The organism is Streptomyces sp. NPDC001348, assembly GCF_053597535.1.
This window is the reverse complement of record NZ_JBSFIK010000042.1, coordinates 1-55,472: the sequence shown is the minus strand read 5'-3', so window position 1 is coordinate 55,472 and position 55,472 is coordinate 1. Positions and strand designations below refer to the sequence as shown.

General features: G+C 70.9%; 55 protein-coding genes. 18 read left to right on the top strand and 37 right to left on the bottom strand.

Going from position 1 to position 55,472, the window contains the following annotated elements; genetic code table 11:
• Window positions 1-490 precede the first annotated feature (490 nt).
• From ACWC21_RS33140 to ACWC21_RS33120, 5 genes are all read left to right on the top strand, one after another.
• On the top strand, window positions 491-1,939 hold the full coding sequence (locus tag ACWC21_RS33140) for a four-carbon acid sugar kinase family protein (RefSeq protein WP_450887265.1): 1,449 nt from the start codon (window positions 491-493) through the stop codon (window positions 1,937-1,939).
• Entirely contained in the window at window positions 1,939-2,802 is an 864-nt protein-coding gene (locus ACWC21_RS33135) for a class II fructose-bisphosphate aldolase (RefSeq protein ID WP_450887263.1), read from the top strand. Before ACWC21_RS33140 ends, ACWC21_RS33135 begins: the two co-directional genes overlap by 1 nt.
• Window positions 2,803-2,961: 159 nt before the next feature.
• Complete coding sequence (locus ACWC21_RS33130) at window positions 2,962-3,711, top strand: aspartate/glutamate racemase family protein (protein WP_450887261.1); 750 nt, start codon at window positions 2,962-2,964, stop codon at window positions 3,709-3,711.
• A gap of 208 nt (window positions 3,712-3,919) precedes the next feature.
• Window positions 3,920-4,732 (top strand): 2-oxo-tetronate isomerase, encoded by an 813-nt coding sequence (otnI, locus tag ACWC21_RS33125; protein WP_450887260.1) that lies wholly within the window; start codon window positions 3,920-3,922, stop codon window positions 4,730-4,732.
• 334 nt (window positions 4,733-5,066) lie between these two features.
• Window positions 5,067-5,420, top strand: coding sequence for a cupin domain-containing protein (locus tag ACWC21_RS33120; RefSeq protein WP_450887258.1), 354 nt, complete (start codon window positions 5,067-5,069; stop codon window positions 5,418-5,420).
• 166 nt (window positions 5,421-5,586) lie between these two features.
• Here the strand turns inward: ACWC21_RS33120 and ACWC21_RS33115 are convergent, their stop codons facing one another.
• The 8 genes from ACWC21_RS33115 to solA form a co-directional block, all read right to left on the bottom strand.
• Entirely contained in the window at window positions 5,587-6,570 is a 984-nt protein-coding gene (locus ACWC21_RS33115; protein WP_450887256.1) for a D-2-hydroxyacid dehydrogenase, read from the bottom strand.
• A gap of 1 nt (window position 6,571) precedes the next feature.
• Window positions 6,572-8,023: an NAD-dependent succinate-semialdehyde dehydrogenase gene (locus ACWC21_RS33110; RefSeq protein ID WP_450887254.1), complete on the bottom strand. Its 1,452-nt coding sequence runs from the start codon at window positions 8,021-8,023 to the stop codon at window positions 6,572-6,574.
• A gap of 41 nt (window positions 8,024-8,064) precedes the next feature.
• Window positions 8,065-9,345, bottom strand: a complete 1,281-nt coding sequence (locus ACWC21_RS33105; protein ID WP_450887252.1) for an NAD(P)/FAD-dependent oxidoreductase — start codon at window positions 9,343-9,345, stop codon at window positions 8,065-8,067.
• A 184-nt stretch (window positions 9,346-9,529) separates the two neighbouring features.
• Window positions 9,530-10,297: an amino acid ABC transporter ATP-binding protein gene (locus tag ACWC21_RS33100; RefSeq protein ID WP_450887250.1), complete on the bottom strand. Its 768-nt coding sequence runs from the start codon at window positions 10,295-10,297 to the stop codon at window positions 9,530-9,532.
• On the bottom strand, window positions 10,294-11,253 hold the full coding sequence (locus ACWC21_RS33095) for an amino acid ABC transporter permease (protein WP_450887249.1): 960 nt from the start codon (window positions 11,251-11,253) through the stop codon (window positions 10,294-10,296). Before ACWC21_RS33095 ends, ACWC21_RS33100 begins: the two co-directional genes overlap by 4 nt.
• Before the next feature lies 1 nt (window position 11,254).
• Window positions 11,255-12,274 carry an ABC transporter substrate-binding protein gene (locus ACWC21_RS33090; RefSeq protein WP_450887247.1) on the bottom strand — a complete coding sequence of 340 codons (1,020 nt, stop codon included), beginning with the start codon at window positions 12,272-12,274 and terminating at the stop codon, window positions 11,255-11,257.
• 184 nt (window positions 12,275-12,458) lie between these two features.
• The gene (locus ACWC21_RS33085; RefSeq protein WP_450887245.1) at window positions 12,459-13,139 is read right to left on the bottom strand and encodes a haloacid dehalogenase type II; all 681 of its coding nucleotides are present in this window, start codon (window positions 13,137-13,139) and stop codon (window positions 12,459-12,461) included.
• A gap of 120 nt (window positions 13,140-13,259) precedes the next feature.
• Window positions 13,260-14,396 (bottom strand): N-methyl-L-tryptophan oxidase, encoded by a 1,137-nt coding sequence (gene solA / locus ACWC21_RS33080; RefSeq protein ID WP_450887243.1) that lies wholly within the window; start codon window positions 14,394-14,396, stop codon window positions 13,260-13,262.
• 262 nt (window positions 14,397-14,658) lie between these two features.
• On the opposite strand from solA, the gene ACWC21_RS33075 reads away from it, so the two are divergent.
• Window positions 14,659-16,296, top strand: a complete 1,638-nt coding sequence (locus ACWC21_RS33075) for a PucR family transcriptional regulator (protein ID WP_450887241.1) — start codon at window positions 14,659-14,661, stop codon at window positions 16,294-16,296.
• 88 nt (window positions 16,297-16,384) lie between these two features.
• Here the strand turns inward: ACWC21_RS33075 and ACWC21_RS33070 are convergent, their stop codons facing one another.
• From ACWC21_RS33070 to ACWC21_RS33040, 7 genes are all read right to left on the bottom strand, one after another.
• Window positions 16,385-17,446 (bottom strand): tartrate dehydrogenase, encoded by a 1,062-nt coding sequence (locus ACWC21_RS33070; protein ID WP_450887239.1) that lies wholly within the window; start codon window positions 17,444-17,446, stop codon window positions 16,385-16,387.
• A gap of 73 nt (window positions 17,447-17,519) precedes the next feature.
• A complete protein-coding gene (locus tag ACWC21_RS33065; RefSeq protein ID WP_450887237.1) occupies window positions 17,520-18,404 on the bottom strand; it encodes a LysR family transcriptional regulator in 885 nt (294 codons plus the stop codon).
• 472 nt (window positions 18,405-18,876) lie between these two features.
• Entirely contained in the window at window positions 18,877-19,575 is a 699-nt protein-coding gene (locus ACWC21_RS33060; protein ID WP_450887236.1) for an alpha/beta fold hydrolase, read from the bottom strand.
• A 22-nt stretch (window positions 19,576-19,597) separates the two neighbouring features.
• Window positions 19,598-20,020 (bottom strand): nuclear transport factor 2 family protein, encoded by a 423-nt coding sequence (locus ACWC21_RS33055; protein WP_450887234.1) that lies wholly within the window; start codon window positions 20,018-20,020, stop codon window positions 19,598-19,600.
• On the bottom strand, window positions 20,011-20,817 hold the full coding sequence (locus ACWC21_RS33050; RefSeq protein WP_450887233.1) for an MBL fold metallo-hydrolase: 807 nt from the start codon (window positions 20,815-20,817) through the stop codon (window positions 20,011-20,013). The genes ACWC21_RS33055 and ACWC21_RS33050 overlap by 10 nt, the downstream gene beginning before the upstream one ends.
• Before the next feature lie 253 nt (window positions 20,818-21,070).
• Entirely contained in the window at window positions 21,071-21,871 is an 801-nt protein-coding gene (locus ACWC21_RS33045; protein ID WP_450887232.1) for an AraC family transcriptional regulator, read from the bottom strand.
• Window positions 21,872-21,907: 36 nt separating this feature from the next.
• Window positions 21,908-22,819, bottom strand: a complete 912-nt coding sequence (locus ACWC21_RS33040) for an AraC family transcriptional regulator (protein ID WP_450887230.1) — start codon at window positions 22,817-22,819, stop codon at window positions 21,908-21,910.
• Between the two features lie 120 nt (window positions 22,820-22,939).
• On the opposite strand from ACWC21_RS33040, the gene ACWC21_RS33035 reads away from it, so the two are divergent.
• The 4 genes from ACWC21_RS33035 (at window position 22,940) to ACWC21_RS33020 (ending at window position 26,529) form a co-directional block, all read left to right on the top strand.
• On the top strand, window positions 22,940-23,719 hold the full coding sequence (locus tag ACWC21_RS33035) for an MBL fold metallo-hydrolase (RefSeq protein ID WP_450887229.1): 780 nt from the start codon (window positions 22,940-22,942) through the stop codon (window positions 23,717-23,719).
• A 56-nt stretch (window positions 23,720-23,775) separates the two neighbouring features.
• Window positions 23,776-23,913 carry a hypothetical protein gene (locus tag ACWC21_RS33030; protein WP_450887227.1) on the top strand — a complete coding sequence of 46 codons (138 nt, stop codon included), beginning with the start codon at window positions 23,776-23,778 and terminating at the stop codon, window positions 23,911-23,913.
• A gap of 316 nt (window positions 23,914-24,229) precedes the next feature.
• Window positions 24,230-25,171 (top strand): SMP-30/gluconolactonase/LRE family protein, encoded by a 942-nt coding sequence (locus ACWC21_RS33025; protein WP_450887225.1) that lies wholly within the window; start codon window positions 24,230-24,232, stop codon window positions 25,169-25,171.
• 92 nt (window positions 25,172-25,263) lie between these two features.
• A complete protein-coding gene (locus ACWC21_RS33020; RefSeq protein WP_450887224.1) occupies window positions 25,264-26,529 on the top strand; it encodes a multidrug effflux MFS transporter in 1,266 nt (421 codons plus the stop codon).
• A 247-nt stretch (window positions 26,530-26,776) separates the two neighbouring features.
• On the opposite strand, the gene ACWC21_RS33015 is transcribed toward ACWC21_RS33020, so the two are convergent.
• The 3 genes from ACWC21_RS33015 to ACWC21_RS33005 all read right to left on the bottom strand — a co-directional run bounded on the left by ACWC21_RS33015 (window position 26,777) and on the right by ACWC21_RS33005 (window position 30,670).
• Entirely contained in the window at window positions 26,777-28,105 is a 1,329-nt protein-coding gene (locus ACWC21_RS33015; protein WP_450887222.1) for a class I SAM-dependent RNA methyltransferase, read from the bottom strand.
• Window positions 28,106-28,207: 102 nt separating this feature from the next.
• Window positions 28,208-30,265 (bottom strand): APC family permease, encoded by a 2,058-nt coding sequence (locus ACWC21_RS33010; RefSeq protein WP_450887220.1) that lies wholly within the window; start codon window positions 30,263-30,265, stop codon window positions 28,208-28,210.
• A gap of 231 nt (window positions 30,266-30,496) precedes the next feature.
• Window positions 30,497-30,670 (bottom strand): hypothetical protein, encoded by a 174-nt coding sequence (locus tag ACWC21_RS33005; RefSeq protein ID WP_450887218.1) that lies wholly within the window; start codon window positions 30,668-30,670, stop codon window positions 30,497-30,499.
• 227 nt (window positions 30,671-30,897) lie between these two features.
• Between ACWC21_RS33005 and ACWC21_RS33000 the strand changes: the two genes are divergently transcribed.
• Both ACWC21_RS33000 and ACWC21_RS32995 read left to right on the top strand, forming a co-directional pair.
• On the top strand, window positions 30,898-31,569 hold the full coding sequence (locus ACWC21_RS33000; protein ID WP_450887217.1) for an NAD-binding protein: 672 nt from the start codon (window positions 30,898-30,900) through the stop codon (window positions 31,567-31,569).
• On the top strand, window positions 31,569-32,240 hold the full coding sequence (locus ACWC21_RS32995; protein ID WP_450887215.1) for a potassium channel family protein: 672 nt from the start codon (window positions 31,569-31,571) through the stop codon (window positions 32,238-32,240). Before ACWC21_RS33000 ends, ACWC21_RS32995 begins: the two co-directional genes overlap by 1 nt.
• Before the next feature lie 84 nt (window positions 32,241-32,324).
• Here the strand turns inward: ACWC21_RS32995 and ACWC21_RS32990 are convergent, their stop codons facing one another.
• The 7 genes from ACWC21_RS32990 to ACWC21_RS32960 form a co-directional block, all read right to left on the bottom strand.
• Entirely contained in the window at window positions 32,325-33,104 is a 780-nt protein-coding gene (locus tag ACWC21_RS32990) for a DUF3159 domain-containing protein (protein WP_450887213.1), read from the bottom strand.
• Window positions 33,105-33,107: 3 nt separating this feature from the next.
• Window positions 33,108-33,506 carry an OB-fold nucleic acid binding domain-containing protein gene (locus ACWC21_RS32985; protein ID WP_450887211.1) on the bottom strand — a complete coding sequence of 133 codons (399 nt, stop codon included), beginning with the start codon at window positions 33,504-33,506 and terminating at the stop codon, window positions 33,108-33,110.
• 355 nt (window positions 33,507-33,861) lie between these two features.
• Complete coding sequence (locus ACWC21_RS32980; protein WP_450887210.1) at window positions 33,862-34,548, bottom strand: response regulator; 687 nt, start codon at window positions 34,546-34,548, stop codon at window positions 33,862-33,864.
• A complete protein-coding gene (locus ACWC21_RS32975; RefSeq protein ID WP_450887208.1) occupies window positions 34,545-37,100 on the bottom strand; it encodes an ATP-binding protein in 2,556 nt (851 codons plus the stop codon). Before ACWC21_RS32975 ends, ACWC21_RS32980 begins: the two co-directional genes overlap by 4 nt.
• 363 nt (window positions 37,101-37,463) lie before the next feature.
• Complete coding sequence (locus ACWC21_RS32970; RefSeq protein ID WP_450887206.1) at window positions 37,464-38,231, bottom strand: DUF3710 domain-containing protein; 768 nt, start codon at window positions 38,229-38,231, stop codon at window positions 37,464-37,466.
• Between the two features lies 1 nt (window position 38,232).
• Window positions 38,233-38,823 carry a dUTP diphosphatase gene (gene dut, locus ACWC21_RS32965; protein ID WP_450887205.1) on the bottom strand — a complete coding sequence of 197 codons (591 nt, stop codon included), beginning with the start codon at window positions 38,821-38,823 and terminating at the stop codon, window positions 38,233-38,235.
• On the bottom strand, window positions 38,820-39,404 hold the full coding sequence (locus ACWC21_RS32960) for a PaaI family thioesterase (protein WP_450887203.1): 585 nt from the start codon (window positions 39,402-39,404) through the stop codon (window positions 38,820-38,822). The genes dut and ACWC21_RS32960 overlap by 4 nt, the downstream gene beginning before the upstream one ends.
• A gap of 57 nt (window positions 39,405-39,461) precedes the next feature.
• Between ACWC21_RS32960 and ACWC21_RS32955 the strand changes: the two genes are divergently transcribed.
• Window positions 39,462-39,926, top strand: coding sequence for a DUF3093 domain-containing protein (locus ACWC21_RS32955; RefSeq protein ID WP_450887201.1), 465 nt, complete (start codon window positions 39,462-39,464; stop codon window positions 39,924-39,926).
• Here the strand turns inward: ACWC21_RS32955 and ACWC21_RS32950 are convergent.
• The 4 genes from ACWC21_RS32950 to ACWC21_RS32935 form a co-directional block, all read right to left on the bottom strand.
• Entirely contained in the window at window positions 39,923-40,873 is a 951-nt protein-coding gene (locus ACWC21_RS32950; protein ID WP_450887200.1) for a hypothetical protein, read from the bottom strand. The genes ACWC21_RS32955 and ACWC21_RS32950 overlap by 4 nt on opposite strands.
• Window positions 40,874-40,886: 13 nt before the next feature.
• Window positions 40,887-41,183, bottom strand: coding sequence for a DUF4193 domain-containing protein (locus ACWC21_RS32945; RefSeq protein WP_003993510.1), 297 nt, complete (start codon window positions 41,181-41,183; stop codon window positions 40,887-40,889).
• Window positions 41,184-41,575: 392 nt separating this feature from the next.
• On the bottom strand, window positions 41,576-42,808 hold the full coding sequence (locus ACWC21_RS32940; RefSeq protein WP_450887198.1) for a sensor histidine kinase: 1,233 nt from the start codon (window positions 42,806-42,808) through the stop codon (window positions 41,576-41,578).
• A gap of 5 nt (window positions 42,809-42,813) precedes the next feature.
• Window positions 42,814-43,467 (bottom strand): response regulator transcription factor, encoded by a 654-nt coding sequence (locus tag ACWC21_RS32935; protein ID WP_003993508.1) that lies wholly within the window; start codon window positions 43,465-43,467, stop codon window positions 42,814-42,816.
• Window positions 43,468-43,883: 416 nt separating this feature from the next.
• On the opposite strand from ACWC21_RS32935, the gene ACWC21_RS32930 reads away from it, so the two are divergent.
• The gene (locus ACWC21_RS32930; RefSeq protein ID WP_450887196.1) at window positions 43,884-44,057 is read left to right on the top strand and encodes a hypothetical protein; all 174 of its coding nucleotides are present in this window, start codon (window positions 43,884-43,886) and stop codon (window positions 44,055-44,057) included.
• Window positions 44,058-44,165: 108 nt separating this feature from the next.
• On the opposite strand, the gene ACWC21_RS32925 is transcribed toward ACWC21_RS32930, so the two are convergent.
• Together ACWC21_RS32925 and ACWC21_RS32920 are read right to left on the bottom strand one after the other, a co-directional pair.
• Window positions 44,166-44,981, bottom strand: a complete 816-nt coding sequence (locus ACWC21_RS32925; protein WP_450887195.1) for an inositol monophosphatase family protein — start codon at window positions 44,979-44,981, stop codon at window positions 44,166-44,168.
• Window positions 44,982-44,989: 8 nt separating this feature from the next.
• Window positions 44,990-46,117: a ferrochelatase gene (locus ACWC21_RS32920; RefSeq protein WP_450887193.1), complete on the bottom strand. Its 1,128-nt coding sequence runs from the start codon at window positions 46,115-46,117 to the stop codon at window positions 44,990-44,992.
• Between the two features lie 186 nt (window positions 46,118-46,303).
• Between ACWC21_RS32920 and ACWC21_RS32915 the strand changes: the two genes are divergently transcribed.
• The 3 genes from ACWC21_RS32915 (at window position 46,304) to sepH (ending at window position 50,290) form a co-directional block, all read left to right on the top strand.
• Window positions 46,304-47,542, top strand: a complete 1,239-nt coding sequence (locus ACWC21_RS32915) for an MFS transporter (RefSeq protein ID WP_450887191.1) — start codon at window positions 46,304-46,306, stop codon at window positions 47,540-47,542.
• Window positions 47,502-48,821, top strand: coding sequence for a D-arabinono-1,4-lactone oxidase (locus ACWC21_RS32910; RefSeq protein ID WP_450887189.1), 1,320 nt, complete (start codon window positions 47,502-47,504; stop codon window positions 48,819-48,821). Before ACWC21_RS32915 ends, ACWC21_RS32910 begins: the two co-directional genes overlap by 41 nt.
• A 437-nt stretch (window positions 48,822-49,258) precedes the next feature.
• Window positions 49,259-50,290, top strand: coding sequence for a septation protein SepH (gene sepH / locus ACWC21_RS32905; RefSeq protein ID WP_450887188.1), 1,032 nt, complete (start codon window positions 49,259-49,261; stop codon window positions 50,288-50,290).
• Between the two features lie 93 nt (window positions 50,291-50,383).
• Here sepH and ACWC21_RS32900 read toward each other — a convergent pair whose 3' ends face one another.
• Window positions 50,384-51,235, bottom strand: coding sequence for a sulfurtransferase (locus ACWC21_RS32900; RefSeq protein ID WP_450887186.1), 852 nt, complete (start codon window positions 51,233-51,235; stop codon window positions 50,384-50,386).
• A gap of 147 nt (window positions 51,236-51,382) precedes the next feature.
• Between ACWC21_RS32900 and ACWC21_RS32895 the strand changes: the two genes are divergently transcribed.
• Complete coding sequence (locus tag ACWC21_RS32895) at window positions 51,383-52,186, top strand: VOC family protein (protein ID WP_450887184.1); 804 nt, start codon at window positions 51,383-51,385, stop codon at window positions 52,184-52,186.
• 16 nt (window positions 52,187-52,202) lie between these two features.
• Here ACWC21_RS32895 and ACWC21_RS32890 read toward each other — a convergent pair whose 3' ends face one another.
• The 5 genes from ACWC21_RS32890 to ACWC21_RS32870 form a co-directional block, all read right to left on the bottom strand.
• Window positions 52,203-52,853 carry a thymidine kinase gene (locus ACWC21_RS32890; protein ID WP_450887183.1) on the bottom strand — a complete coding sequence of 217 codons (651 nt, stop codon included), beginning with the start codon at window positions 52,851-52,853 and terminating at the stop codon, window positions 52,203-52,205.
• Window positions 52,854-52,897: 44 nt separating this feature from the next.
• A complete protein-coding gene (locus ACWC21_RS32885; RefSeq protein WP_450887181.1) occupies window positions 52,898-54,100 on the bottom strand; it encodes an alkaline phosphatase family protein in 1,203 nt (400 codons plus the stop codon).
• The gene (locus ACWC21_RS32880; RefSeq protein WP_450887180.1) at window positions 54,100-54,696 is read right to left on the bottom strand and encodes a DUF5998 family protein; all 597 of its coding nucleotides are present in this window, start codon (window positions 54,694-54,696) and stop codon (window positions 54,100-54,102) included. The genes ACWC21_RS32885 and ACWC21_RS32880 overlap by 1 nt, the downstream gene beginning before the upstream one ends.
• A gap of 1 nt (window position 54,697) precedes the next feature.
• On the bottom strand, window positions 54,698-55,102 hold the full coding sequence (locus ACWC21_RS32875) for a hypothetical protein (protein ID WP_450887178.1): 405 nt from the start codon (window positions 55,100-55,102) through the stop codon (window positions 54,698-54,700).
• Between the two features lie 21 nt (window positions 55,103-55,123).
• A partial coding sequence (locus tag ACWC21_RS32870; RefSeq protein ID WP_450887176.1) for an acetate--CoA ligase family protein occupies window positions 55,124-55,472 on the bottom strand: 349 nt, incomplete at its 5' end.

Genomic DNA, 55,472 nt, shown 5'->3' with positions numbered 1-55,472 from the left:
CGGCGAGCCGCGTGTCGCGCTGGTCAGCCGCCGCGGCCCACTGTCCCCTGCGGAGATGTCCTTCCTGGACCGAGCTGACGGAACCGCAGTGAAGCCACCTTATAGGGCGGTCCTATAAGGCACATCGGCATTGTGTCTTGGACGCGCTGCCCGGCCCGCTGCTGCAATCGGCCCTATGACGAACCCAGAACCACCGCATCGCCCTCATCCCCAGTGACGGCATCGGGACCGCGGGATCGAGGTCCTGCCGTCCGCCCGGATCCTGCCGTTCGGCCGCGCCTACCGCAGGGCGAAGGAGAAGTCGTTCTGAGCCGATAACCAGGACGGTGACACTGCGCAGACTTCCGCTACCGGTACCTGCGCCCGAACGAGGACGTCAACCTCGGCCGGTCCACCAACGACGTCTGTCCGACCGCCGTCAAGACTGCGCTCAAGCGCGACCTCGACTGACGTTCGCCCCTCAACTCCCGTAACAGGTCAGGAATTCTCCATGTCTCTACCCCTCCATGCCCAGACGCGGCCCGTCCCCGAGGCAGCGGTGCTGGCAGGGCTGCCTCCCGTGCGCGAGGCGAGCGCCGGGGAAGTGGCCGCCCGCATATCCGGCGGCCCCCGTCTCGTCGTCCTCGACGACGATCCGACCGGCACCCAGACCGTCGCCGACGTGCCCGTCCTGACGTCCTGGACGGTGGACGACCTGCGCTGGGCGCTGCGCCAGGACAGCGCCGTCTTCTTCGTCCTCACCAACACCCGCAGCCTGTCCCCTGAGGACGCGGCCGCCCGCGACCGCGAGGTCGTCCGCGCCCTGCACGCGGCGGCGGCGGCCGAGGGCACCGGCTACGTCCTGGCCAGCCGCGGGGACTCCACGCTGCGCGGTCACTTCCCGCTGGAGACCGATGTCCTCGCAGAGGAGCTGACGGAGCTGGGCGCAGGTCCTCCGGACGGCGTGGTAGTGGTCCCCGCCTACATCGAGGCGGGCCGGCTGACCGTTGGCTCCCGCCACTGGATGCGGACCGACGACGGACTGCTCCCGGTCGGAACGAGCGAGTTCGCCCGCGACGCCACGTTCGGCTACCGCAGCTCCTCGCTGCCCGAGTGGGTCGAGGAGAAGACGGGCGGACGCATCCCCGCGGACGAGGTTCTGCGCGTCACCCTCGACGACCTGCGCGGCGGCGGCCCGGCGCACACGGCGCGGCTGCTGTCCTCGCTGCGCGGCGGACGTACGGCCGTGGTCGACGCGGTGTGCGACGACGATCTGCGGGTGCTGGCCCTGGCACTCGCGGAGGCGGAGGAGAACGGCACGCGGCTGGTGTACCGGGTCGGGCCGTCCTTCGTCAGGGCCCGCGCCGGACAGGCGGCGCGGGCACCGCTCACCGCGGCCGAACTGCGCCCGCTGCGCGGCGACGCGCCGCACGGTCTCATTGTCGTGGGGTCTCATGTGGCGCTGACGACACTGCAGTTGGACCGGCTGCGGGAGCGAGGCGGGATCGCCGAGTACGAGCTGGACGTGGCCCTGCTGCTCGACGAGGAGCGGCGTGACGCCCACATCGCCGAGGTCGCGGCCGCGGCCGCCGGCGCGCTGGACTCGGCGGACGCGGTGATCCGTACCTCACGGGTGCTGGTGACGGGTGCCGACGCGGACGACAGTCTGGCGATCTCCCGCCGGGTCTCCGCCGCGCTCGTTGAGGCCGTGCGCCGGGTCAACGCCGCCCGGCGGCCCGCTTTCGTCGTCGCCAAGGGCGGTATCACCTCCAGCGACACCGCCACCCACGGCCTTGGGATCCGCCGTGCCTGGGCCCGGGGCACGCTGCTGCCGGGCATCGTCTCGCTCTGGGAGCCCGTGGACGGCCCCGCTGCCGGCATCCCTTACATCGTCTTCGCCGGGAACGTCGGGGGCACCGACGCCCTCGCCGACGCCCTCGACCTGCTGAGGAGTGCCTGATGCTGCTGCACGGAACCGATGCCCTGAAGGAGGCCGCGTCCGCCGGTCACGCTCTGCCCGGGTTCGTCGCCTACAACCTGGAGACGGTCCAGGGCATCACGGCCGCCGCCGAGGCCGCCGGACGGCCGGTCATCATCCAGGCGGGCTCCAGTCCCTTCAAGCACGCCGGGCGCGACGCCCTGATGCGGCTGGCGCTGGACGCCGCCGCACGCTCCACGGCCCCTCTCGGTGTGCACCTCGACCACAGCCGGGACCTGGACGAGATCACCGCCTGCCTGGAGGCGGGCTACACCTCTGTCATGGTCGACGGCTCCCATCTGCCGTTCGCCGAGAACATCGCCTTGACGAAGGAGGCGGTCCGCCGGGCCCGTGACCACGGTGCCTGGGTGGAGGCCGAGCTCGGTGCCCTGCCGGGCGACGAGGACGTCTCCACCGACGCCGTCGCGCAGGCCGCGGCGATGACCGATCCGCAGCAGGCGGCCGAATTCGTGTCCGCGACGGGCGTGGACGCGCTCGCCGTCGCCGTCGGCAACGTCCACGGCTTCACCCAGCACCCGGTCCGCCTGGACCTGGAGCGGCTGGCCGCGATCCACGAGGCCGTAACCGTCCCACTCGTCCTGCACGGCGCAAGCGGTCTGCCCGTCGAGGAACTGCACGGCGCCCTCGCCCGAGGCGTCGCCAAGGTCAACGTCAACGCCGAACTGCGCCGCGCCTGTCTGGAGGCCACCCGCATGACCCTCCCGTCCGCGTTGCCCGGCTCCGACGTCGTCTCCCTGTGGGCGGCCGGCCGCGACGCGGTCCGGGACGCCGCCCTGGATGTCGTCAGCCGCCTGAGCCCCCGCGCCGAAGGGGGAACCGCATGACCTGAACTCAGCCCCGCTGACCTGGACCGCACCACAGCGACGGGCACCAGACCGTCGTACGCCCCGGCCGTGCGCGTTGCGCGCGGTTCGCACCGCTTCGTCTCGTGCTCTCGTGCCCGCACCGGCACGCGGCCCGATCCTCACCCTGTTGGAGACACCATGTCCACCACTGCCTCGATCGCCGTGCTGCACACCAGCCTGCTGTTCATCAACCCCGATTCGGTCATCAACGAGTACCTCGCGGAACTCGCGCCGGACGCCAAGGTCCTGCACTTCGTCGACAGTGACGTGCTCGCTGCCGTGGTGCGCGACGGTGGGATCTCACCTGCCAGCACGCAGCGCATGGTGCACCTGGCACAGGCCGCGGAGGCCGCGGGGGCCGATGTCGTCTTCTCCGCCTGCTCCTCGGTCGGTCCGGCCATCGACGTGGCCCGACGCCTGGTCTCCGTACCGATCGTCAAGATCGACGACGCGATGACCGCAGCAGCGGCAGAGACCGCTGACGCCATCGGCGTCCTGGCCACGGTCCCCACGACGCTGCCCCCGACCCGTGCCCTCGTCGAGGAGAAGGCCCGGGCGGCCGGTCGCGACATCACCGTCCAAGAACGGCTCTGCGAGGGCGCCTTCTCGGTGCTGACGTCCGGTGACCGCGACCGCCACGACGCGATGGTGCTGGACGGGGCACGGGCGCTGGCCACCGAGGTCGACGTGATCGTGCTGGCCCAGGCGTCCATGGCACGGCTGGCTCCCGCGATCGCCGAAGCCGTCGGCAAGCCCGTGCTCTCCAGCCCACGCAGCGGAGCGGAGGACGCGGTGCGTGTGCTGAACGAGCAGGCGGCTGAACCTGTCCATGCCACAGCCAGGGCCTTCGAGACCATGGAATGGCAGGGAGGTTGCGGAGCCGGATAACGGCACCGCATCAGTACGGTCCGGCTTTGCGGGCGCGGTCAACGGTGCTGCGATCTTTTCAGTGCGTGGCGTCATGGCGGACCGGGCGACCTGCGCCACACCCGTTTCCTTGCCAGGAGTACGCCTTGCCCCCCCCTGCAACAGCCCTCAGGAAGCGGGTCCTCAACCACTGCCCTTGGCCGTCCCCGGCCGGAACACGGGAGCCAGCATGCCGAGGTTCGCAGCGAACCTGTCCATGATGTACACCGAGCACGATTTCCTCGACCGCTTCGCCGCGGCCTCGGCTGACGGCTTCGAGGCCGTGGAGTATCTCTTCCCCTATGCGTACGACGCCGCCGAACTGCGCCGCCGGCTCGACGACCACGGCCTGGAGCAGGTGCTCTTCAACGCGCCTCCCGGAGCGTGGGAGTCCGGAGAGCGCGGGATGGCGGCACTGCCCGGGCGCGAGGCGGAGGTGCGTTCCGGGGTCGACCGGGCGCTGGAGTACGCGGCGACGCTGGGCTGCCCGCGGGTGCACCTGATGGCCGGGCTGGTCCGGCCGGACGCGACACCGGTCGAGCGGGCCAAGCACCGTGACACCTACCTGACCAACCTGGCCTGGGCCGCGGAGCGGGCCGCCGTCGCGGGCGCGGACATCCTGATCGAGCCGATCAACGGCCGCGACATGCCCGGGTACTTCCTGAGCACCCAGACCGAGGCCCACGCCGTGGTGCAGGAGGTGGGAGCCTCGCATCTCAAAGTGCAGCTCGACCTCTACCACTGCCAGATCGTCGAGGGTGACCTCACCGCGACCCTGCGCCGCGACCTGCCGACCGGCCGGGTCGGTCATCTGCAGATCGCGGGCGTGCCCGACCGGGGCGAGCCCGACCGGGGCGAGACCAACGTCCACCACCTGCTCGACGCGGTCGACGAGCTGGACTTCGACGGGTGGATCGGCTGCGAGTACCGGCCCCGCGCCGGCACGAGCGAAGGTCTCCGCTGGCTCCACGACTACCGGAGCCGGCGAGGGGAAAACGCATGAGCACCTCATCACGGGTGGCCTGGGCTTCCTGGGCGGACGGGTCGCCGCCGCACTGCTGAAGAAGCGCTTCGTTCGCGTGGTGCGCCGAGGGACCGATCGGGGCCATGAATGCCCCTCCGGCCGCCAGGCTGACACAACGTCCGAACATCGTGCCCGGAACGGACGGATCACGCGTGGGCTCCGTGCGGGGCGTCAGAAATACTCGATGAGCCGGAGCAGTCGCACGCTCCACGCCGCCGGCGCAGGCCGGTTCCAGCATCATGCCCGGCCGGTCTGTCCGGTGCTTGCCGAGGCGGCCCGTTTTCGTCGTTGTCACATCCAGTAGAGGAAAAGCATGTCGCTCCTGAAGACCATCGCTCCCGACCCGTCCTTCGCACCCCAGGAGTCCGGCCCGCTGCCGGAACGCCTGATTGCCGGCACCCCGACTTACAAGACCTGGGCCCAGGACGCCGCCCGCGGGGAAACGATCAAAACGGGCGTCTGGGAAGCCACGCCCGGCGAGACGCGCTCGATCAAGGGCGAGCTCTTCGAGTTCTGCCACATCCTTTCCGGCGTCATCGAGATCACGCCGGAAGGCGGCGAGCCGGTGGTCTACAAGGCAGGTGACAGCTTTGTCATGAAGCCGGGCTTCGTCGGAGTCTGGAAGACCATCGAAACCGTGCGCAAGATCTACCTGACCGTTTCATAAACCCGGCTCAGCGATGCGGTACGGGGCAATGGGACCGGGCGGCTACCGCCCGGTCCCATCACAGAGATGTCCGGGTCCAGCCAAGGTCCCGCAGGTCGGAGAGAAAGGCGAGTAGCACGCGCCCCGGCCGGTAGGAGTCACCGGCCGGGGCGCGTGCTGCTCGCCTTCAGGCTGGGGGCGTGTCGTCGACCACGTATCCGCGGCGCTTGTCCACCACGTTGCGCAGCGGCCGGCCCTCGATGTGCCGGGCGAAGTTGTCGAGGAACAACTCGATGAGCGCGTCCCGCTCGCCGGTGGTCTCGCCCGCCGTGTGCGGGGAGATCATCACGCCGGGCATGTTCCACAGGGGAGACTCGGCAGGCAGCGGTTCCTGGGCGAACACGTCCAGGGCTGCGCCGGCGAGCCGTCCGGCGGCGAGGTGGTCGACCAGCGCCTCCTCGTCGACGAGTCCGCCACGGCCTACGTTGATCAGCCGCGCCCCCGGCTTCATGGCGGCGAGCACGGAGGCGTCGACCATGCCCCGGGTGTCCTCGGTGAGGGGTGCGGCCAGGACGACGTAGTCCGCTTCCGTCAGGGCGGAGCGCAGGGTCCTGGCACCGTGGACCGTGCCGAAGTCGGGGTCGTCCGTGCGGGCCTCGCGGCCCGCGCCGCACACACGCATCCCCACGGCGCACAGCAGCCGGGCGATGGCCCGGCCGGTCGGCCCCGTCCCCCAGACCAGCGCGGTGCGTCCGGTGATGCCGTCGCTGGGGCGCGGACGCCACTCGCGGCGCCGCTGGTGCTCCCAGGTGCCGGGGAAGTCCTTGGCGAGGGCGAGGATCATGCCGAGGACGTACTCGGCGGTCGGCTGTTCGTAGACCCCGCGGGCGTTGGTCAGGACAACGCGCGGATCGTCCACCAGGGCGGGGAACAGCAAGGAGTCCACGCCCGCTGAGGCCGCGTGGACCCATCGGGGCGGCTTCTCCGGATCGTCGGGCCAGGCCTCGCGGATGGCCGGGGTGCTGGTCACCCAGGCCAGGAGGACGTCGGCGCCGGGGAGGAGGCAGGGCAGTTCCTCTTCGGTCGCGTAGACGGTGTCCGCGAGGCTTTCGATGCGTGCGGTGGCGGGGGGCCGGTTGCCGCGGTGGAGGACGACGAGTCGCTCGCGCATGTCAGGCTCCGACGGGGACGGCCAGGTACTTGTACTCCAGGAACTCGTCGATGCCGACGCGTCCGCCTTCGCGGCCCAGGCCGGACTGCTTGACGCCGCCGAAGGGCGCGGCGGGGTTGGAGACCAGTCCGGTGTTGATGCCGATCATGCCGCTTTCGAGACGTTCGGCGACCCGCAGGGCACGGTCGAGGTGCTGGGTGAACAGGTAGGCAGCCAGGCCGAATTCGGTGTCGTTGGCGGCGGTGACGGCCTCGTCCTCGGTCTGGAAGGTGCGGATCGCGGCGACGGGGCCGAAGATCTCGGTGTCGATGATCGCGGCGTCGGGGGTGATGCCGGTGAGGACGGTGGGCGGGTAGAAGCAGCCCGGCCCTTCGGGGAGTTCACCGCCGGTCAGGACGGTGGCACCGCGCTTGACGGCGTCCTGCACCAGGTCGTGGGCCTTGCTGCGGCCGACGGCGTCGATGAGGGGGCCGACGTCGGTGCCGGGTTCGGTGCCGGGCCCGACGGTGAGAGCGGCCATGCGGGCTGCGAGGCGTGAGGCGAACTCCTCGGCGACGGAAGTGTGGACGAAGATGCGGTTGGCCGCACAGCAGGACTCGCCCATGTTGCGCATCTTGGCGACCATGGTGCCCTCGACGGCGGTGTCGAGGTCGGCGTCGTCGAAGACGATGAGAGGAGCGTTGCCGCCCAGTTCCATGGAGGTGCGGATGACAGTGTCGGCGCACTGGGCCAGCAGGATCCGCCCGACCTGGGTGGAGCCGGTGAAGGAGAGCTTGCGGATCTTCCCGCCGCGAAGGAGGGGTTCGACGACGCCGGCGGCGTCGGAGGTGGTGACGATGTTCAGCACCCCGGCCGGCAGGCCCGCTTCGGTGAGGATCTCCGCCAGTACGAGGCTGGTCAGGGGGGTCTGGGGGGCGGGTTTGAGGACGATGGTGCAGCCGGCGGCGATGGCCGGGCCGATCTTGCGGGTGCCCATCGCCAGGGGGAAGTTCCAGGGGGTGATGAGCAGGCAGGGGCCGACGGGCTGACGGGTGACCAGCAGGCGGTTCCTTCCGTCGGGGGCGGTCATCATGCCGCCGTCGACACGGACGGCTTCCTCGGAGAACCAACGGAAGAACTCCGCGCCGTAGGCGACTTCGGCACGCGCCTCGGCCAGGGGCTTGCCCATCTCCAGGGTCATCAGCAGCGCGAGGTCCTCGGTGCGCGCGACGATGATGTCGTAGGCGCGGCGCAGGATCTCGCTGCGCACCCGCGGCGGGGTGGCGGCCCAGGCGGCCTGCGCGGCGACCGCCGCCTCGACGGCACGCCGGCCGTCGGCGGGTGAGGCGTCGGCGACCCGGCACAGTTCCTCGCCGGTGGCCGGGTTGTCGACGGACAGGGTCCGGCCGGACTCCGCGTCCTGCCAATCGCCGCCGATGAACAGTTGCTTGGGAACATCACGGACGACAGTCATCGTGGGTATCTCCTTGTAGGTGTAGAGAGGCTGCCGACCGGTCAGCGGATGCGGTCGAGCGTCTTGTAGTAGGCGCCCGCGAAGGGCAGGAACCAGGCAGTGCCGTTGTAGAGAGGGATGCGGGGTGGGGCGATGTCGCGGACGGGGCTGACCTCGGGGTGGCCGTCCATCACCTCGGCCATGACCTGCCCCATGTGGGTGGCCATCTGCACGCCGTGGCCGGCGTATCCCATGGAGTAGTAGACGCCGTCCTCGGTCTGCCCGGCGTGCACGATGCGGTCCATGGCGAAACCGACGGAGCCGCCCCACACGTACTCGATCCTGGTGCGGGAGAGCTGGGGGAAGATCTCGCACATCTCACGGAACAGGACGGCCCCGCTCTTCTTGTCCGAGGTGGGGTCGGACGGTGCGAAGCGGGCGCGGCCGCCGAACAGCAGCCGGTTGTCCGGGGTGAGCCGGAAGTAGTGGCAGACCTTGTTGGAGTCGACGATGAGGCGGGCCTTGGGGATGATGTCCCGGGCGAGCTCCTCGCCGAGCGGCTCGGTGACGATGATGAAGCTGCCCACGCAGACCTGCTGTCGGCGCAGCCACGGGAAGTTCTTGTCGGTGTAGGCGTCGGTGGCCATCATGACCTGCCCGGTACGGATGACACCGCGCTCGGTGCTGACCTCGAACCGGCCGGCGGCGGTACGCCGTATGCCGGTGGCCGCGTTGCGCTCGTGGATCTCGACACCGGTGCGCTCGCACGCCTCGGCCATACCGCGCACGAATCGGCCGACGTGCAGGGCCGCGCTGAACGGGTCGAGCAGGCCGCCGTGGTAGGCGTCGGAGCCGATCTCGGAACGCAGCTCGGCCTTGCCGATCAGAGTGGTCTCGTGTCCGAAGTACTTGGCCAGGTAGCGCTGTTGGGTCTTCTTGCTCTCGAAGTGGGCGGGGCGGGACGCGACGCCCAGGCGTCCGACGCGGCGGAACTGGCAGTCGATGGACTCCTCGTTCACGAGCCGCTCGACGGTGTCCACGGCCTCGCCGTAGGAGTTGTAGATCTCGCGGGCCCGTTCGAGGCCGTACCGGCGGACGGCCTGGCCCACGCCGATGGTGAAGCCCAAGTTGGCCATACCGCCGTTGCGGGCGGAGGCACCGGAGCCGATCTGGCTCTTCTCGACGAGGGTGACACGGGCGCCCTTGCGGGCGGAGTGCAGGGCGGTGGACAGACCCGTCAGGCCGGCGCCGACGACCACCAGGTCGGTGTCCTCGGTCAGCGGCTTGCCGGACCGGTCGGGAAACGCCCCAGCGGTTTCCATCCAGTAGGGAATCGTCTTCATGTCGGGTCCTTAGCGGGGAGTTTCGAAGTGGGTGGCCGGGCGCCACCAGGGGCCCGGCCGGCGGCGCTGTCAGCGCCGGCGCGGCCCATGCCGGCCCAAGGCTCGGGTGACGCCGAGGATCGCCAGGCCGATGAGGACCGCGCTGACGACGGTGACGGTCGGGTCGACGTCGAACCGAAAGGCGTTACAGCACTCTTTCGAGGAATGCCTGGGTTCGCTTTTCGCGAGGGTTGCCCAGTACCTCGCGTGCGTCGCCGCGTTCCACTGCGATGCCTCCGTCCATGAACAGGATTTCGTCGGCGACTTCGCGGGCGAAGCCCATCTCGTGGGTGACGAGAAGCATGGTCATTCCGTTGCCGGCGAGGTCGCGCATGACGGCGAGTACTTCGCCCACGCGTTCCGGGTCCAGTGCGCTGGTGGGTTCGTCGAACAGCATGATGGTGGGTTCCATCGCGAGGGCGCGGGCGATGGCGACGCGTTGCTGCTGGCCGCCGGAGAGTTGGGCGGGGTATTTGTGGCCGCACCCCTCGAGGCCGACCTTGGCCAGCAGTTCTCGCGCCTGTTCCCGGCTGGCCTCGCGGTTCTTCTTCCTCACCAGCACCGGTCCGGACATGACGTTGCTTTCGGCGGTCATGTTGGGGAAGAGGTTGAACTGCTGGAAGACCATGCCGATGCGGGCGCGTTGCTCGGCCAGCCGTTGCGGGCGGACGGCGTGGTAGGCGTCGTCCTTCTCGACGTAGCCGAAGTCCTCGCCGTTGACCCGCAGCACACCGCGGTCGACGGTCTCCAGGCCGTTGATGCACCGCAGCAGTGTCGATTTGCCCGATCCGCTCGGCCCGATGATGCAGGAGATCTCCCCTGCCGCGACGGTCAGGTCGATGTCGCGCAGGACCTGGTGCTGTCCGTAGCTCTTGCACAGCTTGCGTGCGACGATCGTTCCGTCGGCGTTCACAGCAGGGACTCCCTCGTGGCGGGAACGGGCAGGCCGGCCCCGGGCTCGACCGCGGTGGCGGCCGGGGTCAGCCGTGCCCGGGTCGAGCGGGAGAAACGGCGCTCGATCATGGACTGCGGCACGCTCAGCACCAGCGTCATGATCAGGTACCAGAGACTGGCCACGATCAGCAGTGGGATCGTCTGGTAGTTGCGGGCGTAGATCGCCTGTGCGCTCTGCAGCAGGTCGGCGACGCCGAGCACGCTCACCAGCGAGGTCTCCTTCAGCATGCCGATCACCTGGTTGCCGGTGGCCGGGATGATCGCCGGCATGGTCTGCGGGATGATCACGTGCCGGAGCTTGGTGAACCCCGACATGCCCAAGGACTCGGCGGCCTCGTGCTGTCCGCGACTGACGGACGCGAACCCGCCGCGGATGATCTCGGACATGTACGCCGCCTGGTTCAGCGTCAGCCCCACGACGGCCGCGGTCAACGGGGTCATGATCGCGTTCACGTTCACCGGCGTGGAGAGGTGGGTGAACGGGATGCCGATGGAGATGTTCGGGTAGAGCGCCGCGATGTTGAACCAGAAGATCAACTGCACGAGCACCGGGGTGCCGCGGAAGAAGGTGATGTAGAGCTGGGCGAGCCCGGAAACGGGCCGGAGGCGCGACATGCGCATCACCGCCAGCACCAGCCCCAGCAGCGTGCCCAGGGCCATGCTCGCCACCGTCAGCAGCAGCGTGATCAACAGGCCGTTGAGGATGGTTTCCGTGGTGAAGTAGCTGAACACCACCGGCCAGTGGTAGTTCTCGTTCGTCACCGCGGTCCACACCAGAGCGGCGACGATCGCGATCGCGACGGCCCAGGCGACGTAGTCGCGCGGACGTTTCGGTGTGATCCGCTTCTTGTCTTCGGCCAGCAGTTGTGACACCGGTCGGCTCCTGATCTTCGTGTCGATCATTTCCGTCGACATGTCAGTCCTGCGGAACGCCCATGGCCGCGGTCTTGATCCCGAGGCCCTTGAAGCCCCAGCGGCTCAGCGCCTCGGCGTACTTGGGGCTGTCGATGATGGACTGGATGGCGGCCTTCACCGCGGGGGTCAGCGGCGAGTCCTTCTTCAGCCCGACGGTCGCGGGCTTGGTGGCCACCAGGGGCTTGAGGAGGTCGAACGTCTTGGGCTGCTGCTCAGCCGCCCATCCGAGCGAGATGAAGTCGTACATCACGGCGTCGATCCGCTTGGAGACCAGCTGGGTCAGAGCGTCGTTCACGCTGGGCAGGGTCACCGCCTTGATGGCCGGCTTGCCCTTGCTCGTACAGTCCTGCTTGGACAGCTGGGGCAGCCACTGCAGCTCCGCGGTGCTGCCGGAGGTGACGGCGACGCGGTGCCCGCACAGCGTGTGGGTGCCCAGCTTCTGCGGGTTGCCGTAGGGGACGGACACCCCGGTCCCGGAGTTGACGTAGTCGACCATGTCGAGCACCTTCAGCCGGTCCTTCGTGGCGCCCATGGTGGAGGCGGTGAAGTCGTACCGGCCGGCCTGCAGTCCGGTGATGATGGTGTCGAACTTGACGTTGTTGATCTGCAGCTTCAGGCCGAGCCTGGCGGCGATCAGCCGGGCCATGTCCGGGTTGAACCCGATCGGGGTCTTGTTGTCCGACGCCATGAACGAGGTGGGCGGGTAGGCCAGGTCCATGGCCACGGAGATCGTGCCCCTGGCCTTCACCGCCGCGGGCAGCAGCTTCACCGCCTTCGCGTTCGGCTTCACCCCGACCGAGATGTCGTCGGTGTGCTCGGCCGACGAGCCGGATCCTCCGCCCTGCGTCGTGCTCTTGGCCCCCACGGTCTGCGGGGTGCCGGTCGCCCCGCACGCGGCGAGCGCGAGGGCCAGGGCGGTGGTGACGATCGGGATGCTCAGGTGTCTGTTGACCTGCATCGCGGCGGCCACGGCGCCTGCGGATCGGAGTACGTTTCTGCGGCCTGTCCGGTTGGTTTCCATGGCGGTGCCTCCTGGAGAATGCGGGGGATACGGGGAATCTGTGATGCGGGGACGACGTGCGGATCGGACGGGGGGACGGGCCGTCGTCAGCCGGCGGCCGGACACGCGCAGGGCTCATGGGCGGCCACGCGAGACCGGGGCCTGTCGGGAAGAAGGTGCTGGGTGAGCGGGTGCGCCTCGCGCGTCAGATGCCCAGCATCTGGTTGAGCTCGTCCAGGGACTTGACGGTCACGTAGTCGTAGCCGTGGGTGACCGGGTCGCAGCCGCGGTCCAGCAGGACGAGGTCGCGGAAGCCCATGTCGTGCATCGGCATGAGGTCGTAGCGGGTGTGCGAGGAGACGTGCACGAAGTCCTCGGGGGACGCGTCGAGCTGGTCGAGCATGTACTCGAACGCGGCGTAGCGGGGCTTGTAGTAGCCGGCCTGCTCGGCGGTGAAGACGGCGTGGAAGTCGGCGCCCAGCCGCGGCACGCTTTCCGCGAGGAAGGAGTCGTCGGCGTTGGACAGGATCACCAGCTTGTAGTGCTCGCCCATCTTCTTCAGCGGCTCCGGCACGTCCGCGTGCGGCCCCCAGCTGCGCACACCGTCGGCCAGCCGCTTGCCCGCGTCCGGGGCCGCCTTGATGCCCCACTTGCGGCAGGCCCCCTCGAAGGCGGCCTGCAGCGTCTGCTCGTAGGGGTAGTACTCGCCACAGACCGAGTCGTAGCGGTAGCCGCGGAACTCCTTGACGAACTGGTCCCAGTGCTCGGCCGGGATCTGGTCGCCGACGAGCTCACGCGTGATGGGGGTCATCGGCCACTCGATCAACGTGCCGTAGCAGTCGAACGAGACGTACTTCGGGCGGAACTGGAACGAGGGAATGGGCATGGAAGTGCTCCACTTTCTTGCGTCGGGGAACTGGTCAGGGCCGGCGCGGACCCTTTTTAGGCATGCTCACGACAGAGACGTCAGGAGAGTGGGAGTGACGACGTCGACAACCGCCGAGGATCAGGCGGCGCCGACTCCTGCCGGAGCAAGGAAGTCGACAGGGTGCTGCGTGGTGCCGTCGAGCGCCAGGTCGGCGGCGATCTCTCCCATCGCGGGCGAGAACTTGAAACCGCTGCCGGAGAAGCCGGCCATGACGATGATGTCGTCCTCGCCGGGGAGATGACCGACGAGCGGGTTTCCGGACTCCGTGTAGCCCTCCATGTAGGCCGACATCCTGATGGGATCGGGGTTCAGGTCGGGCATGAGTTCACCGATGAGCTCGCGGAAGACACCGAGTTCTTCGGGGCGGACGGTACGGTCGAGCCGATCAGGCTCGGGCACCGGCGCGTGGTATTTGAAGGAGAGACCGAGCTTGACGGAGATGCCGTCGGGCGACGGGATTCCGAAGCAGTCGTGGGGTGCGGCGCGCACGAAGGAAGGGGCACCGCCCGCGAACCAGTCGTGGCGGGTGGGCAGGTGCCAGGAGCAGACCACCCGGCGGACGTCGACGGTCCGGGGGAGATCCGGGAGCAGGGTGTTGATCCAGGGGCCCACGGTCACCACGGCGGCGTCCACGTGGTCCGTGCCCTGTTCGGTGACGATCTGCACCCCGCCGCCCGCCGCGGGGACGACCTCGCGCACCGTGGTGTAGCGGTGCAGCCGGGCGCCCAGGTGCTCGGCACGGGCGGCGGCGGCCTGGATCGACGCCTCCGGCCTGATGACGGCGCCCAACCGGTCGAGGACAGCGGTGTGTCCGTCCGGGAGCCGGTGCTGCGGGTAGCGGCGGCCGAGTTCCTCCCGGTCCAGGACCTCGTGATCCAGCCCATGCGCGGCGCTGGTGGACAGGAGGAGGCGCATGGACGGTGAGGCGGTCTCTCCCATCACGAGGCTGCCGCTGCGGCGTCGCAGCGACCGGCCCGTCTCCGCCTGGAGCTGCTCCCACATCCGGTCCGCCAGCCGCAGCAGCGGAATGTACCCCGGCTCGCCGAGGTGGGCGGCTCGGTAGATACGGCTCTCGCCCCCGGCCGCGCCGCGGTCGTGACCCGGTGCGTAGCGGTCGTAGCCGATGACCTCGGCTCCGCGGGCGGCCAGTCGCCACATGGCCTGGCTGCCCATGCTGCCGGCACCGATCACGGCGACGCGCTTCGGGACGCGCATGAGGTCGCTCCTCTCGATGGTGTGGTGGGTGGCAGTCGGGCCCCAGCACTGTGCGGACACCGTGCGGACCTTTCCGGTTCGCGTCCTGCTGAGGATGGCGTTCACTCTCCGCCCGGGAGAACCTGCAGGGCAACCCACACTGTGTTCCGCCCAGCAGCCTTCTTGAGACGGTCTGTCACTGCGGACGGCTGGGCTGCAGCAATGCCGGCCCCACCCTTGTCACGATGAGTGGCCGATGCGAAGGTGAGCCCGATTCCCTCGGATGAAAGCACCACCTATGCCACCCAGACGCCATGCAACCGGGCACTTCCCCACGCTCAGGGAGGTACTGCGCCTGCCCGTGCTCGCCGAAGGGATGCCTCGCGTGCTGGCAGGCGAGGCACGGCTGGACAGCCCGGTGCGCTGGGTGCATGTCACCGAGCTGCTCAATCCGGCGGACTTCCTGGAGGGCGGCGAGCTGGTACTGACGACCGGCATGCCGCATCCCGAGAACGCCTCCGAGCTGCGCGGCTACGTCGACCAGCTCTCGGACGTCGGCGCGGCCGGCCTGATCGTGGAGCTCGGTTACCGATACCAGAAGGTGCCCCACGAGCTGGTGGCCGCGTGCCGTGCCCGTGAGGTGCCGCTGGTCGAGCTGGCCCGTGGCGTCCGGTTCATCGACGTCACGCAGACGGTGCACGCGCTCATCCTCGACGCCCAGGGGGCCCTGCTGCGCCGCGGACGGGACATCCAGGACATCTTCACCGCCCTGACGCTGCGGGGCGCGGACCCCGAGGAACTGGTGCACACCACCGCGGAGCTCACCGGAGCCCCCGTGGTGCTGGAGGATCTCACCCACCGGGTCCTGATGTGCGAGCTGCTCGGCCGGCCGTACGAGCCGGTGGTGTCGGCCTGGTCGCGGCGTTCGCGGGCCGCCCCGACGCCGGAGACGATCACGCCGAGCGGCCCGGAGGGGTGGCTGATCGCGCCGGTGCAGGACCACCACGGCCCGTGGGGGCGGCTGGTCCTGCTGGAGGACCGGCTGAGCGCCGAGCCCGACCCGGAACACGCCCTGGTACTGGAGCGTGCGGCGGTCGCACTGACCATGGCGCGTCTGGCGGGGCAGGCCTGGTGGGAACGCCGGGCCCACCGCTCCGTACTGCGAGACCTGTACGAACGGCGTTTCCGCTCCCCCGCGGACGCCCGCGCCCGCGCCGAGGCACTGGGACTGCCCACCCTCGGACACCGCCTCTTCGCCGTGGTCATCCGCCACCCGTACACCGGCACCGAGGGGGAGCACCTCGACGAACGGATCGCGAAGGCGCTGACGCACACCGGTGTCCGCGCCCTGGTCGGCGAGACGGCCCCGGGCCGCATCGGTGTACTCATGGCTCTGGCGCAGGCGAGCGCCTGGCAGCCGGTCGCCGAGCGGATCGGCCGCCTGACCCGGGAAGAGCTCGGACCGCGGGCAGTCGTCGCCGTCGGCCCCGGGGTGACCGACCTCGGCGGGATCGCCCGGTCGTGGCAGGAGGCGGAGCAGACGGCCGAGGCCATCACACCGGCCTCCCCGGAGCGGTGGTTCCACGTCCCCGCCGACGTCCGGCTGCCGGAGTTGCTGGGCGTCCTTCGGGAGGACACCCGTCTTCAGCGGTACGCGGAGCGGCAACTGACCCGCGTCATCGAGCACGACGACCGCAACGGCGGCGATCTGCTCCCGGCACTGCGCGCCTATCTGGCGGCGGCCGGGAACAAGTCGGTCGCGGCGAAACGCGCCGGCATGTCCCGGCAGGCGTACTACCAGCGCCTGCACACCATCGAGCGGCTCCTCGGCTGCGACCTGGAATCAGGTCTGCAGCGCACGTCCCTGCACGTCGCAGTGCTGGTCCTGGACGCGGGAGAAGCAGCTGTTCCCGGCGCGTGACGGGGCACGTCGGCCGTCACGCGCGTCGCAGCGCGACCGGTGCCCGGGGAAGAGGCCTGTGCACGACGCCCACCGAGAGGGAGACGGCTCAGAGCAGCTCGATCAGCTTGTCGGTGAACTCGGCGGTGGTCGCGGTTCCGCCCAGGTCACGGGTGCGGGTATCGGTCTTGGCCAGGACCGAGGCGATCGCGTCCGTGATGTCCCTGGCCGCGGCGGGATGGCCGAGGTGGTCGAGCATCATGGCCGCGGACCAGATCGCACCCAGCGGGTTGGCGATGCCCTGGCCCGCGATGTCGGGCGCGGAGCCGTGCACCGGCTCGAACATCGAGGGGAAGTCCCGCTCGGGGTTGAGGTTGGCCGCCGGGGCGATGCCGATGGATCCGGCGACCGCGGCCGCGAGGTCGCTGAGGATGTCGCCGAAGAGGTTGGACGCGACGACGACGTCGAAGCGAGCCGGGTCGAGGACGAACTTGGCCGCCAGCGCGTCGATGTGCTCCTGGTCCCAGGCGACGCCGGGGTGCTCGGCGGCCCGCTCGGCGATCAGCTCGTCCCAGAACGGCATGGTGTGGATGATGCCGTTGGACTTGGTGGCGGAGGTGACCCTCCCCCGGCGGCGGGCGGCGAGCGAGAACGCGTAGTCGGCGATACGGGTGACCCCCGCCCGGGTGAACACCGCCTCCTGGACGGCCAGTTCCTCGGACGTGCCCTGGTTCAGCCGTCCGCCGATCTCGCTGTACTCGCCCTCGGCGTTCTCCCGCACGACGAGGATGTCGACCTCGCCCGGCCGTGCGCCGCGCACCGGACTGTCGATGCCTTCGAAGACACGGATGGGCCGGAGGTTGACGTACTGGCGGAAGCTGCGCCTGATCGGGATCAGCAGCCCCCACAGCGAGACATGGTCGGGCACCCCCGGATACCCCACCGCGCCCAGCAGGATCGCGTCCTTGTCGCGCAGCTGATCGATCCCGTCGGCGGGCATCATGGCGCCCTCCCGCAGGTAGCGCTCGCACGACCAGTCGTCGTACGACGTGTAGGACAGGCTGAAGCCGTGCCGGCGGCCGAGAACATCGAGCACCTGCTGTGCGGGGGGCAGTACCTCGGCGCCGATGCCGTCGCCGGGGATCAGGGCAATGCGGTGGTTCGTCGTCATGCCGTCGATTGCAGCAAAGCGGTTCGCGGGGCGTCCAAGACGCAAAGCGGATCTTCCTTATAAGCAGTCCCTATCAGCTGTCGGCGGCCGAGGTGGCGGCCGTCACGAACGCGGCGGCTGCCGGCGACAGGCTGCCGCGGCGGCTGACGAGGGCGATGTCCAAGGTGGTCTCCGGCTCGATGTCCAGGACACGGGCGCCCAGCCGCCGGGCGACGTCCCGCCAGGAATCCGTCACCACCGCGAGCCCGACCCCGGCCAGTACCAGGGGCATGACCGACACACGGTGCTCGGTCTCGGCGGCGACGGTGAACTCGATGCCCTGCTCCCGCAGCGCGTCGACGTAGGCGCGCATCCCAGTACCCGGCTGCCCGACGATCAGCCGCTGCCCCGCAAGCTCCTGGCACTCCACCGCCGTCCGGCCGGCGAACGGGCCGTCGGCCGGCACCATCAGCACGAAACGCTGCCGCCCCAGCGCCTGGGAGACGACCTCCTTGTCGGAGACGGGACCGGCAGACGCCAAAAGCCCCAGCTCCACGGCACCCGTGCGCACCATGTCGATCACATCACGCGAGGTGAACGCCGCTTTGATGGTCACGGAGACGCCGGGATACCGGTGGCTGAAGGCACTCACCAGACTCGTCAGCGGCTCCACCGCCTGCGACGGCATCGATGCCACGTCCAGGCGCCCCTCACGCAGCTCATGCACCGCCGCGACACTCGCCCGCGCCGTCTCCAGACTCCGCACGGCCTCCCGGGCAGGCTCGATCAGGGCTCTTCCGGCCTCCGTCAGCACCGCCCTGCGCCCGATGCGATGGAACAGCTCGGTGCCCAGATCACGCTCCAGCGCCCGCACGGCCTGCGACAGCGACGGCTGGGACACATACAGAGCCGAGGCCGCACGGTTGAACCCCCCACGATCAACGATCGCAAGGAAGTACTCCAGCTGCCGAACATCCATTTCGCGCCCTCTGCCCCTCGACAAATCAGCCGACGACCCGATTGGTCCCGACCATGTTCGCGTGAAGGACAGCCTCGACGGAGTACGGACCACCGATGCCGTAGTCCCCCGGTTCCCGGGGCGTCACGGCCCGCTGGCGACCGACCCGCGCGACATCAGAAGAGCAGCAGGTCAGGCGCCCTTTGCCGCAGGTTCAAGAATCGCCACGCACTCCACGTGGTGCGTCATCGGAAAGATGTCGGCCTGACCGATTCTCGGAAACTCCCAGGTCAGAGCCGGTTTATCGGCTCACTGTCACGCGTGCGGGCGCCCGGAGCGTCAAACGAGCGTCATGACCCACAGTCCATCCCTCCTCTCATGACCTCGTACGACCTGGGCAAGCCGCGCCGGCGTATGGGCCTGTACCGGACCGTCCTGCACGAGGGCCTGCGCGACGACCTGCCCCGCGCCGGCCGTGCAGGTCCCTCCGTGGTCAGCCGCCGGTGGCAGCCCGGGCAACCGCTTCGGCGAGGAACGCGGCCACCTCGTCCGCGTGGGACAGGTGGGGCGAGTGGCCGGAGGGGACACGAACGCTGTGGGCACAGTGCGCGGCCCACTGCTCCTGGACCGCGGGCGGCAGCGCCGGGTCCTCGGTGGCTACGACGTACGTCAGCGGTACGTCCGTCGGCGCGGCGGCCAGCTTTTCCGTGAAGGCGCGCACGCCCTGCCAGTTGAGGCGCTTGACCGCCTCGGCGGTCAGGACGGGGTCGACACCGCTGAAGATCGACTGCTCGGCGTCCCCCGCCTTGACGGCGCGTCCGTCCGGCGAGTGGATCCAGGTGGGCGGGAAGTCTCCGCCCATCCATTCCATCATCGAGGTGCCGGGTTCGAGTGCGAACGCGGCCAGGTAGACGAGTTCGGCGACCTGTTCCGCCTCGGCGGCGGCCCAGGTGGCGGGCACTCCTCCATAGGAGTGGGCGGCCAGCACCACGGGGCCGCTGACCGCGTCGATCGTGTCCCGGACGACTGCGACGTCCTCGGTCAGTCCTTCGGCGGCGACACTGTCGGGATTACTGCTCGGCAGTTGCACGGCTCGGGATGCGATGCCACGGGCGGTGAGCCGCTCGCGCAGCGGTTCGAAGATCCACGGGGTGTGCATCGCCCCGTGCACCAGCACAACGGTGGGGTTCATGTGGAGCATCCTCGGGTGCGGGTCAGGCGGTCATGGCGTCGCGGACGAGGGCGGTGTCGACGAACTGCTCGAAGCGGACGATCAGTCCGCCGCGGACGACGAAGTGGTGGGCGACCCGGACGTCGATCGGCTTGCCGGTGGTCTTGTTGGTCGCGGTGTAGCGGGCGAGGACGACGACGTTCTCGCCGTCGACGACGTAGGTGTCGTCGTGGGCGGTCCAGCCGTCCCAGTCCTTGCCCAGCTGTTCCATCACGTTCGAGGTCACGCCGTCGGGGGTGCGGTAGGTGCCGGCGAGGGGGAAGCCGGCCATCTCCGTCCACTCCACGTCCGGTGCGAGGGTGGCCTGCAGGGATTCGAGGTCGCCGGCGGCGGAGGCCAGGTACTGACGGCGTACGACGTCGGCGGGAGCGGTCGAGGTCGCGAAATCGCTCACGGTCAGCCCCACTTCATCTCGCCCTTGGCGACCTTCGCACCGATCTGGGCGGCGATCAGCATGCCGTTGTCCGGGTAGCGCTTGACCAGTGCCTCGGTGAGAGCAGCGCCGTCGGCCGCCTTGCCCAGCTCCTCCTCGAAGGCGAGCAGGTAGTCGCGGGTGGCGGTGATGGCGGAGGCGTCGGCGGGGGTGCCGGGCAGGCGGTGGCCGGGCACGACCAACTCGGGCTGGAGTGCGGCCATCTCGTCCAGCAGGCCGATCCACGCCGCGCGGTCCTCGGGGGTGGGGGTGTCGGCGACCCAGACGTGCTCCTGCTGGAAGAGCAGGACGCCGCCGAGCAGGGCGCGGTGCTCGGCCTGCCACAGGTAGTGCCGGTCGGGCAGGGCCGCGGGGCCGCCCTTGAGCTGGAAGGTGTGGCCTTCCAGGGTGAGGCCCCCGGTCAGCGGGGTGAGGTCGACCAGGCGGGTCGGCAGGTTGGCGCCGAGGGCCGCCCATGCCTTGAGCTTGCCCTCGTAGGAGTGGGCGATGTGCTCGATGACCAGGGGGGTCGCCACGAAGACGGCGTCGGGGAAGGCGTCGGCGACGACTTCGGCGCCGAAGTAGAAGTCGGGGTCGGCGTGGCTGACGAAGACGGTGGTGAGCTGCTTGCCGGAGTCGAGGATCTCGGCGGCCAGCCGGTGGCCGTCGGCGCGGGTGAAGGCGGCGTCGACCAGCAACACCTCGTTCTCGCCGGTGACGAGGGTGGCGGTCTTGTTCCTGCTGCCGGCCGGGAAATCCAGGTCGAGGACCTTGAAGGAGAGCGTGCGCAACTGTGCCTCCATGCATAGGGATGACGGAACGGGTCACGCCGAGAATTCGCCGCCGGTCAGGTCGGTGATGCACGCATGCGCATCAGACGACATGCCGTGCGCACGTTCACACCATTCCCTGCGGGTTCGGAGTTCTCCACTCGGTGCCGTGCCATCAGGTGAGCAATCGTGATCGCGTTCAACCCTTTCCCCGCCGGAACGCGCCGACAAGGTGGAAGAAGGACTCGCCGTGGTCAAACGAAGACAGCGACGATCAGCGACCCACCATGGAGTGAGGGCCGTCGGACTGGAAGGGCTCACGGAAGGCACCCGGGGCGGTGCCCGTGTGCCGGGTGAAGAACTTGCCGAAGTTGGTGGATTCCGGAAAGCCGAGATGCCGCGCGATCGTCGACACCGGCTCGTGCGTGTGGGCGAGCAGCCGCCGCGCCTCCAAGGCGACGCGCTCGTCGATGACTGGCTTGACCGGCTGCCCGGTAGCGGCCATGCAGGCACGGCTGAGAGTCCTGACGGTGTGACCCAAACGGTCGGCGTAGTCGGCGGCCCGCCGGGTGGTGGCACAGGAACGCTCCAACTCGGCGCGGAAGCGGGCGTACACCTCCCCGCCTGCCTGCGCCTTGCCCCCCTCGTCGGTGCACGACAGCCGGTCGATGTGCAGCAGCACGGCGGCGAGCAGATGGCGGAGCATCTCCGGTGACACCGACTGGTCGCAGCGGTTGTACTCCGCGCGGATCTGGTTGACCAGCGTCGCCAGGACGGCGTAGTCGGAGCTCGTGCCGAGTTGCCTGCACACGGGGCCTCGCCACTCGTTGAGCAGACGGTCAGCGGTGTTGCAGAGTGGCAGGAACGACGGGGTGAACAGCAGGTGCAGGCCGTTCGTGCTGCCCGGACGGACGTAACGCTGCACCTGGCCCGGCCGCACCCACAGCAGCGTGCCCGGACGGCAGGAGTAGGTCACGAAGTCGACAGCGTGCTCCCCGTTGCCCTCCGTGATCAGGGAGGGCGTGTGAAAGTCGATGCGGTGCACCCCAACCGGGTGGAAAGAGGAACTGCGCATGCCCGTCACATTGTCTTTTCGTGAGCGGTGAGGCGCCTACGCGCCCTGATGGGCCTGGCGGAACGCACCCGGAGTCATGCCGGTGTGGCGGGTGAAGAACTTGCCGAAGTTGGTGGGTTCGACGAAGCCGAGACGTCGTGCGATCGTCGCCACCGGTTCGTCGGTGTGGGCGAGCAGCCGTTGGGCCTCCAGGGCCACTCGGGCGTCGATGACGTGCTTCACGGGCTGTCCGGTGGCGGCCAGGCAGGCACGCGTCAGTGTCTTGACGGTGTACCCCAGGCGGTGGGCGTAGTCGGCGGCGCGGCGGGTGGTGGCGTACCCGCGCTCCAGCTCGGCGCGGAACCGGCGGTACACCTCGCCGCCCGCGTGCGGGTCCCCACCGCCCTCGGGGTGGGGCAGGCGGTCGATCTGCAGCAGCACGGTTGCAAGGAGGAGCTGGAGGATCTCCGCCGACACGGTCTGCGCGGGACGGTCGTACTCGGCCCGCATCTGACCGAGCAGGGTCGCCAGTACGGCGTACTCGGGGCTCGCCCCCAGCTGCCGGCAGGCCGGCCCGTACCACTGCTTCACCAGCCGGTCGGCGCTGCTGGTGTGCGGCGGGAAGGCCGGCGTGAAGAGGAGGTGGGTGCCGTTCGCCGTGCCGGGCCGGACGAAACGCTGGACCTGGCCCGGCCGGACCCACAACAGGGTGCCGGGGCGGCATGGATAGGTCACGAAGTCGATCGCGTGCTCCCCGTTCCCCTCCGTGATCAGCGTGAGGGTGTGGAAGTCCACCCGGTGCACCAGGTCGGGCCGCCGGCCCCGGCGCCTGCGCCGTTCGTGCAGCGTGGCGAGATCGATGATCTCGAACCCGGGAACCCGATCGTCGGGGGGACGGAAGCCGAGCCGGAGGATGGCGCCTCCCGGGGCGGGATCGCCGTCTGCGAGGTCCGCGGGACGCATCACCATCTCCAGATGTCCTCGATTTACCATGCCGCGTCTTCAGCGTATCTCGCCTGCCTGCGGCGATGTGACAACAGTGGAGGACATCAAGGCGGCACGAGGCCGCCTCCACCGCAAGGAGCCCCTATGAACGGCTCGGTCACCGTCCTGGACAAGGGCACGGTCCGCATCCACAGCTACATGTCCCCCGCCGACACCTTTCACACCACCACCCAGCTGATCGAGACCCCGGCCCGGATCATCGCGATCGACGCCCAACTGCTGCCCGCCTACGCAGACGAGGCCGTCGCCTACGCCAAGGGACTCGGCAAGCCGATCGACCGCCTCATCGTCACCCATGCCCACCCGGACCACTACAACGGCGCCTCCCGCTTCGGCGTCCCCGTCCACGCCCTGGCTCGGGTGAGCGAGCAGATCGTCGCCCGCGGCGACAGCCACCTGCCGACCGGCCAGGTCATCCCGCTCACCGAGTTCACCCCGAACGTCGCCCTCGTCCCGGGCACCGAGGTCATCGACGGCGTCACCTTCGTCTTCGAGGCCGTCTCCGGCGGTGAGGCGGCCGACGAACTCCTGATCAAGCTGCCGGAGCAGGGCGTTCTGATCGCCCAGGACCTCGTCTACCACGACGTCCACCTCTACCTGGGCAACAACGACATCACCGGCTGGCAGCAGGCCGTGGACGCGCTGGCCTCCGAGAGCGGCTACGACACGATCCTCGCCGGTCACGGCGCCCCCACCGGGCCCGAGGTCTACGAGGACATCCGCCGCTACCTCGCCGACGCCCGCGAACTGCTCGGCGACGACGGTGAGGCGTACAAGAAGGCGATCGTCGACAAGTACCCGGCCCACGTCGGCCCCTTCATCATCGACATCGCCAACCGGTCGCTCTTTCCCGCCGCCGGCTGATCGCCGTTCGTTCCTCAGCTCCCTGCCGGCACACGCTCATCCCGAGAGATCCGCCATTGTCTCCCGTACGTCTGCGCGGCTCCCGTGACACGGCTGTCGCAGCGGCCGACCTCCTCGTGCTGGGCGGCGCCGCCCTGGCCCTCGCGGCCTCCGGCGGCACCGTGCCCCGCCCCGTCCACCGCCGGCACCGCTGATCCCCGGCGGCACCCCGAGGGCATCGCCCACCGGCAGGGCATGCCGTACTTCTACGTCGGCAGCACCGGCGACGGCACCATCTAAGCTCCGGCGGACTGAACCCGGTCGACGTCGGCGAGCTCAAGCACGCCCGCCAGCTGGAGGACTTTCAACTGCTCCACATGGCGCTCCAGATCCGCGAAGGCGGCCACGGCTGGGCCAGCACGATCAAGATCGTCGCCCCCTGAACCCATCCACCACCCCCACCCACACTGTCGGCCCGCCCCTTACCCACGGACCGGCAGTGGCCCCGAGCCACACCAGGAGAACCACCCCATGCACGTCCGCGCCACCGTCACCACGCTCGCCGCCACAGCGGCCCTGCTGGCCTCCGCGGCGACCGCCACGGCGGCGACCGAGCCGCTCTCCGGGCCGCACATCGCGGCCCACTTCAGCCTGGCGGCCTCGCAGCAGCCCGAGAACATCACCGTCGACCGCACCGGAGCGGCGTATCTGACCTTCTCCTTCGCCCGGCAGATCGTCCGCATCGCCCCCGGGGGACACGCGCACGTACTCGCCACGCTCCCCGCACCCGCGAAGGCGAGCACCCCCAACCTGGGCAAGGCGTTCGTCGGCGGCATCGCCCGCGCCGACGACGGCACCCTCTACGTCACCTACGCCACCGGCACCGCCGACCTCACCGGCGTCTGGGCCATCCGCCCCGGTGGCCGTCCGCGCCGGATCGCCGCCCTGCCCGCCGACGGGCTGCCCAACGGCCTCGCCCTCGACAAGCGCACACAGAAGCTCTACGTCACCGACTCCGTCCACGGCGTCATCTACCGCCTGCCCGCGCAGGGCGGCGAGGCCACCGTCTGGGCCCGCGGCGAGGAGCTCGAACCCAGCACCTTCGCCGGCGCCAACGGCCTGAAGCTCCACAACGGAGCCGTCTGGGCCACCAACCTCGACAAGGGCACGGTCCTGCGCATCCCCGTCACAGCGCGCGGCACCGCGGGCAGGATCCAGGTGCACGCCATCGGCATGCCCTCCATCGACGACTTCGCCTTCACCGGCCGTGGCGACACCCTCCTGGCCGCCCGCGACGACAACCAGGTCGACCTAGTCCGCCCCGACGGCACCCACACCGCGGTGCTCACGGCCGCCGACGGCCTCCGGACTCCGACCTCCGTCGCGGTTCACGGCCACACGGTGTACGTCCCCAGCGCCGCGTACCTCACCGACAAGGACCCCAACCTGCTCGTCGCCCACCTCGACCGCTGACACGGCCGTAGCGGCCGACCCATCCGCGGCGGCCGCGAGCGGCAGGCAACCCTGATGCTCGCGCCGCCGACCGACGCACCTCTGGAACACAGATGGACGCCACTCCGCAGACCGGTGCACGAGCGGACGACCCGCAACGACGCGCGGCGCGAGGCCGTCGTCGCCGCCGCCTCCCCCTCGTCCTGGGCTCCCTGACCGCACTCGGCCCCCTCACCATCGACCTCTACCTGCCGGCCCTCCCGCACGTCGGCACGGACTTGCACATCTCGCAGACCGTCACCCAGCTCACTCTGACCGCCTTTATGGCCGGCATCGCCCTGGGCCAACTGGTCATCGGCCCGCTCAGCGACACCCTCGGCCGGCGCCGGCCGCTGCTCCTGGGCCTATCGGGGTACGTGGTGGCGGGTGCCCTCTGCGCCTTCGCCCCGGATCCTGCGGTGCTCATCGGCATGCGTCTGATCCAGGGCCTGGCGGGGGCCGCCGGCATCGTCATCGCCCGGGCCGTCGTGCGTGACCTGTACGACGGACTCGCCGCCGCCCGTCTGCTGTCCTCGCTGATGCTGGTCTCCGGCACCGCGCCGATCCTCGCCCCTGTGCTGGGCGCCCAGTTGCTGAGGCTGACCTCCTGGCGCGGCGTGTTCGTCACCCTCACGCTCCTGGGGCTGGCCATCCTGGCGGCCACCGCCGCTGTGCTGCCCGAGACCCTGCCACGTCCGGAGCGGCGACACGGCGGGCTCCCGGCAACCCTGCGCACCATGCGCGAGCTGGTGGACGACCGCTCCTTCACCGGTTACCTGCTCACCGGCAGCCTCGGCTTCGCCGCCCTGTTCGCCTACATCGCCGGCTCCTCCTTCACCCTCCAGGAGGTCTACGGCGCCTCCCCGCAGACGTACAGCCTGCTCTTCGGCCTCAACTCGCTCGGCATGGTCGCCACCGGGCAGCTCAACGGCAAGCTCCTGCTCGGCCGCTTCCCCTCACACCGTGTGCTGGCCACCGGCCTGGCCGTGCTCACCGCCGCGGGCGTGGCCCTGTTGCTCCTGGTCACCGCCACGCACGTGGGTCTGCCGTGGATCACGGTCGCGCTCTTCTTCACCGCCTGTCCGGTCGGCATGATCCTGCCCACCACCACGGCCCTGTCCCTGCAGCGCGCCCCGCACGCGGCGGGCAGTGCCTCCGCGCTTCTGGGCACCACCCAGTTCCTCATGGGTGCCCTCGCACCGGCCCTCGCCGGTCTCGGGGGGCAGTCCACCGCCCTCCCCATGGCGATGTCGGTGCTCGGCCTCGCCGTGGCCGCGGCCGGATGCTTCCTCGCGCTGTGCCGTCCCTGGCAGGCCGGTCTGGATCCACTGGCGCGGTGAGCCCGGTTTCGGTCCGGCAACCCCCACTGCCGTGACGCCTCGTCAGAGCGAGCGTCATCTGAGCGTCGAGATCGCTGGCATCGTCCGGGCCGAGCGGCGGCAAGACCATCCCCGCCGATCCGGCAGCGGCCCCAGGAATGCCAGGTCCGACGGCCTTCACGAGCGATGGAGACGCCCCACGTCATGGGCTTCGGGTAACAGGTCGAGCACCACCGACCACATCTGGAAAACCCAAGAAAGTCGCAGGTCAGAGCCCCTTTGCAGCAGGCTCCAGAATCGCCACGCACTCCACGTGCGACGTCATCGGGAACAGATCGAACGCCCGCAGCGTCCGCACCCGGTACCCCCCGTCCCTGAAGTACGCGATGTCCCGGGCCAGCGCGGCGGGGTCGCAGGCCACGTAGGCGATCCGCCGGGCGCCCAGGGACGCGAGGTGGGCCACCGTCGCGCGGCCCGCGCCGGCGCGCGGCGGGTCGAGGACGACGAGGTCGGCCTCGGTGATGCCGGTGCGGGGAAGGACGGACTCGACCTTGCCCTGTTCGATGCGGACGCGGGGGAAGTCGGCGAGGTTGTGTCGGGCGTCCTCGACGGCGCGCTTGCCGGACTCGATGCCGAGGACCGCGCCCGTCTCGCCGAGGCGGTCGGCGAGGGCGCCGGCGAAGAGGCCGACACCGCAGTAGAGGTCGAGGGCCGTCTCCCCCTTGCGGGGCAGCAGGCCCTGCATGACCGCCGTGACCAGGGTGTCTGCGGCCTTGGGGTGGACCTGCCAGAAGCCGCCGCCGCCGACGCGGTACGTACGGCCGTCCGCGCGTTCGCGGACGAAGGGGCGGCCGTGGACGCGGTGGACGCCGCCGGAACGCTCGTCGACCCGGAGGACCGAGACGGGCTTGTCCAGTTCGACTAGCGGGAGGCGGGCGCCGGGGCGGGGGGTGAGGACCACCTGGCGGTCCTGGGAGCCGGTCGCCGCGATCGCCTCGACCACGTCCATGCCGGTCCAGTCGCGCTTCTCGATGCCCAGCTCGCTGACGCCGGCCGCGGCGATCATGCAGTGGTCGATCCGCTCGACCTCGTGCGAGCGGTGGCGCCGCAGACCGGCGTGACCGTCGGGGGCCACCGCGTACTGCACCCGGGTCCGCCACTGCGGCACCTCGCCCGCGGGCAGCTTGTCGCCCTCGGCGGGAAGGACGGTGCCGTCCCAGCCGGCCTCCTCCGGCGTGAGTCCGGCCAGCCGCTGGAGCTGCTCGGCGATCACGTCGGCCTTGAGGCGGCGCTGGGCGCCCGGTTTGGCGTGCTGCCAGTCGCAGCCGCCGCAGCGGCCCGGGCCGGCGTAGGGGCAGGGGGCGTCGATGCGGTCCTTGGAGGCCTCGAGGACCTCTACGGCGTCCGCGCGGAGGAAGCGGGCGCCCTCCTCGCCGTCCGTCACCCGGGCCACGACGCGCTCGCCGGGCAGCGCGTGCCGGACGAACAGGACCTGGCCCTCCGAGGTGCGGGCGATGCAGTGACCGCCGTGGGCGACGGGGCCGACCTCGACCTCGTACTCCTCTCCCACCAGCGACTTCCTCGGTACTTCCTGCATGGTGGGGTGACTCCAGATCGGGGAGGGACGGGGGCGGCCCCGGCGGGGGCCCGACAACAGCCCACCAGTCTACGTGCCGCCGCCCGGTCCTCCTCGCGCCCGTCAGTCCTTGGCGCTGGGCTCCTTCTCCGCGTGCGCCCGCTGCTCCGCCGGACCGCGGCGCACCGCACCCGGCGCGTTCCACTCCTGCCGCCTGCGGGCCCGGTTCCGCGCCGCCTCGGAGGAGGCCAGCTGGTAGGGCACCGAGGTCACCATGATGCCCGGCGTGAACAGCAGGCGACCCTTGAGGCGCAGGGCGCTCTGGTTGTGCAGCAGGTGCTCGTACCAGTGACCGACCACGTACTCCGGGATGATCACCGAGACCGCGGCGCGCGGCGACTCCTTGCGCAGGCTCTTGACGTACTCGATGATCGGGCGGGTGATCTCGCGGTAGGGCGAGTCCAGCACCTTCAGCGGTACGTCGATGCCGCGCCGCTCCCACTCCTCGCGCAGCGCCTTCGTCTCGGCCGGGTCGACGTTGACGGTGAGCGCCTCCAGGGTGTCCGAGCGCATCAGCTTGGCGTAGGCCAGGGCGCGCAGGGTGGGGCGGTGGATCTTGGAGATCAGCACGACCGAGTGCACCCGGGACGGACGTACGCTGTCGTCGCTCGGGCTCTCGGGGGCCGCGATCTCCTCGGCCACCCGGTCGTAGTGCTTACGGATCGCGGTCATCGTCGCGTAGAAGATGCACATGCCCATCAGCGCCACCCAGGCGCCGTGGGTGAACTTCGTGACGAGGACCACGACCAGCACCAGGCCGGTGAAGAAGGCGCCGAAGGCGTTGATCGCGCGGGAGCGCATCATGTGGCGGCGCTTGTTCTGGTCCTGCTCGGTGGCCAGGTGGCGGTTCCAGTGCCGGACCATGCCGGTCTGGCTGAGCGTGAAGGAGACGAACACGCCGACGATGTACAGCTGGATCAGGCGGGTGGAGTCGGCGCCGTAGATGATGGTCAGCAGGGCCGCCGTGCCGGCGAGCAGCACGATGCCGTTGGAGAAGGCCAGGCGGTCGCCGCGGGTGTGCAGCTGGCGCGGCAGGTAGCGGTCCTGGGCGAGGATGGAGCCGAGCAGGGGGAAGCCGTTGTACGCCGTGTTCGCGGCGAGGAACAGGACCAGGGCGGTGGCGGCGGCGAGCACCACGAACAGGAAGCTGCCCTTGCCGAAGACCGCCTCGGCGACCTGGGAGATCACCGGGTTCTGGACGTAGCCGGAGCCGATGGCGACGCCGTTGTGGATCAGGTCGGTGGCCGGGTTCTCGGCCATGCGGACCTTGGTCGCCATGGCCAGGGCGATGATGCCGCAGAACATGGTGACCGCCAGCAGGCCCATCATCGCCAGCGTGGTCGCCGCGTTCTTCGACTTGGGCTTGCGGAAGGCGGGCACGCCGTTGGAGATCGCCTCGACGCCGGTGAGCGCCGCACAGCCGGAGGAGAACGCGCGCAGCAGCAGGAAGACGAGGGCGAAGCCCGCCAGGCCCTGGTGCTCGGCCTTGATGTGGTAGTCGGCGGTGGGGGCGCGCATGGTGTCGCCGAGGACCAGTCCGCGGAAGGCACCCCAGGCGATCATGATGAAGACGCCGCCGACGAACACGTACGTCGGGATGGCGAAGAGCTTGCCGGACTCCTTCACCCCTCGCAGGTTCATCAGGGTCAGCAGCACGATCACGGCGGTCGCGCAGAACACCTTGTGCTCGACGACGAAGGGGACCGCGGAGCCGAGGTTCTCGATGCCGGACGCGATGGAGACGGCGACGGTGAGGACGTAGTCGACGAGCAGCGCGCTGGCGACGGTGAGGCCGGCCTTGGGGCCCAGATTGGTGGTGGCGACCTCGTAGTCGCCGCCGCCGCTCGGGTACGCGTGCACGTTCTGGCGGTAGGAGGCGACCACCGTGAACATCAGCACGACGACCGCGACCGCGATCCAGGGGCTGAAGTGGTACGCCGACACGCCCGCGATGGACAGGACCAGCAGTACCTCACCCGGGGCGTAGGCCACGGAGGACAGCGGGTCGGAGGCGAAGACGGGGAGTGCGATGCGCTTCGGCAGGAGTGTTTCGCCCAGCCGGTCACTGCGCAGTGCGCGCCCGATCAGGATCCGTTTGGGCACGTCGGTCAGTTTGGACACGAGAGAGGATCGTAAGCCTTCGAACTGGCTGTCGCCCACCCGCCGTCTCGGTTATTCCCGGCGATTGGACTCACAGACGGTCGGAACTGCGGATTCCGTGGTCCGGTTGCCCGCCGTGCCGGGACGGCAAACCCCGTCCGTACACCGCCTGTACGCCGTCTCCGCCCTGCCCGTGCCCCGTCCGTCAGCACTCGTCGGCCTCGGAATCCCGCCCCTGCGGCGTGCGCGACATCACGCGCCGGGGAACGGCTTCCCGAGGATCCTGGTCAGCCGTGCCTCGAGCGCGGCACGGCATCGCGGGCCACTGTCTTCCGGCCGCGCGGGCCGTGCGAGCTGAGTGTCGACGTACGCCCCGGCCCCGGCTGCCGTGGGCACCCTGGTGCAGGAGTACGTCGGAAACGTCATCGGCGACTCCTGGAGCGGGCGGTTTCGTCGGGCAGTCGAGCAGTGTGGGATCACGCGCGTCGAGCAGGTTTCAAGCGCCTGTGGAGGAGCCGATACGTTGGGGACAGGCATGATGTTGCCCGGCGGCCGTCCCTGAGGCCGCCGGTGTCGCCCCACGAGCCGGAAGAGGACAATGAGCGGGACGTTTGTGCAGGCCGGAAGGCCTATCGGAAGTGTGATGTAGAGCCATGCACATCGTGATCATGGGTTGCGGGAGAGTGGGCTCCGCTCTCGCCCAGACCCTGGAGCAACAGGGGCACACGGTCGCCGTGATCGACCAGGACCCCACCGCGTTCCGCAAGCTGGGCCCGGGATTCGGTGGCCGCCGGGTCACCGGCGTCGGCTTCGACCAGGACACCTTGCGCGAGGCGGGCATCGAGGAGGCCGGCGCCTTCGCCGCGGTCTCCAGCGGTGACAACTCGAACATCATCTCCGCGCGCGTGGCCCGCGAGATGTTCGGTGTGGAGAACGTGGCGGCGCGCATCTACGACCCCCGCCGTGCCGAGGTCTACCAGCGTCTGGGCATTCCCACCGTGGCCACGGTCCGCTGGACCGCCGACCAGATGCTGCGCCGCCTGCTGCCGTCCGGCGCGGAGCCGCTGTGGCGCGACCCCACCGGCGGCGTCCAGCTCGCCGAGGTGCACGCCTCGCCGAAGTGGGTCGGGCACAAGATCAGCAAGCTGCAGGAGGAGACAGGCGTCCGCGTGGCGTTCCTGACCCGCCTGGGCGAGGCCATCGTGCCCAGCTCGCAGACGGTGCTGCAGGAAGGCGACCTGGTGCACGTGATGATGCGGACGGACGACGTCGAGAAGGTCGAGGCGGCGTTCGCCGGGGGCCCGGAAGAGGAGGGCGGTCACTGATGAGGGTCGCCATTGCCGGTGCCGGCGCGGTCGGCCGCTCGATCGCGGGCGAGCTGCTGGAGAACGGTCACGAGGTCCTGCTGATCGACAAGGCACCGACCGCCATCTCGGTGGAGCGGGTGCCGCAGGCGGAGTGGCTGCTGGCCGACGCCTGTGAGATCACCTCCCTGGACGAGGCGGCGCTCCAGCGCTGCAACGTCGTCATCGCCGCGACCGGCGACGACAAGGTCAACCTGGTCGTCTCGCTGCTGGCGAAGACGGAGTACGGCGTTCCGCGCGTCGTGGCCCGGGTGAACAACCCCAAGAACGAGTGGCTGTTCAACGAGGCCTGGGGTGTCGACGTCGCCGTCTCCACCCCGCGTCTGATGTCCGCCCTCGTCGAGGAGGCGGTGAGCGTCGGCGACCTGGTCCGCCTGCTCCGCTTCAGCCACGGCGACGCCAACCTCGTCGAGCTGACCCTCCCGGAGGAGTCGGCCCTGGCCGGCACCCAGGTCGGCGACGTCGAGTGGCCCGAGGACACGTCCCTGGTCACCATCATCCGGGGCACCCGCGTCCTCACCCCGTCCAAGGAGGACTCCCTGGAGCCGGGCGACGAGCTGCTGTTCGTGGCCGCGCAGGCCCGGGAGGAGCAGCTGGAGGAGCTGCTGTCGGTGCGGCGGGAGGACGGCTGACGGCTTCGGGAGAACCCGGGTTCATGAGGACGGGGCGCCCGGAGATCTCCGGGCGCCCCGTCCTCATGGGCCTTGGAAGCGGCGCTACGCCTCGCGGCGGTGCCGGCCCCCGCTCGACGCCTCGTCACGCTCGGCCGCGGCCGCGGCGGCCTTCCGCTCCTCCTCGGCCTTCTCCTCGGCCTCCATCTCCGCGAACACGTCGATCGGCGCGGGCGCCTTCGCGAGGAAGAGCCAGGTGAGCCAGACCGCGAGCAGGAAGGGCGGGATCTTCAGCGCCACCAGCACCCAGCCCAGCTGGGCCGTGTTGGCCCACCAGTACAGCGGGAAGAGGATCGCGCACTTGGCGAGCAGGATCAGGCCCCAGGCCCAGCTGGCCTTGGCGTAGGCCTTCTTGCGGCCGGGGTTGCGGGTGCGCCAGGAGAGGTTCTCCTTGAAGACCGGGCCGAGGATCAGGCCGATCAGGGGCACTCCGGCGAGGGTCGTGATGATGTACGCCAGGGACAGACCCAGCGTGTACAGCATGCCGGGGAGGTAGAAGTCCTTGGCGTTGCCGGTGAACATCGCGAAGACGACACCGAAGGCGACGCCGAAGACACCGCTGAAGGCGTGTTTGACGGTGTCCTTCATCGCCAGCCGGACCACGACCAGGATCAGGGACACGGCCAGCGCGGCGATCGCCGACCAGTGCAGATCCTTGTTGATCGTGAAGATGGTGACGAAGAGGAGACCGGGCAGGACGGTCTCGACCATGCCCCGGACACCGCCGAACGCCTCGAACAGCGCGGCTTCGGTCACCGCCCGCGCGTCGTCCGTCCGAGCGTCGTCGGCCTGTGTGTCTTCGGTCGGCTTGTCGAGTGACGTCACCGGCTACTCCCGTCCGAGGGGTCGCAGTTCGTACTTCGGGTTGAACAGCACCCGGCGGCCCCGGCTCATCGAGATCCGGCCCGATGCGATGAGCTTGCGCCCCGGCTCTATTCCCACGATGGAGCGCCTGCCCAGCCACACCACGTCCAGCGCGGCGGAGCCGTCGAACAGCTCGGCCTCCAGAGCCGGGACTCCGGCTCGTGGCCGCAGGGTGACGGTGCGCAAGGTACCAGTCACCGTGACGATCTGCCGGTCGTGGCAGTCGCCGATCCGGGTGCAGCCCGCGGTGTCGGCGTCCTCCCTGAGCTCCTCGGACTCCAGGTCCTCCTGGGACGAGGACAGCCGGTCGAGCATGCGCCGGAACCGGCCGGCCGACTTTTGGGATCGAGGCACAGCACTCATACGTGAAGCGTACCGGGGCGCACTGTCACCGACGTAACGTCCGCCCGCCACCTGGGTGCTTAGGGGGTGTCTTGTGGATCAGGCCGGCATAGGCCGACGGCGCCTTCCAGCCGACCCCGAGCGGGGGCGATGGGGGTGCCCCCGCGCGAGGCTGTTCGAGCGTGGGGGAGCGTGCAGCTGCAAGGCGGAGGAGGGCGGCAACGCGATGGGGGTCCCCCCGCTCGAGCGAAGCCGAGAGTGGGGGAGTTGGCAACCGACGACAACGCCGGTGGGGGCCCCTCCCGCTCGAGCGAAGTCGAGAGTGGGGGAGTGCGTGCCAGGCCCCGCGACCCCGGGATGATCCCCAAGACACCCCCTACGGCTCGAACCGGTATCCCATCCCCGGCTCCGTCATGAAGTGCTTCGGGTGCGACGGGTCCGCCTCGAGCTTGCGGCGCAGCTGGGCCATGTACACGCGCAGGTAGTTCGTCTCCGTCCCGTACGACGGGCCCCACACCTCCTGCAGCAGCTGCTTCTGGCCGACCAGCCGGCCGGTGTTGCGGACCAGCACCTCCAGCAGGTGCCACTCGGTCGGCGTCAGACGCACGTCCTTCCCGTTCCGGTTGACCTTCTTCGCGGCCAGGTCCACGGTGAACTGCTCGGTCTCCACCATGGTCACGTCGTCCTCGCCGGAGCCCACGGGCTCGGCCCGGCGGACGGCGGCCCGCAGCCGGGCGAGCAGTTCGTCCATGCCGAAGGGCTTGGTGACGTAGTCGTCGGCGCCCGCGTCCAGCGCCTCGACCTTCTCGTCGGAGGAGTGGCGGGCGGACAGCACCAGGATCGGCACCCGGGTCCAGCCCCGCAGGCCCCTGATGACCTCGACGCCGTCCATGTCGGGCAGCCCCAGGTCGAGGACGACCACGTCGGGGTGGCGGGAGGCGGCGAGGTCGAGGGCGGTTCTGCCGTCGGGGGCGGCGTCGACCTCGTACTTCCGCGCCTTGAGGTTGATCACGAGGGCGCGCGTGATCTGCGGCTCGTCGTCGACCACCAGGACCCGGGTCATTGCACCTGCCTTTCCATGCGTGCGGCGCCTTCTTCCACGCGGAGAAGCTCCGGGCGCGATCCTGCCGCGCCGAGGCTGAGGACCATGGTGAGGCCGCCGCCTGGCGTGTCCTCGGCGTTCAGGGTGCCGCCCATGGCCTCGGCGAAGCCGCGCGCGACCGCGAGGCCGAGCCCGACCCCGGCACCGCGCGGAGCGTCCCCGTACCGCTGGAAGGGCTCGAATATACGGTCCTTGGCCTCGTCGGGGACGCCGGGTCCGCGGTCCACCACCCGCACCTCGACCCGGTCGGCGATGGCGCTGGCGGCGACCAGGACGGGACGGTCCGGCGGACTGTACTTGACGGCGTTCTCCACCAGGTTGGCCACCGCCCGCTCCAGCAGTCCCGGGTCGACGGCCACCATGGGCAGGGTCTCGGGGATGTCCAGCTCGGCGCTGCCCTCCGGCACCCCGCCGAGCGCCATGGGCACCACCTCGTCGAGGTCGATCTCCCGGATGAGCGGGGTGACCGTGCCGGTCTGCAGGCGGGACATGTCGAGCAGGTTGCCCACCAGGTGGTCGAGCCGGTCGGCGCCGTCCTCGATGCCCTCCAGGAGCTCCGCCCGGTCCTGCTCGGACCAGTCCACGTCGTCCGACCGCAGCGAGGAGACCGCGGCCTTGATCCCGGCCAGCGGGGTGCGCAGGTCATGGCTGACGGCGGCCAGCAGAGCGGTGCGGATGCGGTTGCCCTCGGCCAGTTCCTTGGCCTGGTCGGCCTCCTCCACCAGGCGCCTGCGGTCCAGTACGACGGCGGCCTGGGTGGCGAAGGCGGCCAGCACCCGGCGGTCCTCGGCCGGCAGCACACGGCCGGTCAGCGCGAGCGCCATGTGGTCCCCGACGGGCATGTCCACGTCCGCCTGGTCCGGCCGCTCCACGGGCCGGCCGACGCCCACCCGGCCGGCGCACGTCCACGGGTCGACGTCGCTCGCCCGCTCCAGCAGGGCCGCCGACTCCATGCCGAAGGTCTCCCGGACCCGTTCCAGCAGCTCCTCAAGGCCGGTCTCGCCGCGCAGCACGTTCCCCGCGAGGAAGGACAGGATCTCCGACTCGGCGCGCAGCCGGGCCGCCTGGTGGGTGCGCCGGGCCGCGAGGTCCACCACGGAGGCCACCGAGACGCCGACCCCGACGAAGATCACGATGGCGACGATGTTCTTCGGGTCGGCGATGGTCCAGCGGTGCAGGGGCGGTGTGTAGAAGTAGTTCAGCAGCAGGGAGCCCACCGCCGCCGAGGCCAGCGCCGGGAAGAGACCGCCGAGCAGGGCCGCGGCCACCGTCACCGTCAGGAAGAGCAGCATGTCGTTGGCGAGGCCCAGTTGGACGGTGTTCAGCAGCACCGCCAGGACCGCCGGGCCGACCACGCCGACCAGCCAGCCCCACACCACCCGCGAACGGCCCAGGCGGGCGCCCCGGGCCACGGGCAGTCCGCGTCCCTTGGCGACCTCTTCGTGGGTGACGATGTGCACGTCCAGGTCGGGTCCGGAGTCCCGGGCGACCGTGGCGCCGACGCCGGGCCCGAAGACGTACTGCCAGGCCTTGCGCCGCGAGGAGCCCAGCACGATCTGGGTGGCGTTCACACCGCGCGCGAAGTCCAGCAGGGCGGCCGGTATGTCGTCGCCGACGACATGGTGGAAGGTGCCGCCGAGGTCCTCGACAAGGGTGCGCTGGACGGCGAGCTCTTTGGGCGAGGCCGAGGTGAGCCCGTCGCTGCGGGAGATGTAGACGGCGAGCACCTCACCGCCGGCGCCCTTCTCGGCCAGCCGCGCCGCGCGCCGGATCAGGGTCCGGCCCTCCGGGCCGCCGGTCAGGCCGACGACGATCCGCTCCCGCGAGCCCCATATCGCCGAGACCCGGTGCTCGCTGCGGTACTGCTTCAGGTACTCGTCGACTCGGTCGGCCACCCACAGCAGGGCCAGCTCGCGCAGGGCGGTGAGGTTGCCCGGCCGGAAGTAGTTGGACAGTGCGGCATCCACCTTGTCGGGCTGGTAGATGTTGCCGTGCGCCATCCGCCGGCGCAGCGCCTCCGGGGACATGTCGACCAGTTCGATCTGGTCCGCCCGCCGTACGATCTCGTCCGGCACGGTCTCCTGCTGCCGTACGCCCGTGATGGACTCCACGACGTCGCCCAGCGACTCCAGGTGCTGGATGTTGACGGTGGACACCACGTCGATCCCGGCGGCCAGCAACTCCTCCACGTCCTGCCAGCGCTTGGCGTTGCGGGAGCCGGGGACGTTGGTGTGGGCGAGCTCGTCGACCAGGGCGACCTGGGGGCGGCGCGCGAGGACGGCGTCCACGTCCATCTCGGTGAAGTGGGCGTCCCGGTACTCCAGCTCCGCGCGCGGGACCCGTTCGAGGCCGTGCAACATCACCTCGGTGCGCGGCCGGCCGTGGTGCTCGACGAAGGCCACGACGCAGTCCGTGCCCCGCTCGACCCGGCGGTGCGCCTCGGACAGCATGGCGTAGGTCTTGCCCACGCCCGGCGCCGCGCCGAGGTAGATCCGAAGCTTGCCGCGTGCCATGGCCCCATTGTCTTCCGGTGACTGCCGCCTACGCAGCGTCGACCCTACGGCTCCGGAACCCGGCGAGCGGGACGGGGAGCGGTGCGCGGGGCATCTTTGACACAACTCTGATGCGGGGCCGGGACTCCCCCGGCCGAGCCTCTGATGCGGGGCCGGGACTCCCCCGGCCGAGCCGTACCCGGTATGCCGAGCGACGTCCGTCCTCGACGCGCACCAGTGTCCCGGTGGGCACTCGGCTCGTGCCGCCTGCCCCGTGGACCGGGCGCCGGTACCGTCGAGCACGCGGAGGGTTCGACGCCCGGCACGCGTGGAAAGCCCGAGGGGCCGCACCCCCGAACCGGGTGCGGCCCCTCGTGTTTCCGTCTAGCGGACCTCGGTGATCTCCGGCCCGCGCTGCAGCTGCCCCATCCCGCCGGAGAAGCGGGAGGCGCCCTCGTCCTGCTGGACCCCCTCGGGGACCATCTGGGCGTCGTTCGGCAGCTTCAGGACGATCGGGTCGCGAGGCGCCATCGGGCCCTCGCCGCGGACCACGACCGTGTCCCGGAAGATCTGCTCGAGCAGCCCGGCCGCCTGCGGCTGCACCGCGCCCTGGCCCGAGATCACCCCGCGCAGGAACCAGCGGGGGCCGTCCACGCCGACGAACCGCACGACCTGGAAGCCGCCCGTGCCGTCCGGCAGCTGGACCGGTACCTGGGCGCGCAGCTCCCAGCCGAGCGGGCCCTCGACCTCGTCGACGATGCCACCCTGCTGGGTGATGCCGGCCGCGATCTCGTCGCGTACCTCGCCCCAGATGCCCTCCCGTTTGGGCGCGGCGAAGGCCTGGAGCTGGACGGCGCTGTCGCGCAGTACGACGGTCGCGGCGACGATCGCGTCGCCCGCGACCTCCACCCTGAGCTCCATACCGTCGACGCCCGGCACGAACAGCCCGCCGAGGTCCACCCGGCCCTCGCCGGGGTCGCGCACCTCGGAGCTGTCCCACGGCCCGTCGGGCCGCGGCTCCGGCTCGAGCCGGATCCGCTCGCGCTCTGCTTCCTCTTCCTCGTCCGCCTCGGTGTCGACGTTGTCGACGACCTGCTCGGCCTCGCCGGCCGCGTCCTCGGCGGCACCCTTCTTCTTGCGACGTCCGAACACGTCACTGTCCTTCCCGGTCGGATACGACCGAAGCGTATCGATACCCACCCGTCCGGCCGTCGTCGACGGCCCGACCGCTTGTGCCGCTTTTTGTGCCGCTGTCGTCGCCCACCGCGGCATGACCGCCGGTGGACCCGAAGCCCCCCTCGGCCCGCGCCGAGTCGGGAAGCTCCGCCACCTCCTGGAAGCGGACCCTCTCGACCTGCTGGACGACCAGTTGGGCGATCCGGTCGAAGCGCTCGAACCGCACACTGTCGCGCGGGTCGAGATTCACCACGATCACCTTGATCTCCCCACGGTACCCGGCATCAACCGTCCCCGGGGCATTCACGAGCGCGACACCGCAGCGGGCGGCGAGACCGGATCGCGGGTGCACGAAGGCCGCGTACCCCTCCGGGAGGGCGATGGACACTCCCGTCGGCAGCACGGCGCGTTCACCGGGTGCGAGTTCGCACGCCTCGGTGGTGCGCAGATCGGCTCCCGCGTCACCGGGGTGCGCGTACACGGGAAGCGGCACGTCGGGGTCGACGCGGCGGATCAGGACGCGCACGGGGCCGCGTCCGGCGGGGGGCTCGGGGTCCGCGGGGTTCATGGGTTCACCTCGAAGGCGCGGGCGCGGCGGATCCGGTCGGGGTCGTGCAGGGCGGCCTGGATCTCCTCGGGGCGCCCGTTGTCGACGAAGTGCTGGACGTCGACCTCGACGAAGAGCGCTTCGGCGCGGACGGCGACGGGGCCGTCCGGGGCGCCGATCCGCCCGGTGGCGGTGCAGTAGATCTTCCGCCCGGCGACGGCGGTCACCTCGGCCGCCAGGTGAAGCGTGCTCCCCACCGGCACGGGCCGTACGAAGTCGGTCTCGAGCCGTCCGGTCACGGCGACGGTGCGCAGCAGCCAGTGCAGGGAGCCGAGCGTCTCGTCGAGGGCGGTGGCGAGCACTCCGCCGTGTGCGAGCCCGGGGGCGCCCTGGTGGGCGGGCCGCACGGTGAACTCGGCGGTGAGGGAGACACCCTCGCCCGCGCGGGCCGCGAGGCGCAGGCCGTGCGGCTGCTCGTCGCCGCAGCCGAAGCACTGGCCGTAGTGCGCACCGAGCAGCTCACCGGGTGCGGGGGCGCCGGGGTGCCGAACGGGTTTCACGGCGTCGGCGGGAGGCTGAAGAACTGGGGAACCACCACTCACAGCCGCAGACCTTACCCGCGCGTCGGGGATGTCCGTTCACCGTGCCAAGCTTGGCCCATGCAGCTCTCCGCCGCCCCGTACGACGAACGCCTCACCGCCCCCCGCTCCTGGTGGCTGATCAGCTTCCTGGTGGGTGTCTCCTTCGCCCTGATCCTGCTGCCGTTCGGCCCCCTTCCGCTGCTCGGCGGCCTGGTGGGCGGCACGGCGGCCGCCGCGGTCGTCGCCAGTTCGTACGGCTCGGTCCGGATCCGTGTGGTGGGCGACTCCCTGATCGCGGGCGAGGCGAAGATCCCGGTGACGGCGCTCGGTGCCGCGGAGGTGCTGGACCGGGAGGAGGCCCGGGCCTGGCGCACGTACAAGGCCGACACCCGCGCCTTCCTCCTCCTGCGCGCCTACATCCCGACGGCGCTGCGCGTCGAGGTCACCGACCCGGCCGACCCGACGCCGTACCTGTACCTGTCCACCCGGACCCCGGAGGCACTCGCCGCCGCGATCGCGGCGGCACGGGAAGCCGTGGTCTAGTTCTCGTCCGGCCTCCCCGCCGACGGCCGGTCCTCCAGTCCCTCGGCGACGTCCCCGAGCGTCAGCGGATGGGTGGGGGGCTCGAGCGGGGGCAGTTCGGGGAGTGTGTCCCAGGGCACCTGGACCTTGCGGAGGTCGGCCCGGATCCGTGCCGCCAGTCTCTTGGTGTCGCGGCGGTTCATGGTCGCTCCGACCACGGCGCCGATCATGAAGGGCATCAGGTTGGGCATGTTCCGCACCATGCGCTTGGTGATCCGCTGGCGCAGTTCGCGCTTCATCGGCCCGCCGAGGGCCGTGTTGAGCGTGGACGGCTTCATCACGTCGATGCCGCGCTCCCCCGACCAGGAGGACAGATACGCGGTGCTGCGGGCCCTGAGGCCGCCCGGCGGCCGTACGCCGTAGACCTCGTGGAGCTCGGCGATGAGTTTCAGCTCGATCGCCGCGACCCCGGTGATCTCCGCGGCCAGCTCGGTGGGCATCGCGGGCGGCACCGGCAGCATCGCCGCCGCGCCGATCCCCGCCCCGACCGTGGAGGTGCCGTTCGCCGCGCCGGTCACGAGCTTGTCGGCGAGTTCCTCGGGCCCGAGACCCGGGAACTGCCTGCGCAGGGTCGCGAGGTCGCGCACGGGGATCCGCGGGGCGATCTCGATGATCCGGTCGGTCAGATAGCTGAGCCCCGCCCTGGCCCGGCTGCCGCCCTTGCGGGCGCCTTGCCGGCCCCTTTGCCGGGCATGTTCCCGGATCGCCGCGGCCAGACGCCGGGCGACGGGCGTGGCCCGCCTGGCGGACGCCGGGAACTCGTCCCGGTCGGCCGCCGGTTCGAGCGAGGCTCCCGTCCCGGGCGAGCCCCGCTCGTCGTCACGCGTGCCGTGCAGGCCGTCGGACGGCCCGTGGTCCGCTCCCGTGAGGGGGGAGCGGCGCTTCCGAGGAGGGGTCGAGCCAGTCACGGCCGACCCGTCCTCAGTCGCAGTCGCGGCAGATCGGCTGACCGTTCTTCTCGCGGGCCAGCTGGCTGCGGTGGTGCACCAGGAAGCAGCTCATGCAGGTGAACTCGTCCTGCTGCTTGGGCAGCACTCGGACGGCCAGCTCCTCGTTCGAGAGGTCGGCGCCCGGCAGTTCCAGGCCTTCCGCGGCCTCGAACTCGTCGACGTCCACGGCCGAAGCGGACTTGTCGTTGCGCCGGGCCTTCAGCTCTTCGAGGCTGTCCGAATCGACGTCGTCGTCGGTCTTGCGTGGGGTGTCGTAGTCGGTTGCCATGTCGCTCTCCCCCTCTGGGTGTCTGCGGTGTCTCCAGCGCACGTAACGCGTGAGAGGCCGGACTTGTGCCCGACCCGAGGCGGAGATTTTGCCTCACATCAAGGTCTGTTACTCAATCGACACCCAACCGGCCCCCTCAAGAGTGATCGGCTGGGATGGCGATGGGGACCGTACACGGTCCGGGTGCTGCACCTCAAAGGCATCTCACCGTGTACTTCCCGTGATCAGGACCCCCGAAAACCCGGATTTTCCCGGCTTTCCGCCGGAGGTCATGATCACACAGAGTAGACGGCCGGAAAGTTGCCCATGTGATTGATCACACACGGTGAGGTCGGTCGCGCCGTCGGAGAATTCCGCCCAAAGCGAACATCCCCGTGTGTGTCACCAATCGGTCAGATCGGGAGCGCGACCCGCATCACGAGCCCGCCGCCCTCCCTCGGGGTCGCCGAGATGTGACCACCGTGTGCCCGCGCCACGGACCTGGCGATGGACAGGCCGAGGCCCACACCCTTGTCGCTGCCCGTTCGCTCGGTACGCAGTCGTCTGAACGGCTCGAAGAGGTTGTCGATCTCGTACGCCGGCACGACCGGGCCCGTGTTCGAGACCATCAGCACCGCCTGCCCGTGCTGCACCTGGGTGGTGACCTCCACCCAGCCCTCCTCGGGCACGTTGTACCGCACGGCGTTCTGCACCAGGTTCAGTGCGATCCGTTCCAGCAGCACGCCGTTGCCCTGGACGACCGCCGGTTTGCACTCGTCCCGGATCTCGACCCCCTTGGCCGCGGACTCGGCGTGCACCTGGTCGATGGCCTGCGAGGCGACCTCCGCCAGGTCCACGGGCTTGCGCTCGACGATCTGGTTGTCGCTGCGGGCCAGCAGCAGCAGACCCTCCACGAGCTGCTCGCTGCGCTCGTTGGTGGCCAGCAGCGTCTTGCCGAGCTGCTGCAGCTCCACGGGCGCCCCCGGGTCCGACAGGTGGACCTCCAGGAGCGTGCGGTTGATCGCCAGGGGCGTGCGCAGCTCGTGCGAGGCGTTGCCGACGAAGCGCTGCTGCGCGGTGAAGGCCCGCTGCAGCCGCTCCAGCATGTCGTCGAAGGTGTCCGCGAGCTCCTTGAGCTCGTCGTCCGGGCCGTCCAGCTCGATCCGGCGGGACAGGTCCGACCCGGCCACCGCGCGGGCCGTGCGGGTGATCCGGCCGAGCGGCGACAGCACGCGGCCGGCCATCGCGTAGCCGAACGCGAAGGCGATCACGGCCAGGCCGAGCAGGGTCAGCAGCGAGCGGCTGAGCAGATCGTCCAGGGCCTGCCGGCGCTGCTGGTTCACGCACAGGTTCATCGCGTGGTTGAGCTCGGCCGCGCTCGGCTGTGCCGGGAAGTTGCAGGTGTCGCTGCCGACCTGCCCGGAGATGATCTTGAAGGGCAGTTCGCTGCCCACGTTCAGCGCGTGCGCGGCCAGCAGGTAGATGATCGACAGCAGCAGGATGCCGGCGATCAGGAACATGCCGCCGTACAGCAGCGTCAGGCGTATCCGGATGGTCGGGCGCAGCCAGGGGAACGGCGGCTCCGGCCTTCTGGGGTCCCAGGTGGGCTTCGGGGGCGCCTGCGGCGGGGCGGGGGTGGCGGCCACGGCCGTCAGATCCGGTAGCCGGAGCCGGGGACGGTGACGATGACGGGCGGCTCGCCCAGCTTGCGGCGCAGCGTCATCACGGTCACGCGCACCACGTTGGTGAACGGATCGGTGTTCTCGTCCCAGGCCTTCTCCAGCAGCTGCTCGGCCGAGACGACGGCGCCCTCGCTGCGCATCAGCACCTCCAGGACGGCGAACTCCTTCGGCGCGAGCTGGACCTCCTTGCCGTCGCGGAAGACCTCGCGGCGGTTGGGGTCGAGCTTGATGCCGGCGCGTTCCAGCACCGGCGGCAGCGGCACGCTGGTGCGCCGGCCGAGGGCGCGCACGCGCGCGATGAGCTCGCTGAACGCGAACGGCTTGGGAAGGTAGTCGTCGGCGCCGATCTCCAGGCCCTCGACGCGGTCGCTGACGTCTCCCGAGGCGGTGAGCATCAGCACGCGCGTGGGCATGCCGAGCTCGACGATCTTGCGGCAGACGTCGTCGCCGTGCACCAGCGGGAGGTCGCGGTCGAGGACGACCACGTCGTAGTCGTTGACGCCGATGCGCTCCAGGGCGGCCGCACCGTCGTACACGACGTCGACGGCCATGGCCTCCCGGCGTAGTCCGGTGGCCACCGCATCGGCGAGCAGCTGCTCGTCCTCGACGACGAGTACGCGCACGTCGCTTGTCCTTCCTCTGTCCACCCGCGTAGCACGGCGAAGCGCGCGCGGGCAGGGGTCTGTACGGGATTGTGTGACCTCCATCCTGCCCTTTTCCGCCATAAGTCGGCTGTAAGGCATCGGTGGCACCGGAGGATCAAGCGCCCGGAAGGGGAATACGAGATTTTCTCCTCCGGTTAGGTTTCCGCGGAAGGGAGCGGGGGGAGGACGGCTTTACACCCCGCGATCACGCTCTGCATGTGCCGCAGCACCATGTGGCACGTCACGGTCCGCTTGCCGCAGAGCGGGCGTGGGTGTCCGGCACCGTCGCCGCCCAGCCCGGGCAGCGCTGGGCACCTGCAGGAGACGTGATCGCCCCTTCCCGATCGGCACACCCCCGTGCCACCGACCCACGACCCTGGACGAGGGGGCGCAGCATGGACGCTTTCACCGCAGGACTTCTGCAGCGCATAAGGGCGACCGAGACCGACCTGACGCGGGCACGTGACGAGGGCGACGACTTCCTCGTCGAGGTGGAGCTGGCAGAGCTCGACGACCTGCGCCGCCTCGCCGCCGAACACGGTGTGGAGGTCGGCGCGCCCAGCGTCTGATCGGCCAGTGACACCCGTACGGCCGCGCACGACCCGTACGTCAGCAGGGCCCCGGCGAATCCAGCGCCGGGGCCCTGCTGCGTCGTCCGGTCGATCACCGGGGGCCGGTCAGTCGTGCCAGGCCCCGAAGTCCTCCAGCAGCTGCTGGAGGGGCTCGAAGACTCCCGGGGTGCCCGCGACCGTGAGATCGCGTGAGGGCCGCTCTCCGGGCCGTCCACCGGTCAGCGCGCCCGCCTCCCGGGCGATCAGGTCACCCGCGGCCACGTCCCAGGCGTTGAGCCCGCGTTCGTAGTACCCGTCGAGCCGGCCGCAGGCCAGGTCGCACAGGTCGACCGCGGCCGAGCCGCCGCGCCGGATGTCGCGCAGCAGCGGGATCAGCCGCGCGGCCACCTCGGCCTGGTGGGTGCGGACTTCGGTGACGTAGTTGAAGCCGGTGGAGACCAGCGCGTGCTCCAGGGGCGGCGCGGGGCGGCAGGCCAGCGCGCGCTCGCCGTCCCAGGCGCCGGTGGCCCAGGCGCCGCCGCCGCGTACCGCGTGGTACGTCTCGCCGCGCATGGGGGCGGCGACGACCCCGACGACGGTTTCGCCGTCCTGTTCGGCCGCGATGGAGACGGACCAGGTGGGGAGCCCGTACAGGTAGTTGACCGTGCCGTCGAGCGGGTCGATCACCCAGCGGACGCCGCTGGTGCCCTCGGTCGCCGCCCCCTCCTCGCCCAGGAAGCCGTCGTCGGGGCGGTGGGCGGAGATCAGATCGGTGATCAGCTTCTCGGCCGCGATGTCCATCTCGGTGACGACGTCGATCGGGCTGGACTTGGTCGCGGCGACCGCGAGGTCGGCCGGCCGGCCGTCCCGCAGCAGTTCCCCCGCCCGGCGGGCGGCGTCCTGGGCGAGCTTCAGCAGGTCCGTGTGCGGGCTGTCGGTCACGGGGCTCCTCACGCGTAGGGGCTGTCGGCGCCCGCGGCGGCCGGGCGGGGGGCGCGGGCCGGGCAGCAGCCGACGGGGCAGACGTCATGGCTCGCGCCGAGTGCTCCCAGCGCGCACGGCACGACGTCCTGGCCGCGCTCGGCGGCGGCACGCTCCAGGATCAGCTCGCGGACCGCGGCGGCGAACCGCGGGTCGGCGCCCACGGTGGCCGAGCGACGCACCGGCAGGCCCAGTTCCTCCGCCTTGGCCTTGGCCTCCGTGTCGAGGTCGTAGAGGACCTCCATGTGGTCGGAGACGAAGCCGATGGGGACCATGACGACCGCCGGGGCCCCGGCAGCGTGCAGCTCCTCCAGGTGGTCGCAGATGTCGGGCTCCAGCCAGGGGATGTGCGGGGCGCCGGAGCGGGACTGGTAGACGAGCCGCCAGGGGCGGTCGGCGCCGGTGCGCTCGCGGACGGCGTCGGCGATCAGCTGGGCCACGTCCAGGTGCTGTTCCACGTACGCGCCGCCCTCGCCGTGGGCCTCGACGGGGCCGGAGGTGTCGGCGGACGCGGTGGGGATGGAGTGGGTGGTGAAGGCGAGGTGGGCGCCGGCCCGGACCTCCTCGGGGAGGTCGGCGAGGGACTCGAGCACCCCGTCGATCATGGGCCGGAGGAAGCCGGGGTGGTTGAAGTAGTGCCGCAGCTTGTCGACCTTCGGCAGGTCCAGCCCCTCGGCTTCGAGGGCGGCCAGCGAGTCCGCGAGGTTCTCGCGGTACTGCCGGCAGCCCGAGTAGGAGGCGTAGGCGCTGGTGGCGAGGACGAGGATGCGGCGGCGGCCGTCGGCGGCCATCTCGCGCAGGGTGTCCGTCAGGTACGGGGCCCAGTTGCGGTTGCCCCAGTAGATCGGCAGGTCCAGGCCGTGTCCGGCGAAGTCCTTGCGCAGGGCGTCCAGCAGGGCGCGGTTCTGGTCGTTGATCGGGCTGACCCCGCCGAACAGGAAGTAGTGCTGCCCGACCTCCTTGAGGCGTTCCTTGGGGATGCCTCGCCCGCGGGTCACGTTCTCCAGGAAGGGGACCACGTCGTCCGGGCCTTCCGGGCCGCCGAACGAGAGCAGGAGCAGGGCGTCGTAGGGGGTGGCATCGAGCGCGTCTGGCATGGCTCGATCCTGCCACCCGGCACCGACCGCCCGGAAACAGCGGGGTGAAGAGTCGGGTTCCGGTCGCTTTTTCGGCCGGTTCTCCCATGTGTACGTCCGGCCGTGGATCCGGGGTGCGTCGCGGTCGCCTGACTCGTAAGCTGTATCGGTTGCGTTCGCGCCTTACGCCCCAGACCGGAGACCGCCGTGCCGAGCCCCTACCGCGCCCTGTTCGCCGCCCCCGGCACCAAGGGGTTCTCCGTCGCGGGGTTCATCGGCCGGATGCCGCTGTCGATGATGGGCATCGGCGTGGTCACGATGATCTCCCAGATCACCGGGCGCTACGGGCTCGCGGGCGCGCTGTCGGCCACCATCGCGCTGTCCGCCGCCGCGATCGGCCCGCAGATATCCCGGCTGGTCGACCAGTACGGACAGCGCCGGATACTGCGGCCGGCCACACTGGGAGCGCTCACCGCGGCGGCCGGGCTGCTGCTCGCGGCCCGCCTCCGGTGGCCGGACTGGGTCCTGTTCGTGTGCGCGGCCGGCATCGGCTGCGTACCGAGCCTGGGCGCGATGATCCGCGCCCGCTGGGCGGCGCTGTACCGGGGCACCGAGAAACTGCACACCGCCTACTCGTTCGAGTCCGTGGTGGACGAGGTCTGCTTCATCTTCGGGCCGATCATCTCCATCGGTCTGTCCACGGCATGGTTCCCGGAGGCGGGACCGCTGCTGGCCGCCTGTTTCCTGGCGGCCGGCGTCTTCTGGCTGACCGCCCAGCGCGCCACGGAGCCCGAGCCGCACCCGCGCGAGCAGCAGGGCGCCGGTACGGCGCTGCGCTCGACCGGCCTGCGGGTGCTGGTGGCCACGTTCGTCGCCACCGGGGCGATCTTCGGGGCGGTCGACGTGGCCACCGTCGCCTTCGCCGACGAGCGCGGGCACAAGGGCGTGGCCAGTGTGGTCCTCGCGCTGTACGCCGCGGGTTCCTGCACTGCGGGGGTGGTCTTCGGGCTGCTGCGCCCGGCGGGGGCGCCGGAACGCCGGTGGCTGCTGGGCGTGTGTGCGATGTCCGTGAGTATGATCCCCCTCCTACTGGTCGGAAACTTGTCGCTTCTGGCCGTGGCGCTGTTCGTTGCGGGTCTGTCCATCGCGCCGACGATGATCACGACGATGTCCCTCATCGAAGAGCACGTACCTCGCGCGCAGCTCACCGAGGGCATGACCTGGGTGAGCACCGGCCTGGCGGTCGGGGTCGCGCTCGGCTCCTCCGTGGCCGGCTGGGTGATCGACGCAGCCGGGGCGCACGCCGGGTACGGGGTTCCGGCGGTGGCCGGGGCCGTCGCGGTCGCGGTGGGTTTCCTCGGGTACCGCCGGCTCAGCAGGCCGGCTCCGGGTCGGGGAGGCACCCTTGAGCACCACAGCGAGCGGGCAGAGCGGCACGTGGCGTAACTGGGGAGGCAATGTCGTCGCCCGTCCCGCGCGGGAGGTGACGCCCGCCTCCGTGGAGGAGCTGGCCGCGGCGGTGCGCCAGGCCGCCGAGGACGGCCTGAAGGTGAAGGCCGTCGGCACCGGGCACTCCTTCACGGCGATCGCGGCCACCGACGGCGTGTTGATACGCCCTCAGCTGTTGACCGGTATCCGTGCCATCGACCGGGACGCCATGACGGTCACCGTCGAGGCGGGCACTCCGCTCAAGAGGCTCAACCTCGCCCTGGCCCGCGAGGGCCTGTCGCTGACCAACATGGGCGACATCATGGAGCAGACGGTCTCCGGGGCCACCAGCACCGGCACGCACGGCACCGGCCGCGAGTCGGCCTCGATCGCCGCTCAGATCAGGGGACTGGAGCTGGTCACGGCCGACGGGTCGGTGCTCGCCTGCTCCGAGAAGGAGAACCCCGAGGTCTTCGCCGCCGCCCGCATCGGTCTGGGCGCCCTGGGCATCGTCACCGCGATCACCTTCGCCGTCGAGCCCGTCTTCCTGCTCACGGCCCGCGAGGAACCGATGCCCTTCGATCGGGTTCTTTCCGAGTTCGACCAACTCTGGGCCGAGAACGAGCACTTCGAGTTCTACTGGTTCCCGCACACCGGCAACACCAACACCAAGCGGAACAACCGCAGCGCCGGACCGGAGAAGCCGATCGGGCAGCTGACCGGCTGGTTCGAGGACGAGTTCCTCTCCAACGGCGTCTTCCAGGTGGCCAACTGGGTCGGCCGCGCGGTGCCGGCGACCATACCGGCCATCGCCCAGATCTCCAGCCGGGCACTGTCCGCCCGGACGTACACGGACATCCCGTACAAGGTCTTCACCTCGCCCCGCCGGGTGCGGTTCGTGGAGATGGAGTACGCCGTACCGCGCGAGGCACTGGGCGACACGCTGCGGGAACTCAAGGCGATGGTCGACCGCTCGGACCTCAGGGTCAGCTTCCCGGTCGAGGTGCGCACCGCCCCGGCCGACGACATCACCCTGTCCACCGCCTCCGGGCGGGACAGCGCCTACGTCGCCGTCCACATGTTCAAGGGCACCCCCTACCAGGCGTACTTCACCGCCGCCGAGCGCATCTTCACCGCGCACGAGGGGCGGCCGCACTGGGGCAAGATGCACACGCGGGACGCCGCGTACTTCGCCGAGGCCTACCCCCGGTTCGGCGAGTTCACGGCCCTTCGGGACCGGCTGGACCCGGACCGGCGGTTCCAGAACGGCTACCTGCGGCGGGTACTGGGGGAATAGCGGCCGTCTCGGTGGGCACGAGGGACGAAGCCCATCGGATCGACCCGCAGGAGCCCCGCGTGAAGTACGCCACGCCCAAGATCGCGGAAAGCGCTTGCGGACGACCGGGGCGCGCCCCTTGCCAGAAGTTGGGCGGCGCGCCCATCCACGCACATGGTCCAAATGGAGTACTGTTGCGAGCCCTGGGTTCGGTCTCCCGCCAGGGCGTCCGGGGCCTTGCTGGACCGCCGGGAGGGGGCTAGTTGCACAGGGTGACGGAGTTGGTCACTTAGCGTTGCGAATAGGTAACCGTGCCATAACGGCGTGCCCGGGCCCGCGCCCGACACGCCGGGCAACTCGGCAAGGTTGTGGCAGGCTGCACCCGGGCAGGCCACACTCGACTAGCGGAAGCAGCGACGCACGTGACGTCGGCAGCAGGCACCACCCGGGAGGTCCCCATGCCCGAACTGCGTGTCGTGGCCGTCTCGAATGACGGCACACGGCTGGTGCTGAAGGCTGCGGACTCCACGGAGTACACACTCCCGATCGACGAACGCCTGCGCGCTGCCGTGCGCGGCGACCGGCCCCGCCTCGGCCAGATCGAGATCGAGGTGGAGAGCCATCTCCGCCCCCGTGACATCCAGGCGCGTATACGAGCGGGCGCGACCGCGGAAGAGGTCGCGCAACTCGCCGGCATCCCCGTGGACCGGGTGCGGCGCTTCGAGGGCCCGGTACTGGCCGAGCGCGCCTTCATGGCCGAGCGGGCCCGCAAGACCCCGGTCCGCCGGCCCGGCGAGAACTCCGGTCCGCTGCTCGGCGAGACCGTCCAGGAACGCCTGTTGCTGCGCGGCGCCGAGAAGGACACCGTGCAGTGGGACTCCTGGCGCCGCGACGACGGCACCTGGGAGGTCATGCTGGTCTACCGGGTCGCGGGCGAACCGCACTCGGCGAGCTGGACCTACGACCCGCCGCGGCGGCTCGTCCAGGCCGTCGACGACGAGGCGCGCTCCCTGATCGGGGAGTCCGACGACCTCGGCGCACCCGAGCCGAGCTTCCCGTTCGTACCGCGCATCGCCCGCCTGCCGCGCGAGCGCACCCTGGGTGCCCTGGACCGGGACCGGCCCAGCCTGCCCTCGCAGTCGCCCGAGCCGGCCGAGGAGAGCACGGGCGAACGCGACTCGCTGACCAGCCTCCTGGAGGCGGTGCCCAGCTTCCGGGGCGACCTGGTGGTCCCCGAGCTGCCCGCGGAGTCCTCCGAGGAGCCGCCGGACACCGAACCGGAGGCGGAGGAGCCCCCCGCCCCGGCGGCCTCGGCCGGTTCCGCCTACGCCGACGTCCTCATGCCCCGCTCGGTCACCAGCCACCGGGACCGCCTGATCGGCGCCACCGACCGGCAGGCCGAGGCGGACGGGGTCCGTCCCGGCCGCCGGGCCGCGGTGCCGAGCTGGGACGAGATCGTGTTCGGGACCCGGCGCAAGAAGCAGGAGTGACGGCCGTACAGGGATAGCGGCCGTACCGGAGCAACGGCCGTACGGGCCGCCGCACACGGGGGCTTCCGGACAGGAAGCCCCCCCGGTGTGCCGCTACTCGGGCTCGGGCCCCGTCGCCACCGGCCGGGACGGGTCCGAGGACCACTCCGACCACGAACCCACGTACAGCGCCGCCGGGATGCCCGCGACCGCGAGGGCGAGCACCTCGTGGGCCGCCGAGACGCCCGAGCCGCAGTACACACCGACCTCGGCGTCCTGCGACACACCGAGGTTCTTGAAACGCGTCCGCAGCTCGTCGGCCGGCAGGAACCGGCCGTCCGCCGTCACGTTCTCGGTCGTCGGCGCGGACACGGCGCCCGGGATGTGCCCGCCGACCCTGTCGATGGGCTCCACGTCGCCCCGGTACCGCTCCGCCGCCCGCGCGTCGAGGAGTACGCCGGAGCGGGCCAGCGCGGCGGCGGCGTCCGCGTCGAGCAGTCCCCCGGCGGCCGGCACGGGCTCGAAGTCGCCTGGCGCAGGGGCGGTTACGTCCGTCGACAGCGGTCCCTCCCAGGCCGTCAACCCGCCGTCGAGAACTCTCACGTCCGGGTGACCCGTCCCATGCAACAGCCACCACGCCCGAGCGGCCGCCCAGCCCTGCCCGCCGTCGTACACGACCACCGGCCGGCCCGACGACACCCCCGCCCGGCGCATCGCGGCGCCGAACTCGGCGATGCCGGGCAGCGGATGACGGCCCCGCTCCCCCGGCGGCGAGGCGAGTTCCCGGTCCAGGTCGACGAACACGGCACCGGGCAGATGTCCGGCCGCGTACTCGGCCCGCCCGTCGAAGGCCGGTTCCCCGGCCGCCTTGGCCAGGCTGAGCTGCCAGCGGACGTCGAGCAGCACGGGCGGGTTGGCCCCGGTCAAGTCGTGCGCGAGTTCCGTTGCGGTGATGATGGCTTTCATGGCGTCCATCCATACGTCAGGGGTGGCCGCGTCGTCCAGGTCCGGATACTGTGCTCCGCCGAACAGGTTCGATCACTGAACGTACGGGGCCGGGGACGTGGTGTACATCCGATGAACGCCAGGCGAGGGGCCGGGGAGAGAGTGACGATGACCGAGGCACGGGGGCCGGCCGGCCCGGGAGACGGCACGCACGGTCGGCACACGCCTGGCAGACCCTGCTGGGTGAGTCTCATGGTGCACAGGCTGACCACGGCCGAGAGGTTCTACGGGGAGCTGTTCGGCTGGGAGTTCGAACAGGGCCCGCAGCAACTCGGGCCCTATTCGCGGGCGCTGCTCGGCGGCCACCGCGTGGGGGGAATCGGCCAGTTGGCGCCGGGCCTCGACCTGCCCATCGCCTGGACGCCGCACTTCGCCTCGGACGACGTGGACCGGACGGCCGAGACGTTGCGGCTGTGCGGCGGCACCGTGGGCGTGGGCCCTGTGGAGGCGCCCCACACCGGGCGGCTCCTGCTCGGCTCCGACCCTTCGGGAGCCGTGTTCGGCGTCTGGCAGGGGGTGCCGAGCTCCGGCACGGCGGTCAGCGGCGTCCACGGCACGCCCGCCTGGGTCGAACTGCTCACCTTCGAGACCGCCAGGGTCACCAAGTTCTACAAGGCGCTGTTCGGTTACGAGGAGGAGCCCGCGGTCTCCGCCGACGTGGACCACGTGACCCTGCGGCTGGGTGGCAGCCCGGTCGCCGGCGTGCACGGCGTCGGCAACGCCCTGCCCCGGGACCGGGGCTCGCACTGGCTGACGTACTTCCAGGTCGACGACACCGACGAGACCTTGCGGCAGGTCGTGGCCCTGGGCGGTCAGGTGCTCCGGCCGGCCCACGACAGCGAGCACGGCCGGGTCGCCACGGTGACGGACCCGGAGGGCGGGCTGTTCGCGGTGGTCCAGGGGCCGCGCTGAGCCGGCGGGCAGCCGCTCAGGGGGTGGAGACCGGCAGGACGTCCGGGGACAGGGCGGCGGCGCGTGCCGTCGCCGCCGTCATCCGGCGGCGGTGGTGGCGGCGGCACAGCACCTCGTAACCGATCTCGTCGGCCGACTGGTTGACGTCGCCGACGACCACCTGGGCGCCCTCGACCACCATGACACCGCCCACCGTACGGGCGTTGTGGGTGGCCCGGGCGCCGCACCAGCACAGCGCCTCGACCTGGAGCACCTCGACCCGGTCGGCGAGTTCCACCAGCCGCTGGGAGCCGGGGAACAGCTTGGAGCGGAAGTCCGTGGTGATGCCGAAGGCGTACACGTCGATGTCCAGGTCGTCGACCACGCGCGCGAGCTGGTCGATCTGTTCCGGTGCCAGGAACTGCGCCTCGTCCGCGATCACGTAGTCCGCGCGGCCTCCGTGGGACAGATGGTCGACGAGGTACACGTACAGGTCCTGCCCGTCCTCGACCTCGACCGCGTCGGTGACCAGGCCGAGCCGGGAGGAGAGCTTGCCCTCGCCGGCCCGGTCGTCACGGGTGAAGATCATTCCGGCGAGGCCGCGCGCGGAGCGGTTGTGCTCGATCTGGAGAGCCAGGGTCGACTTCCCGCAGTCCATCGTTCCGGAGAAGAACACCAGCTCGGGCATGGCGAGGTGAACACCTTTCGGTGGAGAGGCAATCGGGCGGGACGTCAGGAGCGTACTTCGAGCAGGGGAACGAGCTGCTCGGCAGGGGTCATGGAGCCGTGGTTGCCGACCATCGAGGACTCCTTCGGCTCCCGTTCGGAGGCGATGAGCAGCACGTCGTCGTACGCCGCCGCGACCACGTCACCGATGCGCGCGCGCACGCGGTCGTCGCATTCACCGGGCCGCCCGAACCAGCCGGCCGCGACGGCCTCGTCCCGCGAAGCCACCCAGAACTGCTCGCCGAGCACCTCGCGCCACACGGTCAGGACGTCGTCCTCGGCGCCCGGCACCGCGTACACATGGCGGGCCCGTCCCTCGCCACCGAGCAGGGCGACCCCGGCGCGCAGCTCCCAGTCCTCGTCGAAGTCGATGCGGTGCTGCTCGTCGAACGGGATGTCGACCATGCCGTGGTCGGCGGTGACGTAGAGCGCGCTGCGCGGGGGAAGTTGCTCGGCCAGCCGCTGGACCAGCCGGTCGACGTACATCAGCTGGCCGCGCCAGGTGTCGGAGGCGATGCCGTAGCGGTGCCCGGCGCCGTCCAGTTCGGCGTAGTACGTGTAGACCAGGGAGCGGTCGGCCGCGGCCAGTTGCTCGGCGGCGACGTCCATGCGCTCCTCGCCGGTCAGGCGCCCGAGGAATGTTCCGCCGCTGAGCGCGACCTTCGTCAGCGGGGTGTGCTCGAAGGTCGGGGAGGACACCTGGGCGGCGTGCACACCCGCCTCGTACGCCAGCTGGAAGACGGTGGGGTACGGCTGCCACGCGGCGGGCGGTGTCCACGGGTTCCAGCGGAGCTGGTTCATCAGCTCGCCGGTCGCCGGATTGCGGACCGTGTACCCGGGCAGGCCGTGCGCGCCCGGCGGCAGGCCGGTGCCGACGGAGGCCAGGGAGGTGGCGGTGGTCGCCGGGTAACCGGCGGTGATCGGGCGTCCGGTGCCCCCGCGGGAGCTGCCCAGCAGCGAGGTCAGGAAGGGGGCCTCGTCCGGGTGGGCCCTGATCTGCTCCCAGCCGAGGCCGTCGATCAGGAACACGCAGTTGCGGTCTGCCGGAGTCAGTTCCGTGATCGCCGCGGTCATACCGGGTACGGACATCCCGGCGGCCAGGGTGGGCAGCAGGTCGGCGAGCGACCCGGTGCCGTACTCGGGCAGCGGGGCGGAGTCGAGGGAGAGCGGTTCCGGGTGCTCCCAGGCCGCGGCCGTGGACTGGGTCATCAGCGGGTGACGTCCGCGGTCGCCTCGGAGATGGCCTGTGCGAAGACGAGCGCCTGACGCACCGTCTCCGGGCCGTCACCGGCCTCGCTGACGCGCAGGCTGAGGTCGTCCGCCGTGGAGCTGCCCGTGTAGCCGTGGTCCGCCTCGCAGTTGGGGTCGCCGCAGGCGGCGGGCTCCAGGTCGATGCGGGAGACGGCGCCCCAGCCGATGGTCAGCACGACCTCGCGGGGCAGGGTGCCCGGCTTGTACTGCTCCGGGTTGGCGACCACGCGGCTGACCACGACCGACGAGATCCTGCCGAGCTTCACCGACTCGGTGGACGTCGTGGCGTAGGGCGTGGGAGAGGTGTTGTCGGCGGCCTGCTCGTCGGTGTGGCTGACGATGAAGCGGTTGCCGGTGAGGACCAGTACGGTGACGTGCCGCCGCACCTCGTTCTGGTCGAAGGTGGTCTCCTGGTGGACCAGGTACGACCGGATGGGCTCGCCGCCCACGGCGGCCTCCACCGCCTCGGCCACGAGGGCCGGGTAGTAGCCGCTGCGCTCGATCGCCGCGCGCAGCCCCTGGGTCGTCGTACTGGTCTTGGCCATGGCGTCCATCCTAATCCGTGGGCAGGAGCGGTCCGGGCCAGTCAGGGGCAGCCGCGGCGGTGCCCGGGTGCCTGACCACGAGTTCCCGCACGATGTCGAGCCGCTCGGCGGCGATCAGGCAGGAGACGGGCTCGGTGCCGCCCGCGTCGGCCTCGAAGGCGACCACCACGGGCGGCGTCCCGCCCAGGAACCCCCGGAGCCTTGTCGTCTCGGCGGCGGTGGGTGCGCGGAACCCGGGGTCCTGGAAGGCGAGCGGGCAGGACACGAACGCCGGGCCCGCGAAGACCAGCTCCAGGCCGTGGTGGTGGGAGAGGTCGTACCCGGCGGCCAGCCGCAGCCGGCCCGCGTCCCAGGCGATCACCTCCCAGTCCCACCAGCTTCCCTCGGGCAGCGTCCGGCCGACGGTGATCTCCATGTGCCCTGTGTCCTTCCCTGCTCAGTAGACCGGCAGGGTCCGCGGGCCGAGGTCGTCCCGGGCGGGCGGGGGCGCGAGGCGTACGGAGGCGCTCAGGACGCTCACTCCCCGCTGGGCGACCACGACGGGCTCCAGGGTGACCGCGACGACCTCGGGATGGTCGTCGACCAGCCGGGACACGCGCAGCAGCAGTTCCTCCAGGGCCGGCGTGTCGACGGGGGTCGAGCCGCGCCAGCCGAACAGCAGCGGTGCCGTCCGGATCGACCGCACCAGGGAGGTCGCGTCCCGGTCGGTCACCGGGACCAGCCGGTGCGCCATGTCGCCCAGCAGCTGGGACGCGGCTCCGGCGAGCCCGAAGGAGAGCACCGCG

Bases quoted from the DNA above. Each gene is read 5' to 3' on its own strand.
- ACWC21_RS33140 (WP_450887265.1), top strand. From the start codon at position 491: ATGTCTCTACCCCTCCATGCCCAGACGCGGCCCGTCCCCGAGGCAGCG.
- ACWC21_RS33135 (WP_450887263.1), top strand. From the start codon at position 1,939: ATGCTGCTGCACGGAACCGATGCCCTGAAGGAGGCCGCGTCCGCCGGT.
- ACWC21_RS33130 (WP_450887261.1), top strand. From the start codon at position 2,962: ATGTCCACCACTGCCTCGATCGCCGTGCTGCACACCAGCCTGCTGTTC.
- otnI (WP_450887260.1), top strand. From the start codon at position 3,920: ATGCCGAGGTTCGCAGCGAACCTGTCCATGATGTACACCGAGCACGAT.
- ACWC21_RS33120 (WP_450887258.1), top strand. From the start codon at position 5,067: ATGTCGCTCCTGAAGACCATCGCTCCCGACCCGTCCTTCGCACCCCAG.
- ACWC21_RS33115 (WP_450887256.1), bottom strand. From the start codon at position 6,570: ATGCGCGAGCGACTCGTCGTCCTCCACCGCGGCAACCGGCCCCCCGCC.
- ACWC21_RS33110 (WP_450887254.1), bottom strand. From the start codon at position 8,023: ATGACTGTCGTCCGTGATGTTCCCAAGCAACTGTTCATCGGCGGCGAT.
- ACWC21_RS33105 (WP_450887252.1), bottom strand. From the start codon at position 9,345: ATGAAGACGATTCCCTACTGGATGGAAACCGCTGGGGCGTTTCCCGAC.
- ACWC21_RS33095 (WP_450887249.1), bottom strand. From the start codon at position 11,253: ATGTCGACGGAAATGATCGACACGAAGATCAGGAGCCGACCGGTGTCA.
- ACWC21_RS33090 (WP_450887247.1), bottom strand. From the start codon at position 12,274: ATGGAAACCAACCGGACAGGCCGCAGAAACGTACTCCGATCCGCAGGC.
- ACWC21_RS33085 (WP_450887245.1), bottom strand. From the start codon at position 13,139: ATGCCCATTCCCTCGTTCCAGTTCCGCCCGAAGTACGTCTCGTTCGAC.
- solA (WP_450887243.1), bottom strand. From the start codon at position 14,396: ATGCGCGTCCCGAAGCGCGTCGCCGTGATCGGTGCCGGCAGCATGGGC.
- ACWC21_RS33075 (WP_450887241.1), top strand. From the start codon at position 14,659: ATGAAAGCACCACCTATGCCACCCAGACGCCATGCAACCGGGCACTTC.
- ACWC21_RS33070 (WP_450887239.1), bottom strand. From the start codon at position 17,446: ATGACGACGAACCACCGCATTGCCCTGATCCCCGGCGACGGCATCGGC.
- ACWC21_RS33065 (WP_450887237.1), bottom strand. From the start codon at position 18,404: ATGGATGTTCGGCAGCTGGAGTACTTCCTTGCGATCGTTGATCGTGGG.
- ACWC21_RS33060 (WP_450887236.1), bottom strand. From the start codon at position 19,575: ATGAACCCCACCGTTGTGCTGGTGCACGGGGCGATGCACACCCCGTGG.
- ACWC21_RS33045 (WP_450887232.1), bottom strand. From the start codon at position 21,871: ATGCGCAGTTCCTCTTTCCACCCGGTTGGGGTGCACCGCATCGACTTT.
- ACWC21_RS33040 (WP_450887230.1), bottom strand. From the start codon at position 22,819: ATGGTGATGCGTCCCGCGGACCTCGCAGACGGCGATCCCGCCCCGGGA.
- ACWC21_RS33035 (WP_450887229.1), top strand. From the start codon at position 22,940: ATGAACGGCTCGGTCACCGTCCTGGACAAGGGCACGGTCCGCATCCAC.
- ACWC21_RS33025 (WP_450887225.1), top strand. From the start codon at position 24,230: ATGCACGTCCGCGCCACCGTCACCACGCTCGCCGCCACAGCGGCCCTG.
- ACWC21_RS33020 (WP_450887224.1), top strand. From the start codon at position 25,264: ATGGACGCCACTCCGCAGACCGGTGCACGAGCGGACGACCCGCAACGA.
- ACWC21_RS33015 (WP_450887222.1), bottom strand. From the start codon at position 28,105: ATGCAGGAAGTACCGAGGAAGTCGCTGGTGGGAGAGGAGTACGAGGTC.
- ACWC21_RS33005 (WP_450887218.1), bottom strand. From the start codon at position 30,670: ATGACGTTTCCGACGTACTCCTGCACCAGGGTGCCCACGGCAGCCGGG.
- ACWC21_RS33000 (WP_450887217.1), top strand. From the start codon at position 30,898: ATGCACATCGTGATCATGGGTTGCGGGAGAGTGGGCTCCGCTCTCGCC.
- ACWC21_RS32995 (WP_450887215.1), top strand. From the start codon at position 31,569: ATGAGGGTCGCCATTGCCGGTGCCGGCGCGGTCGGCCGCTCGATCGCG.
- ACWC21_RS32985 (WP_450887211.1), bottom strand. From the start codon at position 33,506: ATGAGTGCTGTGCCTCGATCCCAAAAGTCGGCCGGCCGGTTCCGGCGC.
- ACWC21_RS32980 (WP_450887210.1), bottom strand. From the start codon at position 34,548: ATGACCCGGGTCCTGGTGGTCGACGACGAGCCGCAGATCACGCGCGCC.
- ACWC21_RS32975 (WP_450887208.1), bottom strand. From the start codon at position 37,100: ATGGCACGCGGCAAGCTTCGGATCTACCTCGGCGCGGCGCCGGGCGTG.
- dut (WP_450887205.1), bottom strand. From the start codon at position 38,823: ATGAACCCCGCGGACCCCGAGCCCCCCGCCGGACGCGGCCCCGTGCGC.
- ACWC21_RS32955 (WP_450887201.1), top strand. From the start codon at position 39,462: ATGCAGCTCTCCGCCGCCCCGTACGACGAACGCCTCACCGCCCCCCGC.
- ACWC21_RS32945 (WP_003993510.1), bottom strand. From the start codon at position 41,183: ATGGCAACCGACTACGACACCCCACGCAAGACCGACGACGACGTCGAT.
- ACWC21_RS32930 (WP_450887196.1), top strand. From the start codon at position 43,884: ATGGACGCTTTCACCGCAGGACTTCTGCAGCGCATAAGGGCGACCGAG.
- ACWC21_RS32920 (WP_450887193.1), bottom strand. From the start codon at position 46,117: ATGCCAGACGCGCTCGATGCCACCCCCTACGACGCCCTGCTCCTGCTC.
- sepH (WP_450887188.1), top strand. From the start codon at position 49,259: ATGCCCGAACTGCGTGTCGTGGCCGTCTCGAATGACGGCACACGGCTG.
- ACWC21_RS32900 (WP_450887186.1), bottom strand. From the start codon at position 51,235: ATGAAAGCCATCATCACCGCAACGGAACTCGCGCACGACTTGACCGGG.
- ACWC21_RS32895 (WP_450887184.1), top strand. From the start codon at position 51,383: ATGACCGAGGCACGGGGGCCGGCCGGCCCGGGAGACGGCACGCACGGT.
- ACWC21_RS32890 (WP_450887183.1), bottom strand. From the start codon at position 52,853: ATGCCCGAGCTGGTGTTCTTCTCCGGAACGATGGACTGCGGGAAGTCG.
- ACWC21_RS32885 (WP_450887181.1), bottom strand. From the start codon at position 54,100: ATGACCCAGTCCACGGCCGCGGCCTGGGAGCACCCGGAACCGCTCTCC.
- ACWC21_RS32880 (WP_450887180.1), bottom strand. From the start codon at position 54,696: ATGGACGCCATGGCCAAGACCAGTACGACGACCCAGGGGCTGCGCGCG.
- ACWC21_RS32875 (WP_450887178.1), bottom strand. From the start codon at position 55,102: ATGGAGATCACCGTCGGCCGGACGCTGCCCGAGGGAAGCTGGTGGGAC.